General features: G+C 39.3%; 70 protein-coding genes and 2 other annotated features (1 of these 72 cut by a window edge). All 70 genes read left to right on the forward strand.

All coding sequences use genetic code 11. The features are described from left to right. Positions 1–201 precede the first annotated feature (201 nt). Positions 202–663: a CtsR family transcriptional regulator gene (locus HRG09_RS21040; protein WP_174102801.1), complete on the forward strand. Its 462-nt coding sequence runs from the start codon at positions 202–204 to the stop codon at positions 661–663. Between the two features lie 148 nt (positions 664–811). Further along, positions 812–1,360 carry a protein-arginine kinase activator protein McsA gene (gene mcsA / locus HRG09_RS21045; protein ID WP_174102802.1) on the forward strand — a complete coding sequence of 183 codons (549 nt, stop codon included), beginning with the start codon at positions 812–814 and terminating at the stop codon, positions 1,358–1,360. A 4-nt stretch (positions 1,361–1,364) separates the two neighbouring features. After that, positions 1,365–2,429, forward strand: coding sequence for a protein-arginine kinase McsB (gene mcsB, locus HRG09_RS21050; protein ID WP_174102803.1), 1,065 nt, complete (start codon positions 1,365–1,367; stop codon positions 2,427–2,429). Positions 2,430–2,451: 22 nt separating this feature from the next. Continuing rightward, positions 2,452–4,887 carry an ATP-dependent protease ATP-binding subunit ClpC gene (gene clpC / locus HRG09_RS21055; RefSeq protein ID WP_174102804.1) on the forward strand — a complete coding sequence of 812 codons (2,436 nt, stop codon included), beginning with the start codon at positions 2,452–2,454 and terminating at the stop codon, positions 4,885–4,887. Positions 4,888–4,982: 95 nt separating this feature from the next. Beyond that, entirely contained in the window at positions 4,983–6,359 is a 1,377-nt protein-coding gene (gene radA / locus HRG09_RS21060; RefSeq protein WP_174102805.1) for a DNA repair protein RadA, read from the forward strand. Positions 6,360–6,362: 3 nt separating this feature from the next. Then, a complete protein-coding gene (disA, locus tag HRG09_RS21065; RefSeq protein WP_174102806.1) occupies positions 6,363–7,436 on the forward strand; it encodes a DNA integrity scanning diadenylate cyclase DisA in 1,074 nt (357 codons plus the stop codon). 162 nt (positions 7,437–7,598) lie between these two features. Continuing rightward, the gene (locus HRG09_RS21070) at positions 7,599–8,717 is read left to right on the forward strand and encodes a PIN/TRAM domain-containing protein (protein WP_174102807.1); all 1,119 of its coding nucleotides are present in this window, start codon (positions 7,599–7,601) and stop codon (positions 8,715–8,717) included. Positions 8,718–8,733: 16 nt separating this feature from the next. Then, positions 8,734–9,417 carry a 2-C-methyl-D-erythritol 4-phosphate cytidylyltransferase gene (gene ispD, locus HRG09_RS21075; protein WP_174102808.1) on the forward strand — a complete coding sequence of 228 codons (684 nt, stop codon included), beginning with the start codon at positions 8,734–8,736 and terminating at the stop codon, positions 9,415–9,417. A 106-nt stretch (positions 9,418–9,523) separates the two neighbouring features. After that, positions 9,524–10,000, forward strand: coding sequence for a 2-C-methyl-D-erythritol 2,4-cyclodiphosphate synthase (gene ispF / locus HRG09_RS21080; protein WP_174102809.1), 477 nt, complete (start codon positions 9,524–9,526; stop codon positions 9,998–10,000). A gap of 89 nt (positions 10,001–10,089) precedes the next feature. Then, the gene (gene gltX, locus HRG09_RS21085) at positions 10,090–11,547 is read left to right on the forward strand and encodes a glutamate--tRNA ligase (RefSeq protein WP_174102810.1); all 1,458 of its coding nucleotides are present in this window, start codon (positions 10,090–10,092) and stop codon (positions 11,545–11,547) included. A 48-nt stretch (positions 11,548–11,595) separates the two neighbouring features. Then, positions 11,596–11,842: a binding site (T-box leader), on the forward strand. Between the two features lie 284 nt (positions 11,843–12,126). Beyond that, positions 12,127–12,792 (forward strand): serine O-acetyltransferase, encoded by a 666-nt coding sequence (gene cysE, locus HRG09_RS21090; RefSeq protein ID WP_174102811.1) that lies wholly within the window; start codon positions 12,127–12,129, stop codon positions 12,790–12,792. After that, positions 12,773–14,170: a cysteine--tRNA ligase gene (cysS, locus tag HRG09_RS21095; RefSeq protein ID WP_174102812.1), complete on the forward strand. Its 1,398-nt coding sequence runs from the start codon at positions 12,773–12,775 to the stop codon at positions 14,168–14,170. Before cysE ends, cysS begins: the two co-directional genes overlap by 20 nt. Before the next feature lie 2 nt (positions 14,171–14,172). Then, positions 14,173–14,580: a Mini-ribonuclease 3 gene (locus HRG09_RS21100; RefSeq protein ID WP_174102813.1), complete on the forward strand. Its 408-nt coding sequence runs from the start codon at positions 14,173–14,175 to the stop codon at positions 14,578–14,580. Next, complete coding sequence (rlmB, locus tag HRG09_RS21105; protein ID WP_026593154.1) at positions 14,577–15,320, forward strand: 23S rRNA (guanosine(2251)-2'-O)-methyltransferase RlmB; 744 nt, start codon at positions 14,577–14,579, stop codon at positions 15,318–15,320. The genes HRG09_RS21100 and rlmB overlap by 4 nt, the downstream gene beginning before the upstream one ends. Before the next feature lie 2 nt (positions 15,321–15,322). After that, positions 15,323–15,835 carry an NYN domain-containing protein gene (locus tag HRG09_RS21110; protein ID WP_017150116.1) on the forward strand — a complete coding sequence of 171 codons (513 nt, stop codon included), beginning with the start codon at positions 15,323–15,325 and terminating at the stop codon, positions 15,833–15,835. Between the two features lie 67 nt (positions 15,836–15,902). Next, complete coding sequence (locus tag HRG09_RS21115; RefSeq protein WP_003194323.1) at positions 15,903–16,562, forward strand: RNA polymerase factor sigma-70; 660 nt, start codon at positions 15,903–15,905, stop codon at positions 16,560–16,562. 130 nt (positions 16,563–16,692) lie between these two features. Continuing rightward, the gene (gene rpmG, locus HRG09_RS21120) at positions 16,693–16,839 is read left to right on the forward strand and encodes a 50S ribosomal protein L33 (protein ID WP_002055487.1); all 147 of its coding nucleotides are present in this window, start codon (positions 16,693–16,695) and stop codon (positions 16,837–16,839) included. Between the two features lie 32 nt (positions 16,840–16,871). Further along, positions 16,872–17,051 carry a preprotein translocase subunit SecE gene (secE, locus tag HRG09_RS21125; protein ID WP_003194325.1) on the forward strand — a complete coding sequence of 60 codons (180 nt, stop codon included), beginning with the start codon at positions 16,872–16,874 and terminating at the stop codon, positions 17,049–17,051. Positions 17,052–17,182: 131 nt separating this feature from the next. Then, complete coding sequence (nusG, locus tag HRG09_RS21130) at positions 17,183–17,716, forward strand: transcription termination/antitermination protein NusG (protein ID WP_174102814.1); 534 nt, start codon at positions 17,183–17,185, stop codon at positions 17,714–17,716. A 171-nt stretch (positions 17,717–17,887) separates the two neighbouring features. Beyond that, positions 17,888–18,313, forward strand: coding sequence for a 50S ribosomal protein L11 (gene rplK / locus HRG09_RS21135; protein WP_001085872.1), 426 nt, complete (start codon positions 17,888–17,890; stop codon positions 18,311–18,313). A 181-nt stretch (positions 18,314–18,494) separates the two neighbouring features. After that, complete coding sequence (rplA, locus tag HRG09_RS21140) at positions 18,495–19,187, forward strand: 50S ribosomal protein L1 (protein ID WP_174102815.1); 693 nt, start codon at positions 18,495–18,497, stop codon at positions 19,185–19,187. A 49-nt stretch (positions 19,188–19,236) separates the two neighbouring features. Beyond that, positions 19,237–19,380 (forward strand) — a sequence feature (ribosomal protein L10 leader region). A gap of 40 nt (positions 19,381–19,420) precedes the next feature. Beyond that, positions 19,421–19,921 carry a 50S ribosomal protein L10 gene (gene rplJ / locus HRG09_RS21145; RefSeq protein ID WP_097898942.1) on the forward strand — a complete coding sequence of 167 codons (501 nt, stop codon included), beginning with the start codon at positions 19,421–19,423 and terminating at the stop codon, positions 19,919–19,921. Between the two features lie 67 nt (positions 19,922–19,988). After that, positions 19,989–20,348 (forward strand): 50S ribosomal protein L7/L12, encoded by a 360-nt coding sequence (rplL, locus tag HRG09_RS21150; protein ID WP_006093113.1) that lies wholly within the window; start codon positions 19,989–19,991, stop codon positions 20,346–20,348. 75 nt (positions 20,349–20,423) lie between these two features. Continuing rightward, positions 20,424–21,023 (forward strand): class I SAM-dependent methyltransferase, encoded by a 600-nt coding sequence (locus tag HRG09_RS21155; protein ID WP_174102816.1) that lies wholly within the window; start codon positions 20,424–20,426, stop codon positions 21,021–21,023. A 289-nt stretch (positions 21,024–21,312) separates the two neighbouring features. Beyond that, positions 21,313–24,846 carry a DNA-directed RNA polymerase subunit beta gene (gene rpoB / locus HRG09_RS21160; RefSeq protein ID WP_174102817.1) on the forward strand — a complete coding sequence of 1,178 codons (3,534 nt, stop codon included), beginning with the start codon at positions 21,313–21,315 and terminating at the stop codon, positions 24,844–24,846. A 37-nt stretch (positions 24,847–24,883) separates the two neighbouring features. Next, positions 24,884–28,498, forward strand: a complete 3,615-nt coding sequence (rpoC, locus tag HRG09_RS21165; protein WP_174102818.1) for a DNA-directed RNA polymerase subunit beta' — start codon at positions 24,884–24,886, stop codon at positions 28,496–28,498. 113 nt (positions 28,499–28,611) lie between these two features. Further along, complete coding sequence (locus HRG09_RS21170) at positions 28,612–28,860, forward strand: ribosomal L7Ae/L30e/S12e/Gadd45 family protein (protein ID WP_174102819.1); 249 nt, start codon at positions 28,612–28,614, stop codon at positions 28,858–28,860. A gap of 115 nt (positions 28,861–28,975) precedes the next feature. After that, positions 28,976–29,398, forward strand: a complete 423-nt coding sequence (rpsL, locus tag HRG09_RS21175) for a 30S ribosomal protein S12 (RefSeq protein WP_174102820.1) — start codon at positions 28,976–28,978, stop codon at positions 29,396–29,398. Between the two features lie 29 nt (positions 29,399–29,427). After that, the gene (gene rpsG, locus HRG09_RS21180) at positions 29,428–29,898 is read left to right on the forward strand and encodes a 30S ribosomal protein S7 (protein WP_001137493.1); all 471 of its coding nucleotides are present in this window, start codon (positions 29,428–29,430) and stop codon (positions 29,896–29,898) included. A 207-nt stretch (positions 29,899–30,105) separates the two neighbouring features. After that, positions 30,106–32,184, forward strand: a complete 2,079-nt coding sequence (fusA, locus tag HRG09_RS21185; RefSeq protein ID WP_174102821.1) for an elongation factor G — start codon at positions 30,106–30,108, stop codon at positions 32,182–32,184. A 117-nt stretch (positions 32,185–32,301) separates the two neighbouring features. Continuing rightward, on the forward strand, positions 32,302–33,489 hold the full coding sequence (gene tuf / locus HRG09_RS21190) for an elongation factor Tu (protein ID WP_174102822.1): 1,188 nt from the start codon (positions 32,302–32,304) through the stop codon (positions 33,487–33,489). Between the two features lie 389 nt (positions 33,490–33,878). Beyond that, positions 33,879–34,187 carry a 30S ribosomal protein S10 gene (gene rpsJ, locus HRG09_RS21195; protein WP_001040596.1) on the forward strand — a complete coding sequence of 103 codons (309 nt, stop codon included), beginning with the start codon at positions 33,879–33,881 and terminating at the stop codon, positions 34,185–34,187. Positions 34,188–34,222: 35 nt separating this feature from the next. After that, positions 34,223–34,855, forward strand: coding sequence for a 50S ribosomal protein L3 (rplC, locus tag HRG09_RS21200; protein WP_174102823.1), 633 nt, complete (start codon positions 34,223–34,225; stop codon positions 34,853–34,855). 25 nt (positions 34,856–34,880) lie between these two features. After that, positions 34,881–35,504 carry a 50S ribosomal protein L4 gene (gene rplD, locus HRG09_RS21205; protein ID WP_174102824.1) on the forward strand — a complete coding sequence of 208 codons (624 nt, stop codon included), beginning with the start codon at positions 34,881–34,883 and terminating at the stop codon, positions 35,502–35,504. Next, positions 35,504–35,794: a 50S ribosomal protein L23 gene (rplW, locus tag HRG09_RS21210; RefSeq protein WP_174102825.1), complete on the forward strand. Its 291-nt coding sequence runs from the start codon at positions 35,504–35,506 to the stop codon at positions 35,792–35,794. The genes rplD and rplW overlap by 1 nt, the downstream gene beginning before the upstream one ends. A 28-nt stretch (positions 35,795–35,822) precedes the next feature. Then, positions 35,823–36,653 carry a 50S ribosomal protein L2 gene (gene rplB, locus HRG09_RS21215; protein WP_026593168.1) on the forward strand — a complete coding sequence of 277 codons (831 nt, stop codon included), beginning with the start codon at positions 35,823–35,825 and terminating at the stop codon, positions 36,651–36,653. A 60-nt stretch (positions 36,654–36,713) separates the two neighbouring features. Beyond that, entirely contained in the window at positions 36,714–36,992 is a 279-nt protein-coding gene (gene rpsS, locus HRG09_RS21220) for a 30S ribosomal protein S19 (protein WP_174102826.1), read from the forward strand. A gap of 17 nt (positions 36,993–37,009) precedes the next feature. Beyond that, on the forward strand, positions 37,010–37,351 hold the full coding sequence (gene rplV / locus HRG09_RS21225) for a 50S ribosomal protein L22 (RefSeq protein ID WP_011983250.1): 342 nt from the start codon (positions 37,010–37,012) through the stop codon (positions 37,349–37,351). A 3-nt stretch (positions 37,352–37,354) separates the two neighbouring features. Continuing rightward, positions 37,355–38,014 (forward strand): 30S ribosomal protein S3, encoded by a 660-nt coding sequence (rpsC, locus tag HRG09_RS21230; protein WP_017150132.1) that lies wholly within the window; start codon positions 37,355–37,357, stop codon positions 38,012–38,014. A gap of 1 nt (position 38,015) precedes the next feature. After that, a complete protein-coding gene (rplP, locus tag HRG09_RS21235; protein ID WP_000928968.1) occupies positions 38,016–38,450 on the forward strand; it encodes a 50S ribosomal protein L16 in 435 nt (144 codons plus the stop codon). Beyond that, complete coding sequence (gene rpmC / locus HRG09_RS21240; protein WP_000855718.1) at positions 38,440–38,640, forward strand: 50S ribosomal protein L29; 201 nt, start codon at positions 38,440–38,442, stop codon at positions 38,638–38,640. The genes rplP and rpmC overlap by 11 nt, the downstream gene beginning before the upstream one ends. A gap of 20 nt (positions 38,641–38,660) precedes the next feature. Beyond that, complete coding sequence (gene rpsQ / locus HRG09_RS21245) at positions 38,661–38,924, forward strand: 30S ribosomal protein S17 (RefSeq protein WP_011983253.1); 264 nt, start codon at positions 38,661–38,663, stop codon at positions 38,922–38,924. A 43-nt stretch (positions 38,925–38,967) separates the two neighbouring features. Continuing rightward, positions 38,968–39,336 (forward strand): 50S ribosomal protein L14, encoded by a 369-nt coding sequence (gene rplN, locus HRG09_RS21250; protein ID WP_011983254.1) that lies wholly within the window; start codon positions 38,968–38,970, stop codon positions 39,334–39,336. 38 nt (positions 39,337–39,374) lie between these two features. Then, complete coding sequence (rplX, locus tag HRG09_RS21255; protein WP_174102827.1) at positions 39,375–39,686, forward strand: 50S ribosomal protein L24; 312 nt, start codon at positions 39,375–39,377, stop codon at positions 39,684–39,686. 26 nt (positions 39,687–39,712) lie between these two features. Beyond that, entirely contained in the window at positions 39,713–40,252 is a 540-nt protein-coding gene (gene rplE, locus HRG09_RS21260) for a 50S ribosomal protein L5 (RefSeq protein ID WP_017150134.1), read from the forward strand. Between the two features lie 33 nt (positions 40,253–40,285). Then, positions 40,286–40,471, forward strand: a complete 186-nt coding sequence (rpsN, locus tag HRG09_RS21265) for a 30S ribosomal protein S14 (RefSeq protein WP_001085700.1) — start codon at positions 40,286–40,288, stop codon at positions 40,469–40,471. Between the two features lie 29 nt (positions 40,472–40,500). Continuing rightward, positions 40,501–40,899: a 30S ribosomal protein S8 gene (gene rpsH, locus HRG09_RS21270; RefSeq protein ID WP_000245511.1), complete on the forward strand. Its 399-nt coding sequence runs from the start codon at positions 40,501–40,503 to the stop codon at positions 40,897–40,899. Between the two features lie 31 nt (positions 40,900–40,930). Continuing rightward, positions 40,931–41,470, forward strand: a complete 540-nt coding sequence (rplF, locus tag HRG09_RS21275) for a 50S ribosomal protein L6 (RefSeq protein WP_174102828.1) — start codon at positions 40,931–40,933, stop codon at positions 41,468–41,470. Between the two features lie 31 nt (positions 41,471–41,501). Then, positions 41,502–41,864: a 50S ribosomal protein L18 gene (rplR, locus tag HRG09_RS21280; RefSeq protein WP_017150136.1), complete on the forward strand. Its 363-nt coding sequence runs from the start codon at positions 41,502–41,504 to the stop codon at positions 41,862–41,864. 21 nt (positions 41,865–41,885) lie between these two features. Further along, entirely contained in the window at positions 41,886–42,386 is a 501-nt protein-coding gene (rpsE, locus tag HRG09_RS21285; protein WP_017150137.1) for a 30S ribosomal protein S5, read from the forward strand. A gap of 16 nt (positions 42,387–42,402) precedes the next feature. After that, positions 42,403–42,585, forward strand: coding sequence for a 50S ribosomal protein L30 (rpmD, locus tag HRG09_RS21290; protein ID WP_001085234.1), 183 nt, complete (start codon positions 42,403–42,405; stop codon positions 42,583–42,585). Between the two features lie 33 nt (positions 42,586–42,618). After that, positions 42,619–43,059 (forward strand): 50S ribosomal protein L15, encoded by a 441-nt coding sequence (gene rplO, locus HRG09_RS21295; RefSeq protein ID WP_017150138.1) that lies wholly within the window; start codon positions 42,619–42,621, stop codon positions 43,057–43,059. Then, entirely contained in the window at positions 43,059–44,360 is a 1,302-nt protein-coding gene (gene secY / locus HRG09_RS21300; RefSeq protein WP_174102829.1) for a preprotein translocase subunit SecY, read from the forward strand. The genes rplO and secY overlap by 1 nt, the downstream gene beginning before the upstream one ends. Before the next feature lie 54 nt (positions 44,361–44,414). Then, positions 44,415–45,065 carry an adenylate kinase gene (locus HRG09_RS21305; protein ID WP_017150140.1) on the forward strand — a complete coding sequence of 217 codons (651 nt, stop codon included), beginning with the start codon at positions 44,415–44,417 and terminating at the stop codon, positions 45,063–45,065. Continuing rightward, positions 45,065–45,811: a type I methionyl aminopeptidase gene (map, locus tag HRG09_RS21310; protein ID WP_174102830.1), complete on the forward strand. Its 747-nt coding sequence runs from the start codon at positions 45,065–45,067 to the stop codon at positions 45,809–45,811. Before HRG09_RS21305 ends, map begins: the two co-directional genes overlap by 1 nt. 63 nt (positions 45,812–45,874) lie before the next feature. After that, positions 45,875–46,093, forward strand: a complete 219-nt coding sequence (gene infA / locus HRG09_RS21315; RefSeq protein WP_001029884.1) for a translation initiation factor IF-1 — start codon at positions 45,875–45,877, stop codon at positions 46,091–46,093. Between the two features lie 35 nt (positions 46,094–46,128). Then, the gene (gene rpmJ / locus HRG09_RS21320; RefSeq protein ID WP_000868344.1) at positions 46,129–46,242 is read left to right on the forward strand and encodes a 50S ribosomal protein L36; all 114 of its coding nucleotides are present in this window, start codon (positions 46,129–46,131) and stop codon (positions 46,240–46,242) included. 21 nt (positions 46,243–46,263) lie between these two features. Continuing rightward, on the forward strand, positions 46,264–46,629 hold the full coding sequence (gene rpsM, locus HRG09_RS21325; protein WP_000090789.1) for a 30S ribosomal protein S13: 366 nt from the start codon (positions 46,264–46,266) through the stop codon (positions 46,627–46,629). Positions 46,630–46,653: 24 nt separating this feature from the next. Next, a complete protein-coding gene (gene rpsK / locus HRG09_RS21330; protein WP_000101801.1) occupies positions 46,654–47,043 on the forward strand; it encodes a 30S ribosomal protein S11 in 390 nt (129 codons plus the stop codon). A 180-nt stretch (positions 47,044–47,223) separates the two neighbouring features. Further along, positions 47,224–48,168 (forward strand): DNA-directed RNA polymerase subunit alpha, encoded by a 945-nt coding sequence (locus tag HRG09_RS21335; protein WP_000569645.1) that lies wholly within the window; start codon positions 47,224–47,226, stop codon positions 48,166–48,168. 35 nt (positions 48,169–48,203) lie between these two features. Next, positions 48,204–48,566 (forward strand): 50S ribosomal protein L17, encoded by a 363-nt coding sequence (rplQ, locus tag HRG09_RS21340; protein ID WP_000331491.1) that lies wholly within the window; start codon positions 48,204–48,206, stop codon positions 48,564–48,566. Between the two features lie 111 nt (positions 48,567–48,677). Then, on the forward strand, positions 48,678–49,520 hold the full coding sequence (locus HRG09_RS21345; RefSeq protein ID WP_174102831.1) for an energy-coupling factor ABC transporter ATP-binding protein: 843 nt from the start codon (positions 48,678–48,680) through the stop codon (positions 49,518–49,520). Then, the gene (locus HRG09_RS21350) at positions 49,496–50,377 is read left to right on the forward strand and encodes an energy-coupling factor ABC transporter ATP-binding protein (RefSeq protein ID WP_174102832.1); all 882 of its coding nucleotides are present in this window, start codon (positions 49,496–49,498) and stop codon (positions 50,375–50,377) included. The genes HRG09_RS21345 and HRG09_RS21350 overlap by 25 nt, the downstream gene beginning before the upstream one ends. Then, positions 50,365–51,159 (forward strand): energy-coupling factor transporter transmembrane component T family protein, encoded by a 795-nt coding sequence (locus tag HRG09_RS21355; RefSeq protein ID WP_174102833.1) that lies wholly within the window; start codon positions 50,365–50,367, stop codon positions 51,157–51,159. The genes HRG09_RS21350 and HRG09_RS21355 overlap by 13 nt, the downstream gene beginning before the upstream one ends. 14 nt (positions 51,160–51,173) lie before the next feature. Further along, positions 51,174–51,917, forward strand: a complete 744-nt coding sequence (gene truA / locus HRG09_RS21360; protein WP_174102834.1) for a tRNA pseudouridine(38-40) synthase TruA — start codon at positions 51,174–51,176, stop codon at positions 51,915–51,917. Between the two features lie 152 nt (positions 51,918–52,069). Then, complete coding sequence (gene rplM / locus HRG09_RS21365; RefSeq protein ID WP_001260793.1) at positions 52,070–52,507, forward strand: 50S ribosomal protein L13; 438 nt, start codon at positions 52,070–52,072, stop codon at positions 52,505–52,507. Between the two features lie 21 nt (positions 52,508–52,528). Beyond that, complete coding sequence (rpsI, locus tag HRG09_RS21370) at positions 52,529–52,921, forward strand: 30S ribosomal protein S9 (RefSeq protein ID WP_000079986.1); 393 nt, start codon at positions 52,529–52,531, stop codon at positions 52,919–52,921. 383 nt (positions 52,922–53,304) lie between these two features. After that, positions 53,305–53,733 carry a DUF2521 family protein gene (locus HRG09_RS21375; protein ID WP_174102835.1) on the forward strand — a complete coding sequence of 143 codons (429 nt, stop codon included), beginning with the start codon at positions 53,305–53,307 and terminating at the stop codon, positions 53,731–53,733. 66 nt (positions 53,734–53,799) lie between these two features. Next, a complete protein-coding gene (cwlD, locus tag HRG09_RS21380; RefSeq protein ID WP_174102836.1) occupies positions 53,800–54,513 on the forward strand; it encodes an N-acetylmuramoyl-L-alanine amidase CwlD in 714 nt (237 codons plus the stop codon). A 148-nt stretch (positions 54,514–54,661) separates the two neighbouring features. After that, positions 54,662–55,696, forward strand: the 5' portion of a protein-coding gene (locus HRG09_RS21385; RefSeq protein WP_174102837.1) for an Mrp/NBP35 family ATP-binding protein. It continues 39 nt past the right edge of the window; 1,035 of the gene's 1,074 nt are visible here — the first part of the coding sequence; its start codon is at positions 54,662–54,664; its stop codon lies off the right edge, out of view.

Raw genomic sequence — 55,696 nt, forward strand, 5'->3', positions numbered from 1 at the left:
TATTAAGACGAGTCATTTTGACTCGTCTTTTTTGTATATTTTTTTATTTTATATTAAATTCTATTTCATAAAATATGCACCCCATGATTAAAGGGCAAAAATTTTGGCTAGGATAGTGAAGAAGCAAAAGAGTTGCAAATTTCTTTAATACGTATATAATTAAAGTCAAAGATAGTCAAAGTCAATAAAGGTGGCGGATAAATGAGAAATATATCTGATATCATTGAGCAATATCTAAAGCAAGTTATTGACTTAAGCAATAATAATGTGATTGAGATTAAGAGAAATGAGGTTGCGGACCGATTTGATTGTGTTCCGTCTCAAATTAATTATGTAATCAATACTCGTTTTACGTTAGAAAGAGGATTTGTAGTGGAAAGTAAACGGGGCGGAGGAGGTTACATTCGCATTATCAAAGTCAAATTGCATGACGATATAGACATTATTGATCAAATGCTTCATATGATTGAGCATAGTATTACGCAAGGAAATGCGGAGAGTATTATTATACGATTAGTGGAAGAAGATATTGTAACAAATCGAGAAGCAAAACTTATGCTGAGCGTATTAGATCGATCTGTATTATTAATGGATTTACCCTCTCGAGATGAACTTAGGGCTCGAATATTATGCGCAATGTTAAGAACACTGAAATATAAATAAATACAGCTTTTGTTAAGAAATATTTTTAGCGGTAATTCATTTTATAGTGGGACTTTTTACAGACAAGATTAAGTAAATAAAATAATCTAGTGATGTATAAAAAGTATCATGAGGTAGATCGTTCCTGTTGTAAAGGTGGGGATATAAGATGACTTGTCAAATTTGTAATATAAGACCAGCAGCTTTACATTATACAAAAGTGATAAACGGACAAAAGACGGAAGTTCATCTTTGTGAGCAATGTGCAGAGCAAAATGGCTATACGTCTTTCTTTCAATCACCACAATCTAGTTTTTCCTTTCATGACTTATTAGCTGGATTGTTACATGGAGAACCATCAATGTTTGAAAATCAAGAAGGTGGCTTTTCGGATACAAGGGTGTTGCGATGTCCAACTTGTAATATGACATATAACCAATTTGCAAAAGTGGGTCGCTTTGGATGTGCTTCTTGTTATGAGACGTTTAAGGAACAATTAAAACCAATGTTGAAGAGGCTTCATGGTGGCCATACACAACATCGTGGAAAAATTCCGGAGCGCATGGGAGGAAATATTCATCTAAAGAAAGAATTAGATGAACTAAAACTAAAGTTAAAGCAATATGTACAAAAAGAAGAATTTGAAAAAGCAGCCGAAACGCGTGATCAAATTCGAAGTATTGAAAATCAGCTTAGTGGGCATAGAGAGGGGGAATAATTCTATGTCGCTGGATCGTATTATGAATGAAGCAATTAGCCCGTGGATGAGGGGAGATGGCCCTGATTCTGATATTGTTTTAAGTAGTCGCATTCGTTTGGCTCGTAATTTAAAAGATTACCATTTCCCTATTATGCAAACGGATGAAGAAGCTAAGCAGATTACGAATTTATTTCAAAAGAAGTTTGTAAATCAGAAAGTGAAGGCCTTTGGGCATTTTGAACTATTAAAAATGAATGAACTAAAAACGCTTCAGCGAAGGGTTTTAGTAGAAAAGCATTTAATTAGTCCTAATCTTGCTGGAACAGAATTTGGAGCTTGTCTACTATCAGAAAACGAACATATAAGTGTAATGCTTAATGAAGAAGATCATGTGCGCATTCAATGTTTGTTCTCGGGATTGCAATTATCAGAGGCACTGCAAAGTGCACATAAAATGGATACTTGGATTGAAGAAGCAGTTGAATATGCTTTTGATGAATCGCTTGGCTATATTACGAGTTGCCCTACAAATGTTGGAACAGGATTACGCGCTTCCGTGATGTTACATTTACCAGCGCTTGTTTTAACGAAACGGATAAATCGTATTATACAAGCAATTCAACAATTAGGTTTAGTCGTAAGAGGAATATACGGTGAAGGTAGCGAAGCCTTAGGTAATATATTTCAAGTTTCTAATCAAATGACACTTGGAAAATCAGAAGAAGATATTATAGCAGATTTAGAGAGTGTCGTTCATCAACTTATACAACAAGAGAAAGTAGCTCGAGAATTGATTAAGGAAAATTCAAGTATTGAACTTGAAGACCGCGTATATCGTTCTTATGGTGTATTGGCTAATAGTCGATTAATTCAATCGGCAGAGGCAGCTAATTGTTTGTCAGATATGCGGCTAGGTATTGATCTTGGTTATATAAAAAATATATCAAGAAATATTTTAACAGAGTTGATGGTATTAACTCAGCCAGGAATTTTACAGCAATATGCGGGCGGTCCTTTAAGCCCCGAAGAAAGAGATTATCGAAGAGCAACATTAATCCGTGAACGATTACGAATTGAACAAAATTGAGCGCAAGTAGGAGGCGATTTCTATGATGTTTGGAAGATTTACAGAACGAGCACAAAAAGTATTAGCTTTATCTCAAGAAGAGGCAATTCGCATTGGACATAATAATATTGGGACAGAACATATTTTACTTGGGCTTGTACGCGAAGGAGAAGGAATTGCAGCTAAAGCGCTAATTGCCCTTGGATTAAGTCCAGAGAAGGTACAAAAAGAGGTAGAGGGATTAATTGGTCGTGGAACAGAGATGTCTCAAACTGTTCATTATACGCCACGTGCAAAAAAAGTAATTGAGTTATCGATGGATGAGGCTCGTAAGCTTGGTCATTCTTATGTCGGAACGGAACACATTTTACTAGGATTAATCCGTGAAGGAGAAGGTGTTGCAGCGCGTGTTTTAAATAATTTAGGTGTAAGTTTAAATAAAGCAAGACAACAAGTATTGCAGCTCCTTGGAAGTAATGAAGCTACATCAGGCCATCAAGGTGGTGCATCAGCCAATGCAAATACACCAACACTTGATAGTTTAGCGCGAGATTTGACAGTTGTTGCACGTGAAGGACGCTTAGATCCTGTTATTGGCCGTAGTAAAGAGATTCAACGTGTTATTGAAGTGTTGAGCCGCAGAACTAAGAATAACCCAGTATTAATTGGAGAACCTGGAGTAGGTAAAACAGCAATTGCTGAGGGCTTAGCACAGCAAATTGTAAATAATGAAGTTCCAGAAACATTAAGGGATAAGCGTGTTATGACATTAGATATGGGTACAGTTGTTGCTGGTACAAAGTATCGTGGTGAATTTGAAGATCGCTTAAAGAAAGTAATGGATGAAATTCGACAAGCGGGCAATATTATCTTGTTTATCGATGAACTTCATACATTAATTGGTGCAGGTGGTGCAGAAGGTGCGATTGACGCATCTAATATTTTGAAGCCGTCATTAGCGCGTGGTGAATTACAATGTATTGGAGCAACAACATTAGATGAGTATCGTAAATACATTGAAAAAGATGCAGCATTAGAAAGACGTTTCCAACCAATTCACGTTGACGAACCGAGCTTAGAAGAATCGATTCAAATTTTAAAAGGACTACGTGATCGTTATGAAGCACATCACCGTGTTTCTATTACAGATGATGCAATTGATGCAGCTGTAAAACTTTCGGATCGTTATATTACAGACCGTTTCTTACCTGATAAAGCAATTGACTTAATTGATGAAGCTGCTTCAAAAGTGCGCTTACGTTCTTATACAACACCACCAAATTTAAAAGAACTTGAAGTGAAACTTGAAGAAATTAGAAAAGAAAAGGATGCAGCTGTACAGAGCCAAGAGTTTGAAAAGGCAGCTTCTTTACGTGATATGGAACAACGTTTACGTGAAAAATTAGAAGATACAAAACGTCAGTGGAAAGAGCAGCAAGGAAAAGAAAACTCAGAAGTAACAGTAGAAGACATTGCGAATGTTGTTTCTACGTGGACGCGTATTCCGGTTTCTAAGCTTGCACAAACAGAAACAAATAAATTATTGAATCTGGAATCTATTTTACATGACCGAGTAATTGGCCAAGACGAAGCTGTTGTTGCTGTAGCGAAAGCGGTACGCCGTGCACGAGCAGGTTTAAAAGATCCAAAACGTCCAATTGGTTCATTTATTTTCTTAGGACCGACTGGTGTAGGTAAAACAGAATTAGCAAGAGCGTTAGCGGAATCTATGTTCGGTGATGAAGATGCAATGATTCGAATTGATATGTCTGAGTATATGGAGAAGCATTCTACCTCTCGCTTAGTGGGATCTCCTCCAGGATATGTTGGATATGAAGAAGGTGGCCAATTGACTGAAAAGGTTCGCCGTAAACCATATTCTGTTGTTCTATTAGATGAAGTAGAAAAAGCTCATCCAGATGTATTTAACATTTTGCTGCAAGTACTAGAAGACGGACGGTTAACAGATTCTAAAGGGCGTACAGTTGATTTCCGTAATACAATTGTTATCATGACGTCTAACGTTGGTGCGGAAGCGCTAAAACGCAATAAACATCTTGGCTTTAACGTACAAGATGAAGGCCGTGATTACTCGGATATGAAGGGTAAAGTAATGGATGAATTGAAAAAAGCATTTCGTCCAGAATTCTTAAACCGTATTGATGAAATTATTGTATTCCATATGCTTGAGAAAAAACATATTCAAGAGATTGTAACGCTTATGGTTAATCAACTAGTGAATCGATTAAAAGAACAAGAGATTGAATTAGAGTTAACAAGCAAAGCGATTGAAGCAATTGCTGATAAAGGGTTTGATCGTGAGTATGGTGCTCGTCCACTTCGCCGAGCAATTCAAAAACATGTGGAAGATCGATTATCAGAAGAGCTTCTAAAAGGAGCAATTGAGAAAGGTCAAAAAGTTGTCTTTGATGCTGAAGGAGAATCATTTGTCATTCGCAGTGCAGAAAAGGTAAAATAAGTATAGACAAACGAAGAGGGCTAAATCATAGCCCTCTTTCTTGTACAAGAAGGATACATGTTTACATATGAAAGTGAAGTGAAGTAAAAAATAAAATGGCTAAAAAGAAAACGAAATTTACATGTCAAGAATGTGGTTATCAGTCACCAAAATATATGGGGAAGTGTCCTGGATGCGGGCAATGGAATACGCTTGTTGAAGAGATGGAACAAGTTGTATCATCAAGACGTATTAATTATGCAAATGCGATTCAAACGGAAGTAACCAAGCCAAGGCGCCTTACAGAAGTGGAAACAAAATCAGAGGCACGGATTGAAACAAAATTTCAAGAATTTAATCGTGTACTCGGTGGAGGAATTGTTGATGGATCCCTCGTACTTATTGGGGGGGACCCTGGAATTGGAAAATCAACATTATTACTACAAATATCATCGCAATTAGCAGATTCTTCGTATGATGTATTGTATATATCTGGTGAAGAATCGGCAAAACAAATTAAACTTCGTGCAGATCGTCTACATGTAAACGGGAGTAATTTATTTGTTGTTTCGGAGACAGATTTACAGAGAATTGCGGCACATATTGATGAAATGAATCCTTCCTTTGTTGTCATTGATTCCATTCAAACAATTTATTTACCAGAAGTAACTTCAGCTCCAGGAAGTGTTTCGCAAGTACGTGAATGTACAGCAGAACTGATGAAGCTTGCAAAAACGAAAGGGGTTCCAATTTTTATCGTAGGACATGTAACGAAAGAAGGCGCAATTGCAGGACCACGTATGTTAGAACATATGGTGGATGCTGTTCTTTATTTTGAGGGAGACCGTCATCATACATACCGTATTTTACGGGCAGTTAAAAATCGTTTTGGTTCTACGAATGAAATGGGTATATTTGAAATGAAAGAATTAGGTCTTGCGGAAGTATTAAATCCTTCTGAGATATTTCTAGAAGAGAGACCTGTTGGAGTTGCTGGTTCTACGGTTGTTGCTTCTATGGAAGGAACGAGACCAGTTTTAGTAGAAATCCAAGCGTTAATTTCTCCTACTAGCTTTGGCAATCCAAGAAGGATGGCTACAGGGATTGATCATAATCGGGTATCGCTTATTATGGCAGTATTAGAAAAAAGAGCAGGCTTATTATTACAAAACCAAGATGCTTATTTAAAGGTTGCTGGAGGATTACGATTGGATGAACCAGCAATTGATTTGGCGGTTGCTTTAAGTATTGCATCGAGTTTTCGAGATAAGTCCACGGCACCAACCGATGCTGTAATAGGAGAAGTTGGGTTAACTGGAGAAGTAAGAAGGGTATCGAGAATTGAACAACGAGTACAAGAAGCGGCTAAATTAGGATTTCAGCGCGCCATTATCCCGCGAAAAAATTTAGGGGGTTGGACAATTCCTGACGGGATTGAAGTAGTCGGTGTCTCTAATTTAGGAGAGGCGCTTCGTTTGACATTAGGAGGCTAGGCTATGGAAGAAAACAAGCAACGTGTCAAAAGTATGATTAATATTTTACAGCTTGTTGCACCAGGGACACCTTTGCGAGAAGGAATAGACAATGTACTTCGCGCGCAAACAGGTGGCTTAATTGTCCTTGGATATAACGATCAGATTAAAAGCATTGTTGATGGAGGATTTCATATTAATTGCGCATTCTCTCCTGCTAGTTTATACGAACTAGCAAAAATGGATGGAGCTCTTATTTTAAATGAGACGGGTAGTAAAATTTTAATTGCAAATGCACAATTGGTTCCCGAGTCATCTATTGATTCCATTGAAACAGGAATGCGCCATCGTACAGCAGAGCGTGTAGCGAAGCAAACGGGGAGTCTTGTTGTGGCTATTTCACAAAGACGCAACGTAATTACGCTATATCAGGGAAGTTTACGTTATACCTTAAAAGACATAGGTGTTATTTTGACAAAGGCAAATCAAGCGATTCAAACTTTAGAAAAATATAAGGCAGTATGGAATGATGGTATTACGAATTTGGGTATTCTAGAGTTTGAGGAAGTTGTTACGATGTCTGAAGTGGTCCATGTCTTACATAGTGTCGAGATGGTCCTTCGTATTAAAAATGAAATCCTAAGTTATATTCATGAATTAGGGACGGAAGGTAGACTTATTCGGTTACAACTTACTGAGCTATTGGCAGATTTGGAAGCAGAGGCAGCATTATTAATTAAAGATTACTATCAAGAGAAGACACAGGATCACTATCAAATTTTGAAAAAATTGCAGGAACTTGCCAATACACAACTTTTAGAAGATAGTGATTTAGTGAAATTGCTTGGTTACCCAGGGCAAATGAGCTTAGAGGAAAGTGTTACACCAAGAGGATATAGGATTACAAGTAAAATTTCTAGGGTACCTCCTCTTATTATTGAAAACTTAATTAATCGATTTAAAACATTGCAAGGTGTTTGTCGTGCGAGTATTAACGATTTAGATGATGTAGAAGGAATTGGAGAAGTTCGGGCGAAAAAAATACGAGAAGGTTTAAAACGAATCCAAGAGCATTTATATATGAGTAGACACAATTAAGAATATTACATTGATTTCATAATATAACGACACTAGCGCATTTTTGGTATATGATATGATATATTGGTAAATAAAACAATTTATGAAAAGAGACACGTCCGCTTTTGCATTCGGCGTTTTGATTAGCAAAACAATGGTTAATAATGAGTAGGAGGTGGTTGGATGTTAAAACGGATCGTACAGCTCTTCTTTTTAGTAATCGGGGGAGCATTAGGGATTTATTTAATCCCGAAAGTTATTAATGTATTGGACATTGGAGCGATTCCTTTACTTGAAGGTTCATATGTTCGTGCAATTATTGGTGCAATTATTTTATTCTTAACAACATTTTGGCTCGTAGATTATATTGTTCAGCTTATTAAACATATTGAAGAAGCCCTTGTAAAGGCACCTGTAACAGATGTATTATTTGGTACGCTAGGATTAATTTCGGGTCTTATTGTTGCATATTTAATTTTGATACCAATTCGTGAATTTACAATTCCAGTCATTAGCACTGTATTACAAATCTTCTTTACACTTTTACTTGGTTACTTAGGATTCCAAGTAGGATTTAAAAAGAGAAACGAATTGCTAGGGTTATTTACATTACCACAACGAGGCGGTAAGAAGAAAAATAACAATAGCGAGAATGAAGAGGTTGAAACAGAAACAGGAGTAGAAAAATCTTCAGCTCATTGGAAAATTCTTGATACTAGCGTAATTATTGATGGACGTATTGCTGATATTTGTCAAACAAAGTTTCTAGAAGGAACAATTGTGATTCCTCAGTTTGTATTAGAAGAGTTGCAGCATATTGCTGATTCTTCGGATGCATTAAAGCGTAATAGAGGACGTAGAGGATTAGATATTTTAAACCGTATTCAAAAAGAGATGCCAATTCCGGTAGAGATTTATGAAGGCGATTTCGAAGACATTCAAGAAGTGGACAGCAAGCTTGTGAAATTAGCAAAAATAACTGGTGGTACTGTTGTCACGAATGATTTTAACTTAAATAAGGTTTCTGAACTACAAGGAGTAACGGTTCTGAACATCAATGATTTAGCAAATGCGATTAAACCGGTTGTGCTCCCTGGTGAAGAACTAAGTGTTTATGTTGTCAAAGATGGAAAAGAACAAAATCAAGGTGTTGCTTATTTAGATGATGGTACGATGATTGTAGTAGAAGACGGTAGAGAATATGTTGGTTCACAACTTGATGTACTCGTTACGAGTGTACTACAAACATCTGCTGGTCGCATGATTTTTGCAAAGCGTAAGTTATTAGAAAAAGCATTATAAGTAGAGGATTATTAGCATGTATACATTAATTATTCCGGCTGCAGGCCAAGGGAAGCGAATGGGTGCTGGTAAAAATAAATTATTTTTACTTATTAATGAAGTTCCTATTATTGTGCATACATTACGCGCCTTTGAAAAAGATAAAGCATGTAAAAATATCGTTATAGCAATTAATAAAGAAGAACGCCCTTATTTTGAAGAGTTAATACGGAAGTATCATATTCTGAAGGATGTGCAGTTTATTCAGGGCGGAGCTGAAAGACAAGATAGCGTGTATAACGCTGTTCAACATGTGAAGGATGTTGATTACGTTCTTGTACACGATGGGGCACGTCCATTTGTAACGAATAAAATGATTCGTGCCGTATTAACTACAGCGAAGCAGAAGGGTGCTTCTATTTGTGCAGTGCCTGTTAAAGATACGGTAAAAAAAGTAGAACAGAATACGGTTGTTGAAACAGTTGAACGTTCTCAATTAAGAGCGGTACAAACACCACAAGGGTTTTCGGTTCCTCTTTTACTAGAGGCGCATAGGAGTGCGAAGCAAGGGTGCTTCCTCGGTACAGATGACGCAAGTCTTGTAGAACGTATAGGAAAAGAAGTAGGCGTAGTAGAGGGTAGTTATTACAATATTAAAGTGACAACACCAGAAGATTTATTAATTGCTGAAAGTTTCCTGCGTGTTCAGAAGGAACAATAGTGATAGTATAATATTAAGAAAAGCTCGGTAATTACCGAGCTTTTCTTAATAGATTCATCGACATAAGGTCATGAGTCGCAGTAGTTTAGCTTAAGGAGGATATAAAATGTTTCGAATTGGACAAGGTTTTGATGTACACGAATTTGCAGAAGGTAGACCGTTAATTATCGGTGGAATTACGATTCCATATGAGAAAGGTTTATTAGGTCACTCAGATGCAGATGTACTTTTACATACAATTGCTGATGCATGTTTAGGAGCGATTGCTGCAGGCGACATCGGAAAACATTTTCCAGATACAGATCCTGCCTTTAAAGATGCAGATTCAGCTGTGTTATTGCAAAAAGTTTGGGAGTTTGTACGTAACCAAGGATATGAATTAGGTAATTTAGATTGTACAATTATTGCGCAGAAGCCAAAAATGGCCCCACATATTGAAAGTATGCGTAAGCGTATTAGTGAACTATTAGAAACTTCTATAGACAATGTGAATGTGAAGGCGACAACCACTGAAAAATTAGGATTTACAGGGAGAGAAGAAGGGATTGCTTCTCAAGCCGTTGTATTATTACAGAAAAAATAGTTGTTTTTGATTCGCAAGATGGATAATCATATTTTTTTGGTGTACAATTATAGAATGTGTTGACATTAAGAATGGAAGGTGTACCAATTATGGAAAAGCAAGTGAGAGTGCGCTATGCGCCAAGTCCAACAGGACACTTACATATCGGAAATGCGCGTACGGCATTATTTAATTATTTATTTGCTCGTCATCAAGATGGTAAGTTTATTATTCGTATTGAAGATACTGATGTAAAACGTAACGTTGCTGGTGGTGAAGAAAGCCAATTAAAATACTTGAAATGGCTCGGCATGGACTGGGATGAAGGTGTTGATGTTGGTGGCGAATATGGACCATATCGTCAAACAGAACGTTTAGGTATTTATAAAAAGTTATATGAAGATTTACTAGAGCGTGGTTTAGCTTATAAATGTTATATGACAGAAGAAGAGTTAGAAGCAGAGCGTGAAGGACAAATCGCTCGTGGTGAAACACCTCGTTATGCTGGTAATCACCGTGATTTAACGGAAGAACAAATCAAGCAATTTGAAGCAGAAGGCCGCATTCCAAGTATTCGTTTCCGTGTACCAGCTGACCGCGACTACACATTTAAGGATATCGTAAAAGATGAAGTTGCTTTCCACTCAAATGACTTTGGTGATTTTGTTATTGTGAAAAAAGATGGTATTCCAACTTATAACTTTGCGGTAGCAGTAGACGATCATTTAATGGAGATTACACATGTTCTTCGTGGTGATGATCATATTTCTAACACGCCGAAACAAATGATGATTTATGAAGCATTTGGATGGAATATCCCGCAGTTTGGTCATATGACATTAATCGTAAATGAGAGTCGTAAAAAATTAAGTAAACGCGATGAATCTATTATTCAATTTATTGAGCAATATAAAGAGCTTGGATATCTTCCAGAAGCAATCTTTAACTTTATCGCATTACTAGGTTGGTCACCAGTTGGTGAAGAAGAAATCTTCTCTAAAGATGAATTTATTGAAATGTTTGATGCAGCTCGTTTATCAAAATCACCTGCATTATTCGATTCTCAAAAACTTAAATGGATGAACAACCAATATATGAAAAAGCAAGATCTAGATGCTGTTGTCGCATTAAGCTTACCGCATTTAGTGAAAGCTGGTCGTGTAAGTGAAAACTTAAGTGAACAAGAACAAGCTTGGGTTCGTGATGTAATTGCTTTATACCATGAACAAATGAGCTTTGGAGCTGAAATTGTAGAGCTTTCTGACATGTTCTTTAAAGATCATGTAGATTATGAAGAAGAGGGACAAGAAGTATTGAAAGGTGAACAAGTACCTGAAGTACTTCGCGCATTTGCAGCAGGATTAGAAGCTTTAGAAGAAGTGGAGCCAGCAGCAATTAAGAAAGCAATTAAAGCTGTTCAAAAAGAAACGGGTCATAAAGGGAAAAACTTATTTATGCCAATTCGTGTGGCAACTACTGGCCAAACACATGGACCAGAACTGCCAAATGCAATTGCACTTCTTGGAAAAGAAAAAGTTTTAAATCGTATTCGTAAAGTAATTGGTTAACATTTAGCGAATTTAGAAATATAATAAGAATACTTTAAAATCTAATAAAGGAAAGCGACGAGAAGGAGAAGTAAAAAATCAGGCTTTTTACAGAGAGAACCACCTTTTGGCTGGAAGTGGTTTATAAGCGGGTTTTTGAAATGCCCCTTCGAGTCTTCTGCTGAACAACGAAGAGTTTCGGGGAACGTCATAAGACGCAAAGTAAGCAGAAGCGGTATAAACCGTTATCATGATGAGTTTGAGGCTGTATTTAGGCCTAAACAGAGTGGAACCGCGCTTATAAGGCGTCTCTGTCAATTTGACAGAGGCGTCTTTTTTTATACCATGTAAATAAGGTGAGGGTATAAGTTTTTGTACAGATGGATAAAGCCTAGGTAACAAATAAGATTTTAATTGGTGGTTATTTTCTTTATTTCTCACTAATTATGAACGTTCACTAATCGGACCTTTACGGATGGTCTATCTCTAAATTAACTCTTTTGTTGTTGTTAAATGTTGAGGTGGAAGTAGGATTGTCCGCGAATAGCGAGGTAAATCAGTTCACTCAGAAAAGTAGCCCATAAAGGGGAGGGGACATCGATGTTTAAGAGGCTTCGAGAAGATATTGAAGTCGTTTTTGAACAAGATCCAGCGGCGCGAAGTTATTTCGAGGTCATTTTAACTTACTCTGGATTACATGCAGTTTGGGCACACCGAATTGCACATGCCTTTTATAAACGGGATTTTTTCTTTATTGCACGTTGGATTTCACAAGTTAGTCGTTTCTTTACCGGTATTGAGATTCATCCGGGAGCCACAATTGGTCGTCGTTTTTTTATTGATCATGGTATGGGGGTTGTTATTGGGGAGACGTGTGAAATCGGAGACAATGTAACAATTTATCAAGGAGTTACATTAGGTGGTACAGGGAAAGAAAAAGGAAAAAGGCATCCAACAATCCAAGATAACGTACTTATTGCGACTGGCGCAAAAGTACTCGGATCCATTACAGTTGGGGAGAATTCTAAAATTGGTGCAGGATCTGTTGTATTGAAAGAAGTTCCTGCGCATTCGACAGTTGTAGGTATACCTGGTCGAGTCGTAATTCAAAATGGAGTAAAGATAGGTCAGGAATTGAACCATTCAGATCTGCCAGATCCAATTTTTGATAAATTAAAAGTGATGGAAGCTGAACTTGAGAAATTAAAAAAGCAACTGGGAGTAAAAGTGGAAAGGAAGGATGAAAATGACTATTCACATTTATAATACGTTAACACGTGAGAAAGAGGAGTTTGTTCCTTTAGAAGAAAATAAAGTGAAGATGTATGTATGCGGACCGACAGTATACAACTATATTCATATCGGAAACGCAAGACCGCCTATGGTATTTGATACAGTACGTCGCTACCTGGAGTATAAAGGCTATGAAGTGCAGTATGTTTCCAATTTTACGGATGTAGACGATAAGTTAATTAAAGCAGCAAATGAATTAGGAGAAGATGTTCCGACAATTGCAGATCGCTTTGTTGAAGCGTACTTTGAAGATGTAACTGCATTAGGTTGCAAGCGCGCTACGGTTCATCCTCGTGTAACAGAAAATATGGATATCATTATTGAGTTTATTGAGGAACTTGTGAAAAAAGGATATGCATATGAGTCTGAAGGCGATGTTTATTACAAAACAAAGGAATTTGAAGGTTACGGTAAATTATCACATCAGCCAATTGCAGACCTGCGCCATGGTGCACGTATTGAAGTTGGGGAAAAGAAACAAGATCCGCTTGATTTTGCCTTATGGAAGGCAGCGAAAGAAGGAGAAATCTTCTGGGAGAGCCCTTGGGGCAAAGGTCGTCCAGGATGGCACATTGAATGCTCTGCAATGGCGCGTAAATATTTAGGTGATACAATTGATATTCATGCTGGTGGGCAAGATTTAGCATTCCCTCACCATGAAAATGAGATTGCACAATCAGAAGCATTAACTGGAAAAACATTTGCACGTTACTGGATGCATAATGGATATATTAATATTAACAATGAGAAAATGTCTAAATCATTAGGGAACTTCATTTTAGTTCATGACATTATTAAGGAATATGACCCGCAGTTAATTCGTTTCTTTATGTTATCTGTACATTATCGTCATCCAATCAACTTTAGTGAAGAGTTATTACAGAGTACAAATAATGGATTAGAGCGCATTAAAACAGCTTATGGTAACTTAAAGCACCGTATGGAAAGTAGCACAGATTTAACAGACCATAATGAAAAATGGTTAGCTGAAATAGAGAAATTCCAGTTAGCATTTGAAGAAGCGATGAACGATGATTTCAATACAGCAAATGCAATAACTGAGTTATATAATTTAGCAAACCATGCAAATCAATATCTATTGGAAGAACATACATCAAAAGCTGTAATTGAGGCGTATGTAAAACAGTTTGGAACGTTATTTGGTATTTTGGGATTAGAGTTAACAAAAGAAGAGTTGCTTGACGAAGAGATTGAGGCATTAATTCAAAAACGTATTGAGGCTCGTAAAAACCGCGACTTTGCACTGTCTGATCAAATTCGTGATGATTTAAAAGAGCGTAATATTATTTTAGAAGATACCGCCCAAGGTACAAGATGGAAAAGAGGATAAGCATGATTGATGCAAAGCAATTAAACAGCTTAGCGTTAGCATATATGGGTGATGCGGTATATGAACAATATATCCGCTATCACCTTCTTCAAAAAGGAACGGTTCGTCCTAACCAATTACATCGTTTAGGGACAAGCTTTGTTTCGGCGAAAGCACAAGCGAAAGTTGTTTATCATTTACTAGAAACAGCATTTTTGACAGAGGAAGAAGAAGCAGTCTTAAGAAGAGGACGTAATGCGAATTCGGGTTCTGTTCCTAAAAATACGGATGTGCAAACATATCGCTATAGTACTGCTTTTGAGGCATTGCTTGGTTATCATTATTTATTGAACAATAGCGACAGATTAGAGGAACTTGTATATAAAGCAATTGATGTTTTAGAAGCGAAGGAAGGGGGCGCATCAATATGAGTAGTGAATATATTATCGGACGTAACCCTGTAATTGAAGCGTTACGATCAGGAAGAGATATTAATAAAATCTGGATTGCAGAAGGTGCAGCTAAAGGACAAGTACAAATTGTATTAGCGTTAGCGAAAGAAAATAAAATTATTTTACAACATGCACCAAAGAAGAAATTAGACCAACTTGTTGAAGGGAATCACCAAGGGGTTATTGCACAGGTAGCGGCCTATCAATATGCAGAATTAGAGGATTTATTTGAAGCAGCAGCTAAACGGAATGAAGATCCGTTCTTCTTAATTCTAGATGAAATTGAAGACCCGCATAACTTAGGTTCTATTATGCGTACGGCAGATGCAACAGGCGCACATGGGATTATTATTCCGAAAAGAAGAGCTGTTGGGCTTACAGCATCAGTTGCAAAAGCTTCAACAGGGGCAATTGAATATATTCCTGTTGCTCGTGTGACAAACTTATCTCGAACAATTGATGATTTAAAAGAGCGCGGTCTTTGGATTGCGGGTACAGATGCAAGAGGGAAAACAGATTATCGTAATTTAGATGGTAATATGCCGATTGGATTAGTAATCGGTAGTGAAGGAAAAGGTATGAGCCGTATTATTGGTGAAAAATGTGATTTCTTAATCAACTTGCCAATGGTTGGTAAAGTTACATCCTTAAATGCTTCAGTAGCTGCAAGTCTGTTAATGTATGAGGTATATCGTAAACGCCACCAAATTGGTGAGTGAAAATGAATGATATCTTAATCGTTGATGGTTATAACATTATTGGGGCTTGGAGAGACTTGAAAAAATTAAGGGATGTAGATTTACAGGCATCAAGGGACGCGCTAATTGATAAAATGGCGGATTATCAAGGTTACACAGGAACAAGAGTAATGATTGTATTTGACGCTTATACAGTTCAAGGTATTGAAAAGAAAATGAAGCAATCACGTGTTGAAGTTATTTTCACAAGAAAGAATCAAACCGCGGATGAAAAAATTGAACAGCTCGCGATTGAACTTCGTAATATTAATACACAAATTTATGTTGCGACTTCTGATTATACGGAACAGTGGGTTATTTTTGCGCAAGGAGCGCTTAGGAAGTCAGCCCGTGAACTAGAAATAGAAGTGCAGGCCATGGAACAACAAGTGCGCCATCAAACGCAAGAGGTAAAAGAGAAGCAACCAGCTATGCGAACGATATTTAGCAAAGATATTACAGAAAAATTAGAAAAATTAAGGCGAGGAGAGCGTTGAAGCATTGACGCTCTTCAGGCGCTTACTGTATAATATTTCTAAATAAATAGCGGTCGGAGGGATAAAAGTGGAAACAGGCTTCGTAAGTACCAACAACGTTACGTTTCGCGATTTAGAGGATGAGGCAATAGTTGAGTTAGTTCGAAAAGGTAATATTGATGCTCTTGAATATTTAATTCACAAGTACAAGAACTTTGTTCGCGCAAAATCAAGATCGTATTTTTTAGTAGGTGCCGATCGGGAAGATATTGTTCAAGAAGGTATGATTGGATTATTTAAAGCCATTCGTGATTATAAAGAGGACAAGCTATCTTCTTTTAAAGCATTCGCTGAATTATGTATTACTCGTCAAATTATTACTGCTATTAAGACAGCAACGAGACAAAAACATATTCCTTTAAATTCGTATGTTTCTTTAGACAAACCGATTTACGATGAGGAATCTGATCGTACGCTATTAGATGTTATTTCAGAAGCAAAGGTGACTGATCCTGAAGAGATGATTATTAGTCAGGAAGAATATACCGACATAGAACTAAAAATATCTGAATTATTAAGCGATTTAGAAAGAAAAGTCCTTTCTTTATATTTAGATGGACGTTCTTATCAAGAGATCTCAGAGCAGTTAAACAGGCATGTAAAGTCTATTGATAATGCCTTGCAGCGTGTAAAAAGGAAGCTAGAACGATATATGGAAATGAGAGAAAATACAACTTTAAACTCATAGTATGTGTCGCAGGGGAGAAGGTGATTCTCCTGCTTTCTTTTTGTAATGTAGTAAGTGGCATGTCATTGACATTGTCTTTTATTGTATGATACATTTTTAGGGACATAATGTTACAAGGTTGGTGTAACAAATGAGAAAAAAAGTTGTACTCTCATGTGAAGAGTGTAAGAATCGAAACTACTCCACAATGAAAGATACGAGCTCAGTAGAGCGACTTGAGATAAAGAAATTTTGTAAAACATGCAATATGCATACAGTTCATAAGGAAACAAAATAAATAATTGAAACAATACACTGGAGGTCCCGTAAATGCGTTTGACGAACTTTTTCGGCGATGTAGGTCGCGAAATGAAAAAAGTAAGTTGGCCTAAGAAAGATGAATTACTCCGTTCGACAGCTACTGTTATTGCGACAGTTGTGTTTTTTGCAGTTTTCTTCGCGGTAGTTGACATGGGTATTTCTTCTTTAATTCGGTTAATTCTTGGTTAATTCTTGAATAAGAAGCACTTATCCATGATATAATGTTATTTATACGAACTGTGTAAAAGCCCGATGAACGGGTTTTTTCATTTGCACAAAAAAATGTACGTCAGGGAGGGAAGGACGCTCGTCCTAAATGAATGGAAAAAAGTTGGTATGTTGTCCATACTTATTCTGGATATGAAAATAAAGTAAAAGCAAACCTAGAGAAACGTGTAGAATCAATGGGAATGCAAGATAAAATTTTCCGTGTTGTTGTTCCAGAAGAAGTAGAAGTAGAAATGAAAAACGGAAAAGAAAAATTAACAAAAAGAAAAGTATTTCCAGGTTATGTATTAGTGGAACTAATTATGACTGATGATTCTTGGTATGTTGTTCGTAATACACCGGGCGTAACAGGTTTTGTTGGATCTTCTGGATCAGGATCAAAACCATCTCCTTTATTAGAGGAGGAAGTTGTTACCATTATGAAACATATGGGAATGGACAATGAAGTGGTTGATTTTGACTTTGAACTTCATGAAACAGTACGTGTAAATGAAGGGCCATTCGCGAACTATACAGGTGCAATCGAAGAGATTGACATGGAAAAACAAAAGATAAGAGTGCTTGTAGATATGTTTGGTCGTGAAACACCGGTCGAGCTGGATTTCCACCAAATTGAAAAATTATAAAATGAAACTTGAAATGAATTGTAAAAAGTGATAATATCTTTTAAGTCAGTACGTCTTCGGTAACGGAGACGTTTTTTGAAAAAAGATTTTATCGTTACAGATAAAATTATGAAGTGGGAGGGCAAATCACTGCCCAATTGACCACATCACGGACTTAAGGAGGTGTGTCTCGTGGCTAAAAAGGTAATTAAAATGGTAAAACTTCAAATTCCTGCAGGTAAAGCTAACCCAGCTCCACCAGTTGGTCCAGCATTAGGACAAGCGGGTGTTAACATCATGGGCTTCTGTAAAGAGTTCAACGCTCGTACAGCAGATCAAGCTGGTCTTATCATTCCTGTTGAAATTACGGTATTCGAAGACCGTTCATTCACTTTCATTACTAAAACTCCTCCTGCTGCTGTTCTTCTTAAGAAAGTAGCTGGTATCGAGTCTGGTTCTGGTGAACCAAACCGTAATAAAGTGGCAACTGTTAAGCGTGATAAAGTACGCGAAATCGCTGAAACTAAAATGCCTGACCTAAACGCTGCTAGCGTAGAAGCTGCAATGCGTATGGTTGAAGGTACTGCGCGCAGTATGGGTATCGTTATCGAAGACTAATTCGATTTGTTTTTTTGTAAAAAAGGTTGCGGGTCTGGAATTCCAATTCGCAACCTTTATTATCGTAAATGAGTATCGTTTTTAAATAAATGGATGGGCGCACATCCTCGGGATTTCCCGGAATGAAGGCGTAAACGTGGGAGGTTATTCCGCTAAAACCACATTCAAGGAGGAAATAAACATGGCTAAAAGAGGTAAAAAGTACGTAGAAGCTGCAAAGCTTGTTGATCGTGCAACTGCTTACTCTGCAACAGAAGCAGTAGAATTAGTAAAGAAAACAAACACAGCTAAATTTGATGCAACTGTAGAAGCTGCATTCCGTTTAGGTGTTGATCCTAAGAAAGCTGACCAACAAATTCGTGGTGCAGTTGTTCTTCCACACGGTACTGGTAAAGTACAACGTGTATTAGTATTCGCTAAAGGCGAAAAAGCAAAAGAAGCTGAAGCTGCTGGCGCTGACTTCGTAGGCGATACTGATTACATCGGTAAAATCCAACAAGGTTGGTTCGATTTCGATGTAGTAGTAGCAACTCCTGACATGATGGGTGAAGTTGGTAAACTTGGTCGCGTATTAGGACCTAAAGGTTTAATGCCAAACCCTAAAACTGGAACAGTTACTTTCGATGTAACAAAAGCTGTTAACGAAATCAAAGCTGGTAAAGTTGAATACCGCGTTGATAAAGCTGGTAACATCCACGTTCCAATCGGTAAAGTATCTTTCGAAGATGCTAAACTAGTAGAAAACTTCAAAACAATTGCTGACACGCTATTAAAAGTTAAACCAGCTGCTGCAAAAGGTACTTACATGAAGAACGTAACTGTTGCTTCTACAATGGGACCTGGCGTACGTGTAGACGTTTCTACAATCGCGTAAAAATTGGAAGTTGACTTCATAAAGAAGTTTTAATATAATCATTTATGTTGTGAATTTAAATAGTGTACCGTAGACAGTAGGGGCCAATTTGGCTTAATTTCCTACCTAGGTGTTAATATACGAAGCGGAATTCTTTTCTGTGACTATATGCCTCCATGTCTACAACTGGGCATGGAGGTTTTTTAGTGCACTTTCGGTACATCTTCTATATAATCTACAGGAGGTGTAATAACATGAGCAAAGCAATCGAAACTAAACAACAAGTTGTAACTGAAATCGCTGAAAAACTTCGCGAAAGTAAATCTACAATCGTTGTTGACTACCGTGGTTTAACAGTATCTGAAGCAACTGAATTACGTAAAAACTTACGTGAAGCTGGCGTTGAGTTCAAAGTTTACAAAAACTCTTTAACTCGTCGTGCTGCAGAATCTGTTGAAATGGCTGAGTTAAACGAATTCTTAACAGGACCAAACGCAATCGCGTTCAGTAACGAGGATGTAGTTGCTCCTGCGAAAGTATTAAACGACTTCGCTAAAGATCATGAAGCTTTAGAAATTAAAGCGGGCGTAATCGAAGGTAAACTTGTAACACTTGATGAGGTTAAAGCTATCGCTACTCTTCCATCACGTGAAGGCTTACTTTCTATGCTTCTTAGCGTTCTTCAAGCTCCAATCCGTAACCTTGCACTTGCTACTAAAGCAGTTGCAGATCAAAAGGAAGAGCAAGGCGCTTAATTTTTTAAAAGATAATTACGTGTTATCGATAAAACAATACAAACCTATTTAAGGGAGGATATTTACAATGACTAAAGAACAAATCATTGAAGCAGTTAAATCTATGACTGTATTAGAACTTAACGACTTAGTAAAAGCTATCGAGGAAGAATTCGGCGTAACTGCTGCTGCTCCTGTAGCTGTTGTTGGTGGCGCTGGTGAAGCTGCTGCTGAGAAAACTGAATTTGACGTAGTACTTGAAAGTGCTGGAGCACAAAAAATCAAAGTTATCAAAGTTGTTCGTGAAATCACTGGCCTTGGCTTAAAAGAAGCTAAAGAACTAGTTGACAACACTCCAAAAGCAATCAAAGAAGGCGCTTCTAAAGAAGAAGCTGAAGAAATGAAAGCTAAACTTGAAGAAGTTGGCGCTGCTGTAGAAGTTAAGTAATTAACTTTTGAAGCTCTAAAAAAGCTCGCTCTTATGCGGGCTTTTTTTTTAACTGTAAAGAAAAGGGGTGGCCATATGGCAGACCATTATTTTTCTAATGACCCTTCGAGTAAAAGTGATCGTAAACGATGGGAATATACATTGCGAGGATCTCAATTTGCTTTTTTATCTGACCATGGGGTGTTTTCGAAAAACGAGGTGGACTTTGGTTCTCGTCTTTTAATTGAAGCGTTTCAAATGCCAGATATTAAAGGTGATGTATTAGACGTGGGATGTGGATACGGTCCAATCGGTTTGTCGTTGGCAAAAGAGTTTCAAGAGCGTAGTGTTCACATGGTGGATGTGAACGAAAGGGCACTTGGACTTGCAAAAGAAAATGCTGCTAATAACAAAATTGATAATGTCCGCATTTTTCAAAGTAGCGTCTATGAAAATGTAGATGGCAAGTATGCTGCTATTCTATCTAATCCTCCAATTCGCGCTGGTAAACATATTGTGCATGAAATTTTAGAAAAAGCTGTGGATCATCTAGTGCCGGGTGGGGAGCTTTGGGTTGTTATTCAAAAGAAACAAGGTGCACCATCTGCGCTTAAAAAACTAGAAGAATCATTTTCTGAAGTTGAGGTTGTAGAAAAGAAAAAAGGATATTATATCATAAAATCAAAAAAACGTTGACGGTTATTTTTGGCTATGTTAACATTATACAATGCCAATATATGATTTTCTGCGTTGAGAAAGATGTATATTTTTGTTTCTCTTGGAAAAGATAGTAAAATCAGCAGATTATGAAACAGAATGATGGTTTTCTTATAGAAGCCATTTTTCTTTTTTGAGCAGGTAGAAAGACTCAACGTATCTATCTTCGAGAGGAAAAGCTACGCTACTAGCGTTAGCTGTATTTATTTGTGATTTTGCACAATTTTTTTGTGCATTTATAATACTCATGATTTGAGGGGTGAAGCAGTTGACAGGTCAACTAGTTCAATACGGACGCCACCGCCAACGAAGAAGTTATGCCCGTATTAGTGAAGTATTAGAGTTACCAAATCTTATCGAAATTCAAACCTCTTCTTATCAGTGGTTTCTTGATGAGGGTTTGCGAGAAATGTTCCAAGACATTTCTCCGATTGAAGACTTTACGGGAAATCTATCGCTTGAATTTATCGACTACAGCTTAGGTGAACCTAAATACTCTGTAGAAGAATGTAAAGAGCGTGATGTGACGTATGCAGCACCACTTCGTGTGAAAGTTCGTCTAATCAATAAGGAAACTGGTGAAGTAAAAGAACAGGATGTGTTCATGGGAGATTTCCCACTCATGACAGAGACAGGAACATTCGTAATTAACGGTGCAGAACGTGTTATCGTTTCCCAGTTAGTCCGCTCTCCAAGCGTATACTATAGTGGCAAAGTGGATAAAAACGGAAAACGTGGTTTTACTGCTACTGTAATTCCAAACCGCGGAGCTTGGTTAGAGTATGAAACAGATGCTAAGGATGTTGTATATGTACGTATTGACCGTACTCGTAAACTTCCTGTAACTGTTTTGTTACGCGCATTAGGGTTTGGCTCTGATCAAGAAATCACCGAGCTTTTAGGTGATAACGAATACTTAAGCAATACGCTAGAAAAAGACAACACAGATAGCACAGAAAAAGCATTGCTTGAAATTTATGAGCGTCTACGCCCAGGTGAACCACCAACAGTAGAAAACGCGAAAAGCTTGCTTGTTTCTCGCTTCTTTGATCCAAAGCGCTACGATTTAGCAAATGTAGGTCGCTACAAGATCAACAAAAAATTACACATTAAAAACAGATTGTTTAACCAACGCTTAGCTGAAACGTTAGTAGATCCAGAAACTGGAGAGATTTTAGCGGCAGAAGGAACAGTCTTAGACCGTCGTACACTAGATCGCATTTTACCTTACTTAGAGAAAAACATTGGATTCAAGACAGCGAAACCAATGGGTGGAGTGGTAGAAGGCGATGTTGAGCTGCAATCTATTAAGATTTATGCTCCAGAGTCAGACGGTGAACGTTCTATCAATGTAATTGGGAATGCAAACATCACTCGTGACGTAAAACACATCACGCCAGGTGATATCCTTGCTTCTATTAGCTACTTCTTTAACTTACTATACAAAGTAGGGGATACAGATGATATTGACCATTTAGGAAATCGTCGTCTGCGCTCTGTAGGAGAGTTATTACAAAACCAATTCCGTATCGGTCTTTCTCGTATGGAACGTGTTGTTCGTGAGAGAATGTCGATTCAAGATACAAATGCAATTACACCGCAAGCATTAATTAACATTCGTCCGGTTATTGCATCTATTAAAGAGTTCTTCGGAAGTTCTCAGTTATCTCAGTTCATGGACCAAACAAACCCATTAGCAGAGTTAACGCACAAACGAAGACTATCTGCACTAGGACCTGGTGGTTTAACGCGTGAGCGTGCAGGTTTTGAAGTACGTGACGTTCACTACTCTCACTATGGTCGTATGTGTCCAATTGAAACACCAGAGGGACCAAACATCGGTTTGATCAACTCACTATCTTCGTTCGCGAAAGTAAATGAGTTTGGTTTCATTGAAACACCATACCGTCGTGTTGATCCAGAAACTGGTCGTGTAACAGGCCATGTTGATTACTTAACAGCAGATGAAGAAGATAATTATGTTGTAGCCCAAGCGAATATGAAATTATCTGAAGAAGGGGAATTCCTCGATGAAGATATCGTAGCTCGTTTCCGTGGTGAAAACATTGTCACAAATAGAGAGCGCATCGACTACATGGATGTATCTCCAAAACAAGTAGTGTCGGCAGCGACAGCTTGTATTCCGTTCTTAGAAAACGACGACTCCAACCGTGCACTTATGGGTGCGAACATGCAACGTCAGGCGGTTCCGTTAATGAATCCGGAATCTCCAATTGTAGGTACAGGTATGGAGTACGTATCAGCAAAAGACTCAGGTGCTGCAGTAATCTGTAAACACCCTGGTGTTGTTGAACGCGTAGAAGCACGTGAAGTTTGGGTACGCCGTTATGTAGAAGTTGACGGTCAAAAAGTAAAAGGCGATTTAGATCGCTACAAAATGTTGAAATTCATTCGTTCTAACCAAGGAACTTGTTACAACCAACGTCCAATCGTAAGTGTTGGAGATCAAGTTGTAAAAGGTGAAATCCTTGCGGATGGTCCTTCTATGGAATTAGGTGAACTAGCACTTGGACGTAACGTGCTTGTTGGCTTCATGACATGGGACGGTTATAACTACGAGGATGCGATTATCATGAGTGAGCGCCTTGTAAAAGATGATGTGTACACTTCTATTCATATTGAAGAATATGAGTCAGAAGCTCGTGATACGAAGCTTGGACCAGAAGAAATTACACGTGACATTCCAAACGTTGGGGAAGATGCATTACGCAACCTTGACGAGCGCGGTATCATTCGCGTTGGTGCTGAAGTAAAAGATGGAGACTTACTTGTTGGTAAAGTAACACCTAAAGGTGTAACAGAATTAACAGCTGAAGAACGTCTATTACACGCTATCTTTGGAGAAAAAGCACGTGAAGTACGTGATACATCACTACGTGTACCACACGGTGGTGGCGGTATTATCTTAGACGTAAAAGTGTTTAACCGTGAAGATGGCGACGAGTTGCCACCAGGTGTAAATCAACTTGTACGTGCATATATCGTTCAAAAGCGTAAAATTTCTGAAGGTGACAAGATGGCCGGTCGTCACGGTAACAAAGGTGTTATCTCCCGTATTTTACCGGAAGAAGATATGCCGTACTTACCAGACGGTACGCCAATCGATATCATGTTAAACCCATTAGGGGTACCATCTCGTATGAATATCGGTCAGGTATTAGAGCTTCATCTTGGTATGGCAGCAAGATACCTTGGTATTCACGTTGCAACACCAGTATTCGATGGTGCTCGCGAGGAAGATGTATGGGGTACAATCGAGGAAGCTGGTATGGCGAATGACGCAAAAACGATCCTATATGATGGACGTACTGGTGAGCCATTCGACAACCGCGTATCTGTTGGTGTCATGTATATGATCAAACTTGCGCACATGGTTGACGATAAACTTCATGCTCGTTCTACTGGACCATACTCACTTGTAACGCAACAACCTCTTGGAGGTAAAGCACAATTCGGTGGACAACGTTTCGGTGAGATGGAGGTTTGGGCACTTGAAGCTTATGGTGCTGCTTATACTCTTCAAGAAATCTTAACTGTGAAGTCTGATGATGTTGTCGGCCGCGTTAAGACATACGAAGCGATTGTTAAAGGCGAAAATGTTCCAGAACCAGGTGTTCCAGAGTCATTTAAAGTATTGATTAAAGAACTACAAAGCTTAGGTATGGACGTTAAAATGATGTCTAGCGACGATACAGAAATTGAAATGCGTGATACGGAAGATGATGATGATCATCAATCAGCAGACAAATTAAGTGTCGAAGTTGAGACAACTAAGGAATAATTGGGATAACCTGTAGACTAAAAGGGAGGTAGGCCCCTTGATAGATGTTAATAACTTTGAATATATGAAGATTGGACTTGCTTCGCCTGACAAGATTCGTTCTTGGTCATACGGTGAAGTTAAGAAACCAGAAACAATTAACTATCGTACGTTAAAGCCTGAAAAAGATGGCTTGTTCTGTGAGCGTATTTTCGGACCACAAAAGGACTGGGAATGTCATTGCGGAAAATATAAACGTGTACGTTATAAAGGTGTAGTTTGTGATCGATGTGGCGTTGAAGTAACGCGTGCGAAAGTACGTCGTGAACGTATGGGTCATATCGAATTAGCTGCTCCTGTATCTCATATTTGGTATTTCAAAGGTATCCCGAGCCGCATGGGACTTGTCTTAGACATGTCCCCTCGCGCGCTTGAAGAAGTAATTTATTTCGCTTCTTATGTTGTAACAGAAAGTGGAGATACACCACTAGATAAGAAGCAATTGCTTTCTGAAAAAGAATACCGTGCATATCGTGACCGATATGGCAGCACATTCCAAGCTGCTATGGGCGCAGAAGCGATTAAGAAGCTATTACAAGACATCGATTTAGATAAAGAAGTAGACTTCTTAAAAGAAGAATTAAAAACAGCACAAGGACAACGTCGTACTCGTGCTATTAAACGTCTAGAGGTACTAGAAGCATTCCGTAACTCTGGAAATGAGCCATCTTGGATGATCTTAGATGTTCTTCCAGTTATCCCACCAGAACTACGCCCAATGGTACAGTTAGATGGTGGACGTTTTGCGACTTCTGACTTAAACGACTTATACCGTCGTGTAATTAACCGTAATAACCGTTTAAAACGTCTATTGGACTTAGGTGCACCAAGCATTATCGTTCAAAACGAAAAACGTATGTTACAAGAAGCTGTAGACGCATTAATCGATAATGGTCGTCGTGGCCGTCCAGTTACTGGACCAGGTAACCGTCCATTAAAATCACTATCTCACATGCTAAAAGGTAAACAAGGACGTTTCCGTCAAAACTTATTAGGTAAACGTGTTGACTACTCTGGTCGTTCCGTTATCGTTGTAGGACCGAACTTAAAAATGTACCAATGTGGATTACCAAAAGAGATGGCACTTGAATTGTTCAAGCCTTTCGTTATGAAAGATTTAGTGGAAAAAGGATTAGCACATAACATTAAAAGTGCGAAACGTAAAATCGAGCGTGTACAACCTGAAGTTTGGGATGTTTTAGAATCTGTAATTAAAGAACACCCAGTACTTTTAAACCGTGCCCCAACGCTTCACCGTCTTGGTATCCAAGCGTTCGAACCTACATTAGTAGAAGGACGCGCAATCCGTCTTCACCCACTTGTATGTACTGCATACAACGCGGACTTTGATGGTGACCAAATGGCGGTTCACGTTCCGTTATCATCAGAAGCACAAGCAGAAGCTCGTCTTCTTATGTTAGCAGCACAAAACATCTTGAACCCGAAAGATGGAAAACCAGTTGTTACACCGTCTCAGGATATGGTATTAGGTAACTATTACTTAACGCTTGAGCGCGAGGGTGCAATTGGTGAAGGTATGGTGTTCAAAGATGCAAATGAAGCATTGCTTGCGTATCAAAATGGATATGTACATCTTCATACCCGTGTCGCTGTTGCTGCAAACTCAGTGAACAACAATGAAACATTTACTGAAGAGCAAAAAGGCAAGCTTCTATTAACAACAGTTGGTAAATTAATATTTAACGAAATCTTACCGAAGTCGTTCCCTTATATTAACGAACCAACAAATTCAAACCTTGAAAAAGAAACACCAGCGAAATACTTCGTTGAAAAAGGTGCGAACATTAAAGAAATTATTGCTAGTCGCGAAGAAGTGGCACCATTTAGCAAGAAAATCCTTGGTAACATCATTGCGGAAGTGTTTAAACGTTTCCAGATTACAGAAACGTCTCGCATGCTTGACCGTATGAAGAACTTAGGATTTAAATACTCTACAAAAGCTGGTATTACAGTTGGGGTAGCGGATATTCTTGTATTAGGTGAAAAAGATGAAATTCTCCACGAAGCACAAGCAAAAGTAGATAAAGTAATTAAACAATTCCGTCGCGGTTTAATCACGGAAGAAGAACGTTACGATCGCGTTATCTCTATTTGGAGTAATGCAAAAGATGTTATCCAAGGAAAACTAATGAAATCCTTGAATAAACGCAACCCAATCTTCATGATGAGTGACTCTGGTGCCCGTGGTAACGCATCGAACTTCACTCAGCTTGCTGGTATGCGTGGTCTGATGGCCAACCCATCTGGTCGTATCATTGAACTTCCAATCAAGTCAAGTTTCCGTGAAGGTTTAACAGTACTTGAGTACTTCATCTCTACGCATGGTGCGCGTAAAGGTCTTGCCGATACAGCACTTAAGACTGCCGATTCTGGTTACTTAACACGTCGTCTTGTAGACGTTGCACAAGATGTTATCGTTCGTGAAGACGATTGTGGAACAGATCGTGGTTTATTAATCGGTGCGATTAAAGAGGGTAATGAAGTAATCGAGTCATTATATGATCGTCTTGTAGGACGTTTTGCAAGGAAAACTGTGAAACATCCTGAAACAGGTGAAGTATTAGTTCGTGAAAATGAATTAATTACAGAAGATATTGCTCATATCGTTGAAAATTCAGGTGTAGAAACAGTACACATCCGTTCAGCGTTCACATGTAACACTCGCCACGGCGTATGTAAGAAATGTTACGGTCGCAACTTAGCTACTGGTACAGACGTAGAAGTAGGGGAAGCGGTAGGTATTATCGCAGCTCAATCTATCGGTGAGCCAGGTACACAGTTAACGATGCGTACGTTCCATACAGGTGGGGTTGCCGGAGACGATATTACGCAAGGTTTACCTCGTATCCAAGAGATCTTTGAAGCTCGTAATCCAAAGGGTCAGGCAGTTATCAGTGAAATCGATGGTGTTATCGCGGCGATCAACGATGTTAAAGATCGTCAGGAGGTAGTTGTACAGGGCGAGGTTGAAACTCGTACGTATGCAATTCCTTATGGTGCTCGTCTGAAAGTAGCTCCAGGACAGCCAATTGCTCACGGAAAAGAGTTAACAGAAGGTTCTATTGATCCGAAAGAATTACTAAAAGTAACGGACATTACGGCAGTTCAAGAATACTTACTACGCGAAGTTCAAAAAGTATACCGTATGCAAGGGGTAGAAATTGGTGACAAGCACGTAGAGGTAATGGTTCGCCAAATGCTTCGTAAAGTTCGTGTAATTGATGCTGGTGAAACAGATGTGTTACCAGGAACATTACTGGATATCCATCAGTTTACTGATGCGAATGCAAAAGTTTTACTTAAAGGTAAACAACCTGCAACAGCAAGACCAGTACTTCTTGGTATTACAAAAGCTTCACTGGAAACAGATTCATTCTTATCTGCAGCGTCGTTCCAAGAAACAACTCGTGTTCTAACAGATGCAGCAATTAAAGGCAAGCGCGATGAGCTTCTAGGATTGAAAGAGAATGTTATTATCGGTAAACTTGTTCCAGCTGGAACTGGTATGAATCGTTACCGCAAAGTTGATCTTGTTAAAACAACACAAGATGACATGAATGTGGAAAACGATGAAGTTTACGTGGAACAGTAAAATTTTCCGTCGTAAATTTTGTATAAAAACAGATAATCCTAGTTGACATTGTATGAGTCAAAATGTTACTATAAGCAAGGTTGCTCCTGAACGATGCTTTGGAGGATATGTATATGTCTTATCAAAAAGTATCAAATGCTGAAAATGTAGTCGTTGGTTATAAACGAACATTGGAAGCAATCAAAAATGGTACAGTTAAAGAAGTTGTTATTGCAGAGGATGCTGACATGCGGTTAACCCATGTTATTACTCGCACTGCGTTGCAACATAACGTGCCCATAACCAAAGTTGAATCAGTTCGTAAGCTTGGGAAAGCTTCGGGGATTCAAGTAGGAGCTTCAGCAATAGGAATAATAAGTTAAAACTGTTTTTGTGAGGAGGGAGCATTTGCTCTTCCTTGCAAAAACTTTGTTTTCAACTAATAATGAACCACCTGGATATGTGGTCATACAAACATGCGAAGGGAGGATAAATCAAATGCCTACTATTAACCAATTAGTGAGAAATGGTCGTACTGATAAAGTATGGAAATCTAAATCACCTGCGTTAAACAAAGGTTTTAACTCTTTAAAGAAAAAATCAACTGATATCTCTGCACCTCAAAAACGTGGTGTATGTACTCGTGTTGGTACAATGACTCCAAAGAAACCGAACTCAGCGTTACGTAAATACGCTCGTGTACGTTTAACAAATGGTATCGAGGTTACTGCTTACATCCCAGGTATCGGTCATAACCTACAAGAGCATAGCGTAGTATTAATTCGCGGTGGTCGTGTAAAGGATTTACCGGGGGTACGTTACCACATCGTTCGTGGTGCGCTTGACACAGCTGGTGTTGACAAACGTATGCAAGGACGTTCTAAATATGGTACTAAGCGACCAAAAGCTGCTAAAAAATAATAAACTTACAATGAAAGGAGGAACTCAATATGCCTCGTAAAGGACCTGTTGCGAAACGTGACGTGTTACCAGATCCAATGTATAATTCGAAACTAGTAACGCGCCTAATCAACAAAATGATGGTTGACGGTAAAAAAGGTAAATCTCAAACAATTCTTTATAATGCGTTCGATATCGTTAGTGAACGTACTGGTAAAGAACCAATGGAAGTATTCGAGCAAGCTCTTAAGAACATCATGCCTGTTCTTGAAGTACGCGCTCGTCGTGTTGGTGGTGCTAACTACCAAGTTCCAGTTGAGGTTCGTCCAGAACGCCGTACAACTTTAGGTCTTCGTTGGTTAGTAAACTACGCTCGTCTTCGTGGTGAAAAAACTATGGAAGAGCGTCTTGCTAACGAAATCTTAGATGCAGCTAACAACGCTGGTGCATCTGTTAAGAAACGTGAAGACACTCATAAAATGGCAGAAGCTAACAAAGCATTTGCTCATTACCGTTGGTAGGATTCAACGTAAAATAAATGTAAGCATAAACCGCTTTATTTGTCGCTTGTGGAAGTGTGGAGAGGGAGAATGCCTCTCCCTTTCAATGGGCGCTCGTTTTACATAATGAGGGTACTGGACACACTGCCGTATGTAACAAAATAAAGTGGCTTTTTTGCTACTTAAAATAAAAAATCCAATCCATATATGGAAGGAGCAAGACACCAAATGGGAAGAGAGTTCTCTTTAGAAAACACTCGTAATATTGGTATCATGGCTCACATCGATGCTGGTAAAACAACAGCAACTGAGCGTATCTTGTACTACACAGGACGTATTCATAAAATCGGTGAAACTCACGAAGGTGCATCTCAGATGGACTGGATGGAGCAAGAGCAAGAGCGTGGTATCACAATTACTTCTGCTGCAACTACAGCTCAATGGAAAGGTCACCGTGTAAACATCATTGACACTCCAGGACACGTAGACTTCACAGTAGAAGTAGAACGTTCTTTACGCGTACTTGATGGCGCAGTAGCAGTACTTGATGCGCAATCTGGTGTAGAACCACAAACAGAAACTGTTTGGCGTCAGGCTACTACTTACGGCGTACCTCGTATCGTATTCGTTAACAAAATGGATAAAATCGGTGCAGACTTCTTATACTCTGTAGGAACAATCCACGATCGTTTACAAGCAAACGCACATCCAATTCAGTTACCAATCGGTGCTGAAGATGAGTTCAATGGTATCATTGACCTTGTTGAAGAGTGTGCTTACATGTACGGTAACGATTTAGGAACAGACATTCAACGTGTCGAGATTCCTGAAGAGCATAAAGAGCTAGCTGAAGAATACCGCGGAAAACTTATCGAAGCGGTAGCTGAGCTTGACGAAGAAATGATGATGAAGTACCTAGAAGGTGAAGAAATCACTGTAGAAGAGCTTAAAGCTGGTATCCGTAAGGCTACAACTTCTGTTGAATTCTTCCCAGTAATCTGTGGTTCTGCATTCAAAAACAAAGGTGTTCAAATTCTGTTAGATGCAGTTATCGACTACCTACCATCTCCATTAGATGTACCAGCTATTAAAGGTACTCTTCCGGATACAGATGAAGAAGTAGAACGTAAATCTAGCGATGAAGAGCCTTTCTCAGCTCTAGCATTCAAAATCATGACTGACCCTTATGTTGGTAAGTTAACGTTCTTCCGTGTGTACTCTGGTGTGTTAAACTCTGGATCATACGTGAAAAACTCAACTAAAGGTAAGCGTGAGCGTGTAGGTCGTATCCTACAAATGCACGCTAACAGCCGTGAAGAGATTTCAACAGTTTACGCTGGTGACATCGCTGCTGCTGTAGGTCTAAAAGATACTACTACTGGTGATACTCTTTGTGACGAGAAATCTCTTGTTATCCTTGAGTCTATGGAATTCCCAGAGCCAGTTATCTCTGTAGCTATCGAACCAAAATCTAAAGCTGACCAAGATAAAATGGGTACAGCATTATCTAAGCTTTCTGAAGAAGATCCAACATTCCGTGCTCACACTGACCAAGAAACTGGCCAAACAATCATCGCTGGTATGGGTGAACTTCACCTTGATATCATCGTTGACCGTATGCGCCGTGAATTCAAAGTAGAAGCAAACGTTGGTGCTCCTCAGGTAGCATACCGTGAGACTTTCCGCTCTGCAGCGAAAGTTGAAGGTAAGTTCGCACGTCAATCTGGTGGTCGTGGACAATTCGGTCACGTATGGATTGAGTTCGAGCCTAACGAAGAAGGTAAAGGATTCGAATTCGAAAACAAGATCGTCGGTGGTGTAGTTCCTCGTGAATACATCCCAGCTGTTGGAGCAGGTCTTGAAGATGCACTTAAAAATGGTGTACTAGCAGGATATCCTGTAGTAGACATTAAAGCTGCATTAGTTGACGGATCTTACCATGATGTTGACTCCTCTGAGATGGCGTTCAAAATCGCTGCATCTATGGCGCTTAAAGCTGCGGTTTCTAAGTGTAACCCAGTAATTCTTGAGCCAATGATGAAAGTTGAAGTTGTAATTCCTGAAGAGTACATGGGTGACATTATGGGTGACGTAACATCTCGTCGTGGACGTGTAGAAGGTATGGAAGCTCGCGGTAACGCTCAAGTTGTTCGCGCTATGGTTCCACTTTCTGAAATGTTCGGTTATGCAACGTCATTACGTTCTAACACTCAAGGTCGCGGTACATTCTCTATGGTATTTGACCACTATGAAGAAGTACCAAAATCTGTTTCAGAAGAAATTATCAAAAAAAATAAAGGTGAATAATTGATTTTTATCAATTGTTCAAGTATAACTACTTATGTAAGCTTAGAAAGTGGGACGTAAGTTTCACTTTCTAGTCTAAATATAAAATAACCTATATAAACTAAGGAGGAATTTAGAATGGCTAAAGCTAAATTCGAACGTTCTAAACCCCATGTTAACATCGGTACTATCGGCCACGTTGACCATGGTAAAACTACATTAACTGCTGCGATCACTACAGTTCTTGCAAAAGCTGGTGGTGCTGAAGCACGCGGATACGATCAAATCGATGCTGCTCCAGAAGAAAGAGAGCGCGGTATCACAATCTCAACTGCACACGTTGAGTACGAAACTGAAACTCGTCACTATGCACACGTTGACTGCCCAGGTCACGCTGACTATGTTAAAAACATGATCACTGGTGCTGCTCAAATGGACGGCGGTATCTTAGTAGTATCTGCTGCTGATGGCCCAATGCCTCAAACTCGTGAGCACATCCTTCTTTCTCGTCAAGTAGGTGTACCTTACATCGTTGTATTCTTAAACAAATGCGATATGGTAGACGACGAAGAATTATTAGAATTAGTAGAAATGGAAGTTCGCGATCTATTATCTGAATACGGATTCCCAGGCGATGATATCCCTGTAATCAAAGGTTCTGCTCTTAAAGCTCTTCAAGGAGATGCTGAGTGGGAAGCTAAAATCGTTGAATTAATGGCTGAAGTTGATGCTTACATTCCAACTCCAGAACGTGAAACTGACAAACCATTCTTAATGCCTGTAGAGGATGTATTCTCTATCACAGGTCGTGGTACAGTTGCTACTGGTCGCGTAGAGCGCGGTGTAGTTAAAGTTGGTGACGTAGTAGAAATCATCGGTCTTGCTGAAGAAGCTGCTTCTACAACTGTAACTGGTGTAGAAATGTTCCGTAAACTTCTTGACCAAGCTGAAGCTGGAGACAACATCGGTGCTCTACTTCGTGGGGTTGCACGTGAAGACATCCAACGTGGACAAGTTCTTGCTAAAACTGGCTCTGTAAAAGCTCACGCTAAATTCAAAGCTGAAGTTTTCGTTCTATCTAAAGAAGAAGGTGGACGTCACACTCCATTCTTCGCTAACTACCGCCCACAGTTCTATTTCCGTACAACTGACGTAACTGGAATCATCCAATTACCAGAAGGTACTGAAATGGTAATGCCTGGTGACAACATTGAAATGACTATCGAGCTTATCGCTCCAATCGCGATCGAAGAAGGAACTAAGTTCTCTATTCGTGAAGGTGGACGTACTGTAGGTTACGGCGTAGTTGCTACAATCGTTGAGTAATCTTTAAATAGATTTAAAAAACTCAAGGGATTTTCCCTTGAGTTTTTTTGTTTATGAAAAGTAGTATTTTCTAGTTTTAAACGAGTTTCTTCTATAGTATATAAATCTGTACAGCAAAACATCCAGAAACTGTAAAATGAATTAGCGCAGATGAAAACTTGAAATTCTTTAAAGTGCCATGTATAATAGCAAAAGTAGAGAAAAGCAGATGTAAACAAAAAGATGCTTGCATCTGGACGAATAACATTGTATAATAGACAATGTTGGTCTTTGACTGCGATGAAGTGGAAGGTTGCTGACACACCCGGCCGCTTTGCCATGGCATGGTGTGGGGAAATTTCCATGGAGAAGGTCTATTTTAGAAATAGGCGAACGAAGGAGGGAAAATAATGGCAAAAGAAAAAATTCGTATCCGTTTAAAAGCTTACGATCACCGTATTCTTGATCAGTCAGCTGAGAAAATTGTAGAAACAGCTAAGCGTTCTGGGGCAACAGTTTCTGGTCCGATCCCATTACCAACTGAAAAAACTGTTTACACAATTCTTCGTGCTGTTCATAAGTACAAAGATTCTCGTGAGCAATTCGAAATGCGCACGCACAAACGTCTAATCGACATCGTGAGCCCTACTCCACAAACAGTAGACTCATTAATGCGTTTAGATTTACCATCTGGTGTAGATATCGAAATCAAACTATAATTCATATAACTTAAAAAATGTAGGAGGTGTAACTCATGACCAAAGGAATCTTAGGAAGAAAGATCGGTATGACTCAAGTATTTGCTGAAAACGGTGAGCTAATCCCTGTAACAGTAATCGCTGCGACTCCAAACGTTGTTCTTCAAAAGAAAACAACTGAAACTGATGGCTACAATGCAATTCAGTTAGGATTCGACGACAAACGTGAAAAATTAGCTAACAAACCTGAACAAGGTCACGTTGCTAAAGCAACTACTGCTCCTAAGCGCTTCATTCGCGAAATCCGCGATGCAGACGTGGACGGATTAGAGGTTGGTCAAGAGGTAAAAGTTGAAGTTTTCACTGCAGGTGAAATCGTAGACGTAACAGGAATTTCTAAAGGTAAAGGTTTCCAAGGTGCTATTAAACGCCACGGACAATCTCGCGGACCTATGTCTCATGGTTCTCGTTATCACCGTCGTCCTGGTTCAATGGGCCCAGTTGCTCCGAACCGTGTATTCAAAGGCAAAAAACTTGCTGGACGTATGGGTGGAGACCAAGTTACGGTTCAAAACTTAGAAATCGTTCAAGTTGACGCTGAGCGCAACTTATTGTTAGTAAAAGGTAACGTTCCAGGTGCTAAGAAATCTCTTGTAGTTGTTCAAGGCGCTGTGAAGGCTAGCAAATAATTCACAATAGGAAGGAGGAATTCCAATGCCAAAAGTTACTGTATATAATCAAACTGGTTCACAGGTTGGTGAAATCGAATTAGCTGAAGCTGTTTTCGGTATCGAACCTAATGAAGCTGTACTTTTTGAAGCTGTAATGATGCAACGCGCATCTTTACGTCAAGGTACACATAAAGTAAAAACTCGCTCTGAAGTGCGCGGTGGTGGTCGTAAACCATGGCGTCAAAAAGGAACTGGACGTGCTCGTCAAGGTTCTATCCGCTCTCCTCAATGGCGTGGTGGTGGTACGGTATTCGGACCTACACCAAGAAGCTATGCTTACAAACTTCCTAAAAAAGTTCGTCGCTTAGCTATTAAATCTGCATTAGCTACTAAAGTAGTTGAGAACAACGTTGTAGTTCTTGAAGACTTAGTGTTAAATGCACCAAAAACAAAAGACATGGTAGCAGTACTTAAAGGATTAGCTGTTGAGAAGAAAGCTCTTATCGTAACTGCTGATGCAAACGAGTCTGTAGAGTTATCTGCTCGCAACATTCCTGGAGTAACAGTAATCACTGCTGATGGCGTAAACGTTTTAGACGTGCTTCATCATGATAAGCTAATCATGACAAAAGCGGCAGTGGAAAAAGTAGAGGAGGTGCTTGCATAATGAGAGATCCTCGTGATATCATTAAGCGCCCAGTTATCACTGAACGTTCTATGGAAATGATGGCTGAAAAAAAATACACGTTCGATGTGGACGTTAAATCTAATAAAACAGAAGTTAAAGATGCTGTAGAAGCGATCTTTGATGTTAAAGTAGAGAAAGTAAACATCATGAACTACAAGCCGAAAGCAAAACGCGTTGGTCGTCACGCTGGTTTTACTAGCCGTCGTCGTAAAGCGATCGTTAAGCTAACTGCTGACAGCAAAGAAATCGAAATCTTCCAAGGTGTTTAATTCTTACTAAAGAAGGAGGGAAATTGAGATGGCAATTAAAAAGTATAATCCAACTACTAATGGTCGTCGTAACATGACTACGAATGATTTCGCTGAAATTACGACTGACAGACCGGAAAAGTCTTTACTTGCACCTTTAAGCAAGAAGGCTGGTCGTAATAACCAAGGTAAAATCACTGTACGTCACCAAGGTGGCGGACACAAGCGTCAATACCGTATCATCGACTTTAAACGTAACAAAGATGGAATTCCAGGACGCGTTGCTACGATCGAATACGATCCAAACCGCTCTGCGAATATCGCATTAATTAACTACGTTGACGGTGAAAAACGTTACATTCTTGCTCCTAAAAACTTAGAAGTAGGCATGGAAATTATGTCTGGCGCTGATGCTGACATTAAAATCGGTAACGCATTACCATTAATCAACATTCCAGTAGGTACTGTTGTTCATAACATCGAACTTAAACCAGGTCGTGGTGGACAATTAGTTCGTTCTGCTGGTACATCTGCTCAAGTACTTGGTAAAGAAGGTAAATACGTACTTGTACGTTTAACTTCTGGTGAAGTTCGCTTAGTATTATCTGCTTGTCGTGCTACTGTAGGTCAAGTTGGTAACGAATCACACGAACTTATCAAAATCGGTAAAGCAGGTCGTTCTCGTTGGTTAGGTAAACGCCCAACAGTTCGTGGTTCTGTAATGAACCCAGTTGATCACCCACACGGTGGTGGTGAAGGTCGTTCACCAATCGGACGTAAGTCGCCAATGTCTCCATGGGGTAAACCAACTCTTGGATTCAAGACTCGTAAGAAAAACAAAGCGTCTGATAAATTCATCGTTCGCCGTCGTAAAAAATAATGGGATTGTAGTACGGTTCATTTCTAGAACCGTACGCCAATCACGAAGGGAGGCACCAAAATGGCTCGTAGCTTAAAAAAAGGACCATTTGTCGATGAGCATTTAATGAGTAAAATGGAAAAATTAGTTGCATCTGAGCAAAAACAAGTTGTTAAAACTTGGTCTCGCCGTTCAACAATCTTCCCTCAGTTCATCGGTCATACTATTGCTGTATATGACGGACGTAAACACGTACCTGTATACATCACTGAAGATATGGTTGGCCACAAGTTAGGTGAATTCGCACCAACTCGTACGTATAAAGGTCATGATGCTGACGATAAGAAAACTAGAAGATAATGAGAGGAGGCACTTCAATGCAAGCTAAAGCAGTAGCGAGAACAGTTCGTATTGCTCCTCGTAAAGTTCGCCTAGTAGTAGACTTAATCCGAGGTAAGCAAGTGGGTGAAGCGATTGCTATCCTTAACCACACGCCAAAAACTGCTTCTCCAGTTGTAGAGAAAGTTTTAAAATCTGCAATCGCAAACGCAGAGCATAACTACGAAATGGATGTAAACAACTTAGTTGTAGAGAAAGTTTTCGTTGACGAAGGTCCAACGTTAAAACGTTTCCGTCCACGTGCAATGGGTCGTGCAAGCCAAATTAACAAGCGCACAAGCCACATCACAGTTGTGGTATCAGAAAAGAAGGAGGGATAATCGATGGGTCAAAAGGTTAATCCAGTCGGTCTTCGTGTCGGTGTTATTCGTGATTGGGAATCTCGCTGGTTCGCTGAGAAAGATTACGCTACACTTCTTCATGAAGACATCAAAATTCGTGAATACATCGCAGCTCGCTTAAAAGATTCTTCTGTTTCTAAAGTAGAAATCGAGCGTGCAGCAAATCGTGTAAATGTTACAATTCACACTGCAAAACCTGGTATGGTAATTGGTAAAGGTGGTACAGAAGTTGAAGCACTTCGTAAAGCTCTTAACCAATTAACAGGCAAGCGTGTACACATCAACATCTTAGAAGTTAAGAGAGCTGATCTTGACGCTAAATTAGTAGCGGAAAATATCGCTCGTCAATTAGAAAACCGTGTATCTTTCCGTCGTGCACAAAAGCAAGTTATTCAACGTGCTATGCGCGCAGGTGCTAAAGGTATTAAAACACAGGTTTCTGGTCGTCTTGGCGGAGCAGATATCGCTCGTGCAGAATCTTACAGTGAAGGAACTGTTCCACTTCATACACTTCGCGCTGATATTGACTATGCAACAGCTGAAGCTGATACAACATACGGTAAATTAGGCGTAAAAGTATGGATCTACCGTGGAGAAGTCCTTCCTACAAAAAAGAAAGCTTCTGAGGAAGGAGGAAAATAATATGTTAATGCCTAAACGCGTAAAATATCGTAGAGAGCATCGTGGTAAAATGCGTGGTCGTGCAAAAGGTGGCGCTGAAGTAGCATTTGGTGAATTTGGTCTTCAAGCTCAAGCAGCTTCATGGATCACTAACCGTCAAATCGAAGCAGCTCGTCGTGCAATGACTCGTTACATGAAACGTGGCGGTAAAGTTTGGATTAAAATTTTCCCTTCTAAACCTTACACTGCAAAACCTCTAGAAGTACGTATGGGTTCCGGTAAAGGGGCACCAGAAGGCTGGGTAGCAGTAGTAAAACCTGGGAAAGTTATGTTTGAAATCGCGGGTGTATCTGAAGAGGTAGCACGCGAAGCATTACGTCTTGCAGCTCACAAGTTACCTGTGAAATGTAAATTCGTAAAACGTGAAGAAAATGGTGGTGAATCTAATGAAAACTAATGATATTCGTGAATTAACCACTGCCGAAATCGAAACAAAAGTTAAAGCGTTAAAGGAAGAGTTGTTTAACCTTCGCTTCCAGCTTGCTACAGGACAATTAGAGAATCCAACACGCATCCGTGAAGTGCGTAAAGCGATCGCTCGTATGAAAACTGTAGTTCGTGAAAGAGAGATCGGAATTAATCGATAAATTGAGGGGAGGTTTGCAAAGTGAGCGAACGTAACCAACGCAAAGTTTATACTGGTCGTGTTGTATCTGACAAAATGGACAAAACGATTACAGTTTTAGTTGAAACTTACAAAACTCATTCCTTGTACGGAAAGCGCGTTAAGTATTCTAAGAAGTACAAAGCGCATGATGAGCAAAACCAAGCAAAAGTTGGCGATATCGTAAAAATCATGGAAACTCGCCCGCTTTCTGCTACTAAGCGTTTCCGTTTAGTTGAAATCGTTGAAGAAGCGGTTATTATCTAAATAGACGAATCGGAATTTTAAGTCCGAAGGGAGGTTTCATAACATGATCCAACAAGAATCTCGTTTGAAAGTTGCTGACAACTCTGGTGCACGTGAACTTTTAACAATTAAGGTATTAGGCGGCTCTGGTCGTAAATATGCTAACATCGGTGATATTATCGTTGCTACGGTAAAACAAGCAACACCAGGTGGCGTTGTTAAAAAAGGTGACGTTGTTAAAGCAGTAGTAGTACGTACGAAGAGCGGTGCTCGTCGTCCAGATGGTTCTTATATCCGTTTTGATGAAAACGCAGCTGTTATCATTAAAGATGACAAGAGCCCACGCGGTACTCGTATCTTCGGACCAGTAGCTCGTGAACTACGTGATAGCAACTTCATGAAGATCGTTTCTTTAGCTCCAGAAGTTCTATAATTTAAGGTATTGCCTTGCTAAGGAGGTGCAGAATTAAGATGCATGTAAAAAAAGGTGATAAAGTACAGGTAATCACTGGTAAAGACAAAGGAAAACAAGGTGTTATCCTGGTTGCTTTCCCAAAACAAAACCGTGTTATCGTTGAGGGTGTTAACATCGTTAAGAAGCACTCTAAGCCATCTCAATTAAATCCACAAGGTGGAATTATCACGAAAGAAGCACCTATCCACGTTTCTAATGTTATGCCATTAGATCCGAAAACTGGTGAACCTACTCGCGTAGGCTTCAAAGTGGAAGATGGTAAAAAAGTTCGTATTGCAAAAAAATCTGGTGAATTATTAGATAAATAATTTTCTTAAGAAAGGAGGTCACTTCATTGAATCGCCTTAAAGAGAAGTTCCAAAAGGAAATTACTCCTGCTCTAATGAGCAAGTTTAACTATAAATCTGTAATGCAAGTACCGAAGATCGAAAAGATCGTTATCAACACTGGTGTTGGTGATGCGGTAGCAAACTCTAAAGCATTAGACAATGCTGTAGAAGAATTAACTCAAATCGCAGGTCAAAAGCCTGTTATCACTCGTGCTAAGAAATCTATCGCTGGTTTCCGTCTACGTGAAGGTATGCCAATCGGAGCGAAAGTTACTTTACGCGGTGAGCAAATGTATGAGTTCTTCGACAAATTAGTATCTGTTTCTTTACCACGTGTACGTGATTTCCGTGGTGTATCTAAGAAATCTTTCGATGGTCGTGGTAACTATACATTAGGTGTTAAAGAGCAACTTATCTTCCCTGAGATCGATTATGATAAAGTAAGCAAAGTCCGCGGTATGGACATCGTAATCGTTACTACAGCGAACACTGATGAAGAAGCTCGTGAACTTTTAACACAATTCGGTATGCCATTCCAAAAATAATGGAAGCCAACGCTAAGTAGAGGAGGCGAAAACGTGGCTAAAAAATCTATGATTGCGAAACAAAAGCGTACTCCTAAGTTTAAAGTACAAGAGTATACACGTTGCGAGCGCTGCGGTCGTCCGCATTCTGTATACCGCAAATTTAAACTTTGCCGTATTTGTTTCCGTGAACTTGCATATAAAGGTCAAATTCCTGGTGTTAAAAAAGCTAGTTGGTAAAACCCACAAATGGGAAGGAGGTAAAACACATGGTGATGACAGATCCAATTGCAGATATGCTTACTCGCATCCGTAATGCGAACATGGTACGTCATGAGAAATTAGAGGTTCCTGCTTCTAAAATCAAAAAAGAGATCGCTGAACTTTTAAAACGTGAAGGTTTCATTCGTGATGTAGAATACATCGAGGATAACAAACAAGGTATCCTTCGTATTTTCCTGAAATATGGTGCAAACAATGAACGTGTAATCACTGGATTAAAACGTATCAGTAAGCCTGGCTTACGCGTTTACGCTAAAGCTGACGAAGTACCACGTGTACTTAACGGATTAGGTATCGCTCTTGTTTCTACATCTAAGGGAGTAATGACGGACAAAGACGCTCGTCAATTACAAACTGGTGGAGAAGTAGTAGCATACGTTTGGTAATTAATATTTAAACGAACGGAGGTGTGACAACATGTCTCGTATTGGTAAAAAGATTCTTGAAATCCCTGCAGGTGTTACTATCACAGTAGCAGAAAACAATACTGTAACAGTAAAAGGACCTAAAGGTGAATTAACTCGTACATTCAATGCTGATATGTCTATCAAAATTGAAGAAAACATCCTAACAGTAGAGCGTCCATCTGAACAGAAGGAACACCGTGCATTACACGGTACAACTCGTGCTTTACTAGGTAACATGGTTGAAGGTGTAACTACAGGTTTCGCTCGCGGACTTGAATTAATCGGGGTTGGTTACCGTGCTCAAAAGCAAGGTGACAAACTTGTATTAAACGTAGGTTACTCTCACCCAGTTGAAATGACTCCTGAAGCGGGTCTTGAAGTTGAAGTTCCTGCTCCAACTAAGATCGTGATTAAAGGTATCGACAAGCAACGTGTTGGCGAATTTGCTGCTAACGTTCGTGCTGTACGTGCTCCAGAACCTTACAAAGGTAAAGGAATTCGTTACGAAGGTGAAGTTGTACGTCGTAAAGAAGGTAAAACTGCTAAGTAAGCCCGTTAGGTGAAAGAAAGGAGTGACAAGAATGATCACTAAAGCTGATAAAAATGCGACTCGTAAGAAAAGACATGCACGTGTACGTGCAAAACTTACTGGTACTGCAGAGCGTCCACGTTTAAACGTGTTCCGTTCTAATCAACACATTTACGCTCAAGTTATTGATGATGTGAATGGTGTAACATTAGTAAGTGCATCTACTCTTGATAAAGACCTTGCTCTTAACGGTACAGGCAACACTGAAGCTGCTACGAAAGTTGGCGAATTAGTTGCTAAGCGTGCTGTAGAGAAGGGTGTTAAAGAAGTAGTATTTGATCGCGGTGGTTACTTATACCATGGCCGTGTTAAAGCTCTAGCTGAAGCTGCTCGTGAGGCTGGATTACAATTTTAATGGTCAAAGGAGGGAAAATTGATGCGTCGCATTGACCCAAGTAAATTAGAACTTGAAGAACGTGTAGTTACGATAAACCGTGTTGCGAAAGTTGTTAAGGGTGGTCGTCGTTTCCGCTTTGCTGCACTAGTTGTAGTTGGCGATAAAAACGGTCATGTTGGATTCGGTACTGGTAAAGCTCAAGAGGTACCAGATGCTATTCGCAAAGCTATCGAAGATGCTAAGAAAAACTTAATCGAAGTACCATTAGTTGGTACATCAATTCCACACGAAATCATCGGACATTTCGGTGCTGGTGAAGTATTCTTAAAACCTGCTGCTGAAGGTACTGGAGTAATCGCTGGTGGACCAGTTCGTGCGGTTCTTGAATTAGCTGGTGTACAAGATATTCTTTCGAAATCTCTTGGTTCTAACACACCAATTAACATGATTCGCGCTACTGTGAACGGATTAAGCGAACTTAAGCGTGCTGAAGATGTTGCAAAATTACGCGGTAAATCTGTAGAAGAGCTACTAGGTTAAGAAGGAGGGAAAACAAATGGCGAAAAAGTTAGAAATTACCCTCACTCGTAGTGTAATTGGTCGTCCACAAGATCAACGTGCGACTGTAGAAGCTTTAGGTCTTAAAAAGTTGAATTCAACTGTAGTTAAGGAAGAAACTCCTGCTATTCTTGGTATGATCAACAAAGTTTCTCACCTTGTAACTGTAAAAGAAGCTTAAGGATAACTCATTAATATAAGGAGGTGCCTGGGAATGAAACTTCATGAATTAAAACCTGCAGAAGGTTCTCGTAAAGTACGTAACCGTGTCGGTCGCGGTATCGGTTCTGGTAACGGTAAAACTGCTGGTAAAGGTCATAAAGGACAAAACGCTCGTTCTGGCGGTGGTGTTCGTCTTGGCTTCGAAGGTGGTCAAACTCCATTATTCCGTCGTTTACCAAAACGCGGCTTCACAAACATTAACCGCAAAGAGTTTGCTATTGTAAACTTAGCGACGTTAAACCGTTTTGAAGATGGTACAGAAGTAACACCTGAATTATTGCTGGAAACTGGCGTTATCAGCAAATTAAACGATGGTGTTAAAGTTCTTGCAAGCGGAGCAGTTGAGAAAAAACTAACTGTTAAAGCGCACAAGTTCTCTTCAAGTGCTAAAGAAGCAATTGAAGCAGCTGGCGGAACAGTTGAGGTGATCTAATGTTTCGTACAATCTCCAACTTTATGCGCGTTGCTGAGATAAGACGTAAAATATTATTCACTTTAGCGATGTTAATCGTATTCAGGATTGGCACGTTTATCCCAGTGCCATTTACAAATGGAGACGTACTGAAAGCACAAGATCAGTTAAATGCATTAGGAATCCTAAATACATTTGGCGGTGGCGCGTTGAAAAACTTCTCCATCTTTGCGATGGGAATCATGCCGTATATTACAGCATCCATCATCGTGCAATTATTGCAGATGGATGTTGTTCCTAAATTTTCGGAATGGTCGAAGCAAGGCGAAATGGGCCGTCGTAAATTAACGCAATTCACGCGTTACTTTACAATTGTTCTTGCGTTTATTCAGGGGTTTGGTATGTCAATCGGTTTTAACGGTATGGTAGGTGGGCAGTTAATTTTGAATCCAGGTTGGAGCACTTATTTATACATTGCTACGGTACTGACTGCTGGTACTGCATTTTTAATGTGGTTAGGTGAACAGATTACAGCTAAAGGTGTAGGCAATGGTATTTCCATTCTTATCTTTGCTGGTATTGCTGCAGCGATCCCAAGTGTAATATCTCAAGTGTATCAACAACAGTTTCAAAATGTCGGAGATCAACTGTTCATGAGTATCGTTAAAGTTGTATTGATTTTACTAGCTGTGCTAGCAGTTGTTGTTGGAGTTATCTTCATTCAACAAGCTGTTAGAAAGATCCCAATTCAATATGCGAAGCGTGTAACAGGAGGAAATGGTAGTTATACTGGAGCACAAAACACACATTTACCGCTTAAGGTAAATAGTGCGGGTGTTATTCCAGTAATTTTTGCTGTTTCATTCTTAATTACACCTCCAACTATTGCACAGTTCTTCCCGAAACACGATGTATCGCAGTGGATCATTGCAAACTTTAACTATTCTCATCCAGTGGGAATGATAATATATGTAGCGCTCATTGTAGCCTTCACATATTTCTATGCATTTGTTCAGGTTAATCCAGAGCAAATGTCAGAGAACTTAAACAAGCAAGGTGGGTATGTTCCAGGTATTCGTCCGGGTAAGAATACAGAACAATATCTAACAAAAATCTTGTATCGTTTGACCTTTGTAGGATCTATTTTCCTAGCAGCGATTGCAATTCTTCCAGTTATCTTTACGAAGCTGGGGAATCTTCCTCCATCTGCACAGATTGGTGGAACGAGTATGTTAATCGTTGTCGGCGTTGCTTTAGAAACAATGAAGCAGCTAGAAAGCCAACTGGTAAAACGCCATTACAAAGGGTTTATCAAGCAGTGAGTAAGTGGGAAGATGTGTCTTCCCTACATGCTCATGTACTGAGGGGGAACAAAGATGAACTTAATTTTAATGGGGCTTCCTGGTGCTGGTAAAGGTACACAAGCCGAACAGATTGTTGCCAAGTATAACATCCCTCACATCTCAACAGGAGATATGTTCCGTGCAGCTATGAAGGCTGAAACAGAACTTGGTTTACAAGCGAAATCTTTCATTGATAAAGGTGCCCTTGTTCCAGATGAAGTTACAATCGGAATCGTTCGTGAACGTTTAAGCCAAGAAGACTGTGTAAAAGGCTTCTTATTAGACGGTTTTCCACGAACAGTTGCACAAGCATCTGCTCTTGAAGAGATAATGAAAGATCTTGGCAAAAAAATCGACTATGTTTTAAACATTAATGTGGATTCAGGATTGCTATTAAAACGTCTTACAGGCCGTCGCATTTGTAAAGAGTGCGGTGCGACTTACCACTTAGAATTCAATCCGCCAGCAAAAGCTGATGTGTGCGATAAATGTGGTGGCGAATTATATCAACGCTCTGATGACAATGAAGAAACTGTAGCGAATCGTTTAGATGTAAATATTAAGCAAACAAAACCTTTGCTTGATTTCTATGAAGAGCTTGGTTACTTACAAAGCATTAATGGTGAGCAAGATATCAATAAAGTATTTGCTGATATCGATGTTCTCATCGGAGGCTTAGCGTAATGATCATTTGCAAAACTCCTCGCGAGATAGAGATCATGCGAGAAGCGGGCAAGATCGTTGCTTTAACTCATCAAGAGTTGAAAAAGCATATTACTCCAGGAATTACAACGAAAGAGCTCGATCAAATAGCGGAAAAGACGATTCGAAAATATGGTGCTACGCCATCTTTTAAAGGATACAACGGATTTCCGGGAAGCATCTGTGCTTCTGTAAATGAAGAGCTTGTACATGGGATTCCAGGAAAGCGCAAGCTCCAAGAAGGCGATATCATCAGTATCGATATTGGTGCGAAATACAATGGGTACCATGGAGATTCTGCATGGACGTATCCAGTAGGAAACATTTCTGAATCTGTTCAAAAGCTACTTGATGTCACAGAAAAATCGTTGTATCTTGGTCTAGAACAAATAAAACCAGGCGAAAGATTATCGAATATCTCACATGCGGTTCAAACGTATGCTGAAGATAATGGATTCTCGATCGTTAGGGAGTATGTTGGTCACGGAATCGGGCAAGACTTACATGAAGATCCTCAAATTCCGCACTATGGTCCACCAAATAAAGGTCCTAGATTAAAGCCGGGAATGGTCATCTGTGTTGAGCCGATGGTGAACCAAGGAAGACGATATGTAAAAACACTATCTGATGACTGGACAGTGGTAACGGTAGATGGTAAATGGTGTGCCCACTTCGAGCACACGATTGCTCTTACAGAAGCAGGATACGAAATCCTTACCACTTTATAAGTAGCTGGCTCTCCGGGATTTCAGAGCAGTGTAAAATGTTACTGAAGAAGGGAGAACTATTGAATGGCTAAAGATGATGTAATTGAAGTCGAAGGTACCGTTCTTGAAACGTTGCCAAATGCTATGTTCAAAGTAGAATTAGAGAATGGGCATGTCGTATTGGCTCACGTTTCTGGTAAAATCCGTATGAACTTCATTCGTATTTTACCAGGAGACAAAGTTACGGTAGAATTATCTCCGTACGATTTAAATCGTGGTCGTATTACGTACCGTTTTAAATAATATAGCACTCCGTAATCTTTAAGGAGGTTCGAGACATGAAAGTAAGACCGTCAGTTAAACCAATCTGCGAAAAATGTAAAGTTATTCGTAGACGTGGAAAAGTAATGGTTATTTGTGAAAACCCTAAACATAAACAAAAACAAGGTTAATCAGAAGGAGGTGCATTCGGAATGGCACGTATCGCAGGTGTAGATATTCCTCGTGACAAACGCGTTGTTATTTCTTTAACTTACGTATTCGGCATTGGTCGCACAACTGCTGAAAAAATTCTTGCTGAAGCTGGTGTTTCTGAAGAAACACGAGTTCGTGATTTAACGGAAGACGAATTAGGACGTATCCGTGATATCATCGATCGTATTAAAGTTGAGGGAGACCTTCGTCGTGAAGTATCTCTTAACATTAAACGTCTAATGGAGATCGGTTCTTACCGTGGTCTTCGTCACCGTCGTGGTTTACCAGTTCGTGGTCAAAACTCTAAAAACAATGCTCGTACACGTAAAGGTCCACGTCGTACAGTAGCAAATAAAAAGAAATAATAAGTAAAGGAGGTTGAACTAACAATGGCACGTAAAACAAACACTCGTAAAAAACGTGTGAAAAAGAATATTGAAGCTGGTGTAGCTCATATTCGTTCTACTTTCAACAACACAATCGTAACACTTACAGATACTCACGGTAACGCGCTTTCTTGGTCTAGTGCTGGTGCACTTGGTTTCCGTGGATCTCGTAAATCTACTCCATTCGCTGCGCAAATGGCTGCTGAAACTGCTGCTAAAGTTGCAATGGAACACGGTTTAAAAACTTTAGAGGTTACTGTAAAAGGTCCTGGTGCTGGTCGTGAAGCTGCAATTCGTGCTCTTCAAGCTGCAGGTCTAGAAGTAACAGCAATCAGAGATGTTACTCCAGTTCCTCATAATGGATGTCGTCCGCCAAAACGTCGTCGTGTTTAATTTTTCTGTATAGAATTTTCCCTTTTGTCTATAATGGATATGATGCATTATCGAGAAATTTCGTACAGAAACATCGCTTGTTGTGCACAATCGGGAACTGCCTAAGGGGGACTTTCGGTTAGACAGAGGTTTTTCCTTTGTTTAGCCGGGGTTTCGACGTTTTGAAGGAGGGTTTAGTTAATGATTGAAATCGAAAAACCGAAAATCGAAACGGTTGAACTTAACGAAGATGCTAAGTATGGCAAATTCGTGATTGAACCGCTTGAGCGTGGATATGGTACTACTTTGGGTAACTCCCTACGTCGTATTCTTTTATCCTCACTCCCTGGTGCCGCTGTAACTGCTATCCAAATCGATGGCGTATTACACGAATTTTCAACAGTTGAGGGCGTAGTAGAAGACGTAACAACGATCATCTTAAACTTGAAAAAGTTAGCTCTTAAAATCTACTCTGAAGAAGAGAAGACGTTGGAAATCGATGTACAGGGCGAAGGTATTGTCACAGCTGCTGATATTACTCACGATAGTGATGTTGAAATCTTAAATCCAGATTTATACATTGCGACGTTAGCAAAAGATGCGCATTTCCGCGTGCGTTTAACTGCAAAGCGTGGCCGTGGGTATACGCCAGCTGATGCAAATAAAAGCGAAGATCAACCAATAGGAGTTATTCCTATTGATTCTATTTATACTCCAGTATCACGTGTGACTTACCAAGTGGAAAAGACACGTGTCGGACAAGTGGCAAATTATGATAAGCTTACGCTTGATGTATGGACGGATGGAAGCATCGGGCCAAAAGAAGCTATCTCTTTAGGTGCCAAAATCTTAACTGAGCATTTAAACATCTTCGTTGGTTTAACTGACGAAGCACAAAATGCTGAGATTATGGTCGAGAAGGAAGAAGATCAAAAAGAAAAAGTTCTAGAAATGACTATTGAAGAACTTGATCTTTCTGTTCGTTCTTATAATTGCTTAAAACGTGCAGGAATTAATACTGTACAAGAGCTTGCGAACAAAACAGAAGAAGATATGATGAAAGTTCGTAACTTAGGACGTAAATCTTTAGAAGAAGTTAAGCATAAGCTTGAGGAATTAGGTTTAGGCTTACGTAAAGACGACTGAGGATTTAATCTCATCAACAAAGGAGGGAACTACGAATGGCATACAGAAAATTAGGCCGTACAAGTGCGCAACGTAAAGCTATGTTACGTGACTTAGCTACTGATTTAATTATCAACGAGCGCATCCAAACGACAGAAACTCGTGCAAAAGAACTTCGTTCTGTAGTGGAAAAAATGATCACTTTAGGTAAACGCGGAGATCTTCATGCTCGCCGTCAAGCTGCATCTTTCATCCGCAATGAAGTTGCTAATGCTGAGACTGGTCAAGATGCACTTCAAAAATTATTCGCTGATGTAGCTCCACGCTATGCTGAGCGTCAAGGCGGATACACTCGTATTGCAAAAATTGGTCCACGTCGCGGAGACGCAGCACCAATGGTAATTATCGAGTTAGTATAATGATAATTAAAAGGGCAGGACAGTTCTTTTCAAGTAACTGGTCATGGCCCTTTTTTTTTAAATATAGAAAATGGGCTAACTTGGTAAAGTAACGAGAGAGGGTGCCTTGCATTGAAAAAAGAGAGACTTCGCACGCAAAATATATCATTTCAATATCCCGGGGCAACTTCTTATGCATTAAAAGACGTTTCATTCTCTTTGTATGAGGGAGAATGGGTTTCTGTAATTGGGCAAAACGGTTCAGGAAAGTCTACGCTTGCAAAGTTATTAAATGGTTTATTTCTACCGGAATCAGGAACAATCGTTGTAAATGATACAATGGTTTTATCTGAGGAAACGGTATGGGATATTCGAAAACAAATTGGTATGGTATTTCAAAATCCAGATAATCAATTTGTTGGGACAACAGTGCAAGATGATGTTGTATTTGGTCTTGAGAATATCGGGATGCCTCGGGAACAGATGGTAGAACGGCTGAATCAAGCGCTTAAGATGGTCCGAATGGAAGAGTTTCTTAATGAGGAACCTCATTCGTTATCTGGTGGACAAAAGCAACGTGTTGCGATTGCAGGTGTGTTAGCTTTGCAACCGTCTATTTTAATATTGGATGAAGCAACATCGATGTTAGATCCACAGGGACGACGTGAAGTAATTGAAACCGTTCGGAAGCTTGTGGATACAAAAGGCATTACTGTGTTATCGATTACGCACGACTTGGAAGAAGCTGCGCAATCAGACCGCGTTATTATTTTGAATCAAGGGGAAATATTAGAGGCGGGTACACCTGAGCAAATTTTTAAGTCCTCTCATATGTTGATGGAAATCGGATTAGATGTACCATTCTCAGTAAAAATAGCAGAATTATTAAAAAGAAATGAAATCCCACTGCAAAATACGCATCTTACAATGGAAAGCTTGGTGAACGAACTTTGGAGATTACATTCCAAACAGTAGAGCATCGTTATCAATATAAAACTCCATTTGAAAGACGCGCGCTTTATGATGTAAACGTGTCGTTTCCAAGTGGGGGATATTATGCCATTATCGGCCATACTGGTTCGGGCAAATCAACGATGATTCAACATTTAAATGGTTTATTGCAGCCGACAAATGGTACGGTTCAAATCGGGGAACATTTGATTTCCTCCCAAAAGAAAGAAAAGAAATTAAAGCCACTGCGAAAAAAAGTAGGGGTTGTCTTTCAGTTTCCAGAGCATCAGTTATTTGAAGAAACCGTTGAGAAAGATATTTGCTTTGGACCCTCAAATTTTGGAGTATCGGAAGAAGAGGCAAGACAAAAGGCAAGGGATGCAATAGAGCTTGTGGGATTGGATCCAGAGCTATTAGCGCGTTCTCCATTTGAGTTAAGTGGCGGACAGATGAGACGTGTTGCAATAGCAGGCGTACTTGCAATGGAACCTGAAGTTCTCGTATTAGATGAACCGACAGCGGGGCTTGATCCTAAGGGACAGCAAGAGCTTATGGAGATGTTTTATAAGCTTCATAAGGAACAGGGATTGACAGTAATCTTAGTTACCCATAATATGGAGGATGCTGCCAAGTATGCAGATCAAATTGTGGTTATGCATAAAGGAACGGTCTTTTTGCAAGGAACAGCAGAGGAAGTATTTTTACATGCAGATGAATTAGAACAAATCGGTGTCGATCTTCCAATGTCTTTAAAGTATAAACGTGCAATTGAAGAGAAGTTTGGTATTTCCATTCCAAAGGCTACCTTATCTTTAGAGGATCTTACTCATGAAGTTGTACAGGTGTTACGAAAAGGTGGTCATAAATCATGCAGCAGTTGATTATTGGGAGATATATTCCAGGTAGGTCGCTCATTCATCAACTTGATCCACGTACGAAGCTGTTGATTGTCTTTTTATATGTATTTGTGGTCTTTTTAGCAAATAATGCGATTTCATATGGATTTTTATTTTTATATGCACTCATTGCTTTATTTTTTGCAAAAGTGCCGATTCGTTATGTACTTTCGGGCTTAAAACCAATCTTATGGATTTTTCTTTTTACATTTTTTCTGCATATTTTTACAAATAAAGAAGGGGATGTACTATTCCAGCTTGGTTGGTTTTCAATACATGAAAAAGGATTAGAGCAAGGGATATATATTTCTATACGCTTTTTTGTCATTATTTTAATGACGACATTATTAACGTTAACAACAACACCAATTGAAATTACTGATGGTATGGAGACGTTATTAAAGCCTTTAAAGCGTATAAAGGTTCCTGTACATGAAATCGCATTAATGATGTCTATTTCCCTTCGTTTTATCCCTACATTAATGGATGAGACGAGCAAAATTATGAAAGCACAAGCATCTCGTGGTATTGATTTTGCTGGCGGGCCGATAAAAGATCGATTAAAGGCGGTTATTTCTTTGCTTGTACCGCTTTTTATTAGTGCTTTTAAGCGTGCTGAGGATTTAGCAATTGCAATGGAAGCACGTGGGTATCAAAGCGGTGAAGGACGTACTAAATTTAGGCAACTACGCTGGAAAACAAGTGATACGCTAACAATAGTGAGTTTACTTTGTCTAGCGTGTGTTTTAGCATGGGTGCGATCGTAATGGAGAATAGAGAAATGGAAAGAATAAAATGTACAGTTGCATATGATGGCATCAATTTTTGTGGTTATCAAATTCAACCGCAGCATCGTACTGTGCAACAAGAAATAGAGAAAGCACTGCAAAAATTGCATAAAGGAGAGAATGTTCGTGTCCAAGCATCGGGGCGGACAGATTCTACTGTTCATGCAAGAGGACAAGTGATTCATTTTGATACATTATTGTCCCTTGAAGAATGGCAATGGATGAATGCTTTAAATACAATGTTGCCAGATGATATTGTAGTCCTGCAAGTAGAGAAAAAAACAGAAGATTTTCACGCAAGATATGGTGTGGAAAGAAAAGAGTATCGTTACCGAGTATTATTATCTAAAACAGCTGATGTATTCCGTAGAAACTATGTATATCAGTATCCATATCCACTAGAGGTAGAATCTATTCGGAAGGCAATTCCTTATTTTATTGGGACCCATGATTTTACTTCATTTTGTTCGGCAAAAACTGACAAAAAAGATAAAGTGCGAACAATTTATGAAATAGATTTAATTGAACAAGATGATGAATTAATTTTTCGTTTTGTAGGCAATGGATTTTTATATAATATGGTGCGAATTATTGTCGGTACGCTACTTAGCGTAGGGCAAGGAAAGCTTGATCCTAACAGCATTCCAGAGATTTTAAAAAAACAAGATCGTCGTTTTGCTGGGAAGATGGTGCCAGGGCATGGGCTTTATTTATGGCAGGTAAACTATAACAACTAATCCTGGTGTAACATTTGCTTGACATTAGAAACTCAAAAGGATATCATAACATATGGTATTGTTTCTAAAACCACGATTAGCCCCGGAAGGAAATCGTGTTTAAGATAAACAATAGATTTTTTCTATGGAAAAGATAACGAGGAGGGAAACACATGCGTACGACTTTTATGGCAAAAGCTAACGAAGTTGAGCGTAAATGGTATGTGGTTGACGCTGAAGGTCAAACTTTAGGTCGCCTTGCTAGTGAAGTAGCATCCATTTTACGTGGTAAAAACAAACCAACATTTACACCACACGTTGACACGGGTGATCATGTAATTATTATTAACGCTGAGAAAATTCATTTAACAGGTAATAAATTAAACGATAAAATTTACTACCGTCACACTAACCACCCAGGTGGTCTTAAACAAAGAACAGCTCTAGAAATGCGTACAAACTACCCTGTACAAATGTTAGAGCTTGCAATTAAAGGCATGCTTCCAAAAGGACGTTTAGGACGTCAAGTGTCTAAAAAATTAAATGTGTATGCTGGAGCAGAGCATCCACACCAAGCACAAAAACCAGAAGTTTACGAACTTCGCGGATAATTAATTAAAGGAGGGCTTACTTTGGCACAGGTTCAATACTATGGTACTGGACGTCGTAAGAGTTCAGTAGCGCGCGTACGCCTAGTTCCAGGCGAAGGACGCGTTATCATTAACGGTCGTGATTTTGAAAACTATATCCCATTTGCTGCATTACGTGAAGTAGTGAAACAACCTCTAGTTGCAACAGAAACTTTAGGTAACTACGATGTACTTGTAAACGTAAATGGTGGTGGATACACTGGTCAAGCTGGTGCTATTCGTCACGGTATCTCTCGCGCTTTATTAAAAGCTGACCCAGAATACCGTCTAACATTAAAACGTGCAGGTCTATTAACTCGTGACGCACGTATGAAAGAGCGTAAAAAATACGGTCTTAAAGGCGCACGTCGTGCACCTCAGTTCTCAAAACGTTAATTTTTGCGAACTTCAAACCCCAGCCATGTGGCTGGGGTTTTTTATTATGTCTTAATTAATGAAACTATATAAATTAAACCTTTCATCATTGACCGTGAGTTTATAGGATAAATCTATTTTGACTTTTCACTATATAATTCGCTGTTATGAAGGATAAAGAGCAACCGGCTATCTGTATATTCCTTTTGTTTTCACACGGCATGGGGCAGAAAAAGGGTCTGACCGTTTCTATGCATAGCCGGATGCTCTCTCCCGTCTAAAAAGAAAGGTTTTGTACCGTTTTTTTATGTATTATAGCTTGGAATATTTTAGTGCTACCTTCTCACGTATGCTTCTTCTTCAGAAGCTTAGACTAATACGTATTAGGGAGGTTTATAAGTACTATGAATGTGATTGTTACCTTACAAGAAAAACAAAAAGAAAAGCAGTTGAAATATGAGCGGAAGATGCTTCGCGAATTATCATTAAAAACGTTAAGGTCCAATATTCGTGATGCTTTCGATATGAAAGAATTGCACAGGAAGTATGAGGATTATTGTATTGAACTGGGAATTGAATCATATTTATTAGGAGCAAGATATAGCAAATTTGGCTATTATGGTGAATCTTTTTTTGATGTGAAATATAGAGCGTTAGAAGAGGAACAGCAATTAACGGAGATGTTGTTTCAATTTTTAACAAGCACGACTATGCGGGAGATAGAAGCAAATGATGAGGAATTGCTTTATGAATCCTGTGCGCAATTTATTAGTTCATGGTGGCGTGAGGGATATGAAAAGGGTGAAAGAAGATATCGTTTAAAGCTGCATTAAGAAAAGCATAAACTTTCCTCTTGTCCCATATAAGTAATTAGAGGGACTAGCTGGAGGAGGAAAGGTATGAAGAGAATTCGAATTATCTCTTTTATGCTTGCTGCAGTTGTACTGTTTTTCTTGGTAAAACAAGAATTTCAAATTACAAAGTCGTGGCGAGCTTGGAACTTACCCTTATCTGGAAAAGTAATTGTATTAGACGCTGGGCATGGCGGACCAGATGGAGGAGCGGTTGGTGGTCAGGACATAGTGGAAAAAAATATTACGCTTGAAATTACAAAAATGGTACAAGATTATTTGCAGGAGCAAGGAGCTTTAGTTATTTTGACGAGAGAGGGAGATTATGATTTAGCTGACAAAAGCACGAAATCATATAGTAGACGTAAAGCAGAAGATTTAAAAAAACGTGTAGAAATTATCAATAAGCCTGATGTAGACTTTTTTGCGAGCATTCATTTAAATGCCCTGACGAGTAGTGGATCTAAAGGGGCACAAACATTTTACTATCGCTCTTTGATTGAAAATGAACGAGCAGCGAAGTTTATCCAGGCTGAATTACGAACGAGCTTAGAAAATACAAATCGCTCGGCTAAAACAATCTCTCATGTTTATTTGCTGAAGTATGCGAAAACACCTGGAGCTTTAATTGAAGCTGGATTTTTATCCAATGTAAATGAACGATATATGTTAAATTCGGAGAAATATCAGCAAAAGGTGGCAGCTGCGATATACCGTGGAATACTACGTTATTTTACGGAAAAAGGAAATCCTCCTGAATAAGGAGGTTTTTTTGAATTCCTCTCGTTAACGAAGTTTTCGGAAAATATGTTATACTGGAAATGAAAACGCATTTATTTTTGGAATGTAAATATACAAACCCAATTCATTTAACATTACTTTACTTTTCATACAGGGGGCTGGGCTGATTATGGTAACGAAAGAGCAAGTAGTGAAAGCACTTGAAGGGATTACTGATCCATTTCTACATAAAACATTGAAAGAAACAAATGCAATTAAAGAGATAACTGTAAAGCCTGAGAAAGAGCATGTCAGTGTTAAAATTGCGATTGTAAAAACAGGGACTGCTGAACAAATGCAATTGCAATCAGCTATTGTGAAGCTTGTGAAAGAACTTGGAGCCGCAACGGTTGGTTTACGTTTTGCTGAATTTACAGAGGACGAGCTAGCTCAATTTACGTCACCTCAGGAAGAACAAGGACAAGGAAGCGAATCGTTACTATCACCACATTCTAAAACAACATTTTTAGCAGTTGCAAGTGGAAAAGGTGGGGTTGGTAAATCAACGGTTTCTGTAAACCTCGCAATTTCATTAGCTCGTTTAGGAAAGAAAGTTGGTATTATTGACGCTGATATATATGGCTTTAGTGTGCCGGATATGATGGGAATCGAAAAACGTCCAATTGTAAGGGGCGATAGAATTATTCCTGTAGAGCGTTTAGGGGTAAAAGTAATTTCGATGGGCTTCTTTGTAGAAGACAATGCTCCTGTTATTTGGAGAGGACCAATGCTTGGTAAAATGTTAAATCACTTTTTCACAGAGGTGGAATGGGGCGATTTAGACTATTTAGTATTAGACTTACCACCAGGTACAGGGGATGTGGCCTTAGATGTGCATTCAATGCTCCCATCTTGTAAGGAAATTATTGTAACAACGCCTCATCCAACAGCGGCATTTGTAGCAGCTCGTGCAGGTGCTATGGCACTTCGTACTGAACATAGTATTCTTGGGGTTGTTGAAAATATGGCTTACTTCGAAAGTAAAGTAACCGGTGAGAAAGAGTATGTGTTTGGCAAAGGCGGAGGAGATAAATTAGCTGCAGAATTACAAACAGATGTATTAGGGCGAATTCCGCTTCAGCAACCAGATTGGAATAAAGAGGATTTTGCACCATCAGTATACGAGGATACACATAAAACAGGTGTCATCTACCGGAAGATAGCT

Origin of the sequence: Bacillus sp. Xin1 (genome assembly GCF_013314535.1) — a bacterium.
Classification (GTDB): Bacteria; Bacillota; Bacilli; order Bacillales; family Bacillaceae_G; genus Bacillus_A.

Excerpts from the sequence above, each read along its gene's own strand:
- rplF (WP_174102828.1), top strand. The coding sequence starts at position 40,931 with ATGTCTCGTATTGGTAAAAAGATTCTTGAAATCCCTGCAGGTGTTACT.
- rplM (WP_001260793.1), top strand. The coding sequence starts at position 52,070 with ATGCGTACGACTTTTATGGCAAAAGCTAACGAAGTTGAGCGTAAATGG.
- rplD (WP_174102824.1), top strand. The coding sequence starts at position 34,881 with ATGCCAAAAGTTACTGTATATAATCAAACTGGTTCACAGGTTGGTGAA.
- rpsJ (WP_001040596.1), top strand. The coding sequence starts at position 33,879 with ATGGCAAAAGAAAAAATTCGTATCCGTTTAAAAGCTTACGATCACCGT.
- HRG09_RS21305 (WP_017150140.1), top strand. The coding sequence starts at position 44,415 with ATGAACTTAATTTTAATGGGGCTTCCTGGTGCTGGTAAAGGTACACAA.
- HRG09_RS21335 (WP_000569645.1), top strand. The coding sequence starts at position 47,224 with ATGATTGAAATCGAAAAACCGAAAATCGAAACGGTTGAACTTAACGAA.
- rpsG (WP_001137493.1), top strand. The coding sequence starts at position 29,428 with ATGCCTCGTAAAGGACCTGTTGCGAAACGTGACGTGTTACCAGATCCA.
- rpsM (WP_000090789.1), top strand. The coding sequence starts at position 46,264 with ATGGCACGTATCGCAGGTGTAGATATTCCTCGTGACAAACGCGTTGTT.
- rpsC (WP_017150132.1), top strand. The coding sequence starts at position 37,355 with ATGGGTCAAAAGGTTAATCCAGTCGGTCTTCGTGTCGGTGTTATTCGT.
- ispF (WP_174102809.1), top strand. The coding sequence starts at position 9,524 with ATGTTTCGAATTGGACAAGGTTTTGATGTACACGAATTTGCAGAAGGT.
- disA (WP_174102806.1), top strand. The coding sequence starts at position 6,363 with ATGGAAGAAAACAAGCAACGTGTCAAAAGTATGATTAATATTTTACAG.
- rplQ (WP_000331491.1), top strand. The coding sequence starts at position 48,204 with ATGGCATACAGAAAATTAGGCCGTACAAGTGCGCAACGTAAAGCTATG.
- secE (WP_003194325.1), top strand. The coding sequence starts at position 16,872 with ATGCGTTTGACGAACTTTTTCGGCGATGTAGGTCGCGAAATGAAAAAA.
- rpsS (WP_174102826.1), top strand. The coding sequence starts at position 36,714 with ATGGCTCGTAGCTTAAAAAAAGGACCATTTGTCGATGAGCATTTAATG.
- rpmC (WP_000855718.1), top strand. The coding sequence starts at position 38,440 with ATGAAAACTAATGATATTCGTGAATTAACCACTGCCGAAATCGAAACA.
- rplP (WP_000928968.1), top strand. The coding sequence starts at position 38,016 with ATGTTAATGCCTAAACGCGTAAAATATCGTAGAGAGCATCGTGGTAAA.
- rpsL (WP_174102820.1), top strand. The coding sequence starts at position 28,976 with ATGCCTACTATTAACCAATTAGTGAGAAATGGTCGTACTGATAAAGTA.
- HRG09_RS21155 (WP_174102816.1), top strand. The coding sequence starts at position 20,424 with ATGGCAGACCATTATTTTTCTAATGACCCTTCGAGTAAAAGTGATCGT.
- clpC (WP_174102804.1), top strand. The coding sequence starts at position 2,452 with ATGATGTTTGGAAGATTTACAGAACGAGCACAAAAAGTATTAGCTTTA.
- rplC (WP_174102823.1), top strand. The coding sequence starts at position 34,223 with ATGACCAAAGGAATCTTAGGAAGAAAGATCGGTATGACTCAAGTATTT.
- gltX (WP_174102810.1), top strand. The coding sequence starts at position 10,090 with ATGGAAAAGCAAGTGAGAGTGCGCTATGCGCCAAGTCCAACAGGACAC.
- truA (WP_174102834.1), top strand. The coding sequence starts at position 51,174 with ATGGAAAGAATAAAATGTACAGTTGCATATGATGGCATCAATTTTTGT.
- HRG09_RS21070 (WP_174102807.1), top strand. The coding sequence starts at position 7,599 with ATGTTAAAACGGATCGTACAGCTCTTCTTTTTAGTAATCGGGGGAGCA.
- rplB (WP_026593168.1), top strand. The coding sequence starts at position 35,823 with ATGGCAATTAAAAAGTATAATCCAACTACTAATGGTCGTCGTAACATG.
- nusG (WP_174102814.1), top strand. The coding sequence starts at position 17,183 with ATGGAAAAAAGTTGGTATGTTGTCCATACTTATTCTGGATATGAAAAT.
- fusA (WP_174102821.1), top strand. The coding sequence starts at position 30,106 with ATGGGAAGAGAGTTCTCTTTAGAAAACACTCGTAATATTGGTATCATG.
- rplN (WP_011983254.1), top strand. The coding sequence starts at position 38,968 with ATGATCCAACAAGAATCTCGTTTGAAAGTTGCTGACAACTCTGGTGCA.
- rpsH (WP_000245511.1), top strand. The coding sequence starts at position 40,501 with ATGGTGATGACAGATCCAATTGCAGATATGCTTACTCGCATCCGTAAT.
- rplR (WP_017150136.1), top strand. The coding sequence starts at position 41,502 with ATGATCACTAAAGCTGATAAAAATGCGACTCGTAAGAAAAGACATGCA.
- rpsE (WP_017150137.1), top strand. The coding sequence starts at position 41,886 with ATGCGTCGCATTGACCCAAGTAAATTAGAACTTGAAGAACGTGTAGTT.
- rplW (WP_174102825.1), top strand. The coding sequence starts at position 35,504 with ATGAGAGATCCTCGTGATATCATTAAGCGCCCAGTTATCACTGAACGT.
- HRG09_RS21040 (WP_174102801.1), top strand. The coding sequence starts at position 202 with ATGAGAAATATATCTGATATCATTGAGCAATATCTAAAGCAAGTTATT.
- rpsK (WP_000101801.1), top strand. The coding sequence starts at position 46,654 with ATGGCACGTAAAACAAACACTCGTAAAAAACGTGTGAAAAAGAATATT.
- HRG09_RS21355 (WP_174102833.1), top strand. The coding sequence starts at position 50,365 with ATGCAGCAGTTGATTATTGGGAGATATATTCCAGGTAGGTCGCTCATT.
- ispD (WP_174102808.1), top strand. The coding sequence starts at position 8,734 with ATGTATACATTAATTATTCCGGCTGCAGGCCAAGGGAAGCGAATGGGT.
- infA (WP_001029884.1), top strand. The coding sequence starts at position 45,875 with ATGGCTAAAGATGATGTAATTGAAGTCGAAGGTACCGTTCTTGAAACG.
- rplX (WP_174102827.1), top strand. The coding sequence starts at position 39,375 with ATGCATGTAAAAAAAGGTGATAAAGTACAGGTAATCACTGGTAAAGAC.
- secY (WP_174102829.1), top strand. The coding sequence starts at position 43,059 with ATGTTTCGTACAATCTCCAACTTTATGCGCGTTGCTGAGATAAGACGT.
- rpmG (WP_002055487.1), top strand. The coding sequence starts at position 16,693 with ATGAGAAAAAAAGTTGTACTCTCATGTGAAGAGTGTAAGAATCGAAAC.
- HRG09_RS21170 (WP_174102819.1), top strand. The coding sequence starts at position 28,612 with ATGTCTTATCAAAAAGTATCAAATGCTGAAAATGTAGTCGTTGGTTAT.
- rplO (WP_017150138.1), top strand. The coding sequence starts at position 42,619 with ATGAAACTTCATGAATTAAAACCTGCAGAAGGTTCTCGTAAAGTACGT.
- rpmD (WP_001085234.1), top strand. The coding sequence starts at position 42,403 with ATGGCGAAAAAGTTAGAAATTACCCTCACTCGTAGTGTAATTGGTCGT.
- rplJ (WP_097898942.1), top strand. The coding sequence starts at position 19,421 with ATGAGCAAAGCAATCGAAACTAAACAACAAGTTGTAACTGAAATCGCT.
- tuf (WP_174102822.1), top strand. The coding sequence starts at position 32,302 with ATGGCTAAAGCTAAATTCGAACGTTCTAAACCCCATGTTAACATCGGT.
- cysS (WP_174102812.1), top strand. The coding sequence starts at position 12,773 with ATGACTATTCACATTTATAATACGTTAACACGTGAGAAAGAGGAGTTT.
- cwlD (WP_174102836.1), top strand. The coding sequence starts at position 53,800 with ATGAAGAGAATTCGAATTATCTCTTTTATGCTTGCTGCAGTTGTACTG.
- rplV (WP_011983250.1), top strand. The coding sequence starts at position 37,010 with ATGCAAGCTAAAGCAGTAGCGAGAACAGTTCGTATTGCTCCTCGTAAA.
- mcsA (WP_174102802.1), top strand. The coding sequence starts at position 812 with ATGACTTGTCAAATTTGTAATATAAGACCAGCAGCTTTACATTATACA.
- mcsB (WP_174102803.1), top strand. The coding sequence starts at position 1,365 with ATGTCGCTGGATCGTATTATGAATGAAGCAATTAGCCCGTGGATGAGG.
- rpmJ (WP_000868344.1), top strand. The coding sequence starts at position 46,129 with ATGAAAGTAAGACCGTCAGTTAAACCAATCTGCGAAAAATGTAAAGTT.
- rplL (WP_006093113.1), top strand. The coding sequence starts at position 19,989 with ATGACTAAAGAACAAATCATTGAAGCAGTTAAATCTATGACTGTATTA.
- HRG09_RS21110 (WP_017150116.1), top strand. The coding sequence starts at position 15,323 with ATGAATGATATCTTAATCGTTGATGGTTATAACATTATTGGGGCTTGG.
- radA (WP_174102805.1), top strand. The coding sequence starts at position 4,983 with ATGGCTAAAAAGAAAACGAAATTTACATGTCAAGAATGTGGTTATCAG.
- rlmB (WP_026593154.1), top strand. The coding sequence starts at position 14,577 with ATGAGTAGTGAATATATTATCGGACGTAACCCTGTAATTGAAGCGTTA.
- cysE (WP_174102811.1), top strand. The coding sequence starts at position 12,127 with ATGTTTAAGAGGCTTCGAGAAGATATTGAAGTCGTTTTTGAACAAGAT.
- map (WP_174102830.1), top strand. The coding sequence starts at position 45,065 with ATGATCATTTGCAAAACTCCTCGCGAGATAGAGATCATGCGAGAAGCG.
- HRG09_RS21375 (WP_174102835.1), top strand. The coding sequence starts at position 53,305 with ATGAATGTGATTGTTACCTTACAAGAAAAACAAAAAGAAAAGCAGTTG.
- rplA (WP_174102815.1), top strand. The coding sequence starts at position 18,495 with ATGGCTAAAAGAGGTAAAAAGTACGTAGAAGCTGCAAAGCTTGTTGAT.
- HRG09_RS21100 (WP_174102813.1), top strand. The coding sequence starts at position 14,173 with ATGATTGATGCAAAGCAATTAAACAGCTTAGCGTTAGCATATATGGGT.